Annotated in this window: 61 protein-coding genes and 1 pseudogene (1 of these 62 cut by a window edge); 21 read left to right on the top strand and 41 right to left on the bottom strand. The window is 59.7% G+C overall.

What is annotated here, in order from left to right; translation table 11 throughout:
• From B4F27_RS06970 to B4F27_RS06930, 9 genes are all read right to left on the bottom strand, one after another.
• Positions 1–1,119, bottom strand: partial view of a 2-oxoglutarate dehydrogenase E1 component gene (locus B4F27_RS06970; protein ID WP_286759252.1) — the 5' portion only. 1,845 nt of this gene lie to the left of the window's left edge; the window shows 1,119 of its 2,964 coding nt (coding positions 1–1,119); the start codon lies at positions 1,117–1,119; its stop codon lies beyond the left edge, outside the window.
• Between the two features lie 76 nt (positions 1,120–1,195).
• Positions 1,196–2,083, bottom strand: a complete 888-nt coding sequence (gene sucD / locus B4F27_RS06965; protein ID WP_286759251.1) for a succinate--CoA ligase subunit alpha — start codon at positions 2,081–2,083, stop codon at positions 1,196–1,198.
• 43 nt (positions 2,084–2,126) lie between these two features.
• Complete coding sequence (locus B4F27_RS06960; protein ID WP_286759250.1) at positions 2,127–2,813, bottom strand: hypothetical protein; 687 nt, start codon at positions 2,811–2,813, stop codon at positions 2,127–2,129.
• Positions 2,810–3,271: a succinyl-CoA synthetase subunit beta gene (locus tag B4F27_RS06955; RefSeq protein ID WP_286759249.1), complete on the bottom strand. Its 462-nt coding sequence runs from the start codon at positions 3,269–3,271 to the stop codon at positions 2,810–2,812. The genes B4F27_RS06960 and B4F27_RS06955 overlap by 4 nt, the downstream gene beginning before the upstream one ends.
• A 91-nt stretch (positions 3,272–3,362) precedes the next feature.
• Positions 3,363–4,556 carry an ADP-forming succinate--CoA ligase subunit beta gene (gene sucC / locus B4F27_RS06950; protein WP_005851509.1) on the bottom strand — a complete coding sequence of 398 codons (1,194 nt, stop codon included), beginning with the start codon at positions 4,554–4,556 and terminating at the stop codon, positions 3,363–3,365.
• A gap of 281 nt (positions 4,557–4,837) precedes the next feature.
• Positions 4,838–5,875 (bottom strand): MaoC family dehydratase, encoded by a 1,038-nt coding sequence (locus B4F27_RS06945; RefSeq protein WP_286759248.1) that lies wholly within the window; start codon positions 5,873–5,875, stop codon positions 4,838–4,840.
• Positions 5,875–6,078, bottom strand: a complete 204-nt coding sequence (locus B4F27_RS06940) for a DUF1737 domain-containing protein (protein ID WP_009826044.1) — start codon at positions 6,076–6,078, stop codon at positions 5,875–5,877. The genes B4F27_RS06945 and B4F27_RS06940 overlap by 1 nt, the downstream gene beginning before the upstream one ends.
• Positions 6,079–6,096: 18 nt before the next feature.
• Positions 6,097–6,654, bottom strand: coding sequence for an NnrU family protein (locus tag B4F27_RS06935; RefSeq protein WP_009826045.1), 558 nt, complete (start codon positions 6,652–6,654; stop codon positions 6,097–6,099).
• 5 nt (positions 6,655–6,659) lie between these two features.
• On the bottom strand, positions 6,660–7,517 hold the full coding sequence (locus tag B4F27_RS06930; RefSeq protein WP_286759247.1) for an HpcH/HpaI aldolase/citrate lyase family protein: 858 nt from the start codon (positions 7,515–7,517) through the stop codon (positions 6,660–6,662).
• Positions 7,518–7,691: 174 nt separating this feature from the next.
• On the opposite strand from B4F27_RS06930, the gene B4F27_RS06925 reads away from it, so the two are divergent.
• From B4F27_RS06925 to B4F27_RS06875, 11 genes are all read left to right on the top strand, one after another.
• Positions 7,692–7,868 carry a hypothetical protein gene (locus B4F27_RS06925; protein WP_286759246.1) on the top strand — a complete coding sequence of 59 codons (177 nt, stop codon included), beginning with the start codon at positions 7,692–7,694 and terminating at the stop codon, positions 7,866–7,868.
• 120 nt (positions 7,869–7,988) lie between these two features.
• The gene (locus B4F27_RS06920) at positions 7,989–9,011 is read left to right on the top strand and encodes a PRC-barrel domain-containing protein (RefSeq protein WP_074635932.1); all 1,023 of its coding nucleotides are present in this window, start codon (positions 7,989–7,991) and stop codon (positions 9,009–9,011) included.
• A gap of 189 nt (positions 9,012–9,200) precedes the next feature.
• Positions 9,201–10,163: a malate dehydrogenase gene (gene mdh, locus B4F27_RS06915; protein WP_009826049.1), complete on the top strand. Its 963-nt coding sequence runs from the start codon at positions 9,201–9,203 to the stop codon at positions 10,161–10,163.
• A 434-nt stretch (positions 10,164–10,597) separates the two neighbouring features.
• Positions 10,598–10,981 carry a succinate dehydrogenase, cytochrome b556 subunit gene (gene sdhC / locus B4F27_RS06910; protein ID WP_005851524.1) on the top strand — a complete coding sequence of 128 codons (384 nt, stop codon included), beginning with the start codon at positions 10,598–10,600 and terminating at the stop codon, positions 10,979–10,981.
• Between the two features lie 11 nt (positions 10,982–10,992).
• Positions 10,993–11,364, top strand: coding sequence for a succinate dehydrogenase, hydrophobic membrane anchor protein (gene sdhD, locus B4F27_RS06905; RefSeq protein ID WP_037964988.1), 372 nt, complete (start codon positions 10,993–10,995; stop codon positions 11,362–11,364).
• Positions 11,365–11,395: 31 nt separating this feature from the next.
• Complete coding sequence (gene sdhA / locus B4F27_RS06900) at positions 11,396–13,201, top strand: succinate dehydrogenase flavoprotein subunit (protein WP_005851527.1); 1,806 nt, start codon at positions 11,396–11,398, stop codon at positions 13,199–13,201.
• Between the two features lie 82 nt (positions 13,202–13,283).
• Entirely contained in the window at positions 13,284–13,619 is a 336-nt protein-coding gene (locus B4F27_RS06895) for a hypothetical protein (protein ID WP_005851528.1), read from the top strand.
• Positions 13,619–14,434 carry an FkbM family methyltransferase gene (locus tag B4F27_RS06890; RefSeq protein WP_286759245.1) on the top strand — a complete coding sequence of 272 codons (816 nt, stop codon included), beginning with the start codon at positions 13,619–13,621 and terminating at the stop codon, positions 14,432–14,434. The genes B4F27_RS06895 and B4F27_RS06890 overlap by 1 nt, the downstream gene beginning before the upstream one ends.
• Positions 14,435–14,487: 53 nt before the next feature.
• A complete protein-coding gene (locus B4F27_RS06885; protein ID WP_005851531.1) occupies positions 14,488–15,267 on the top strand; it encodes a succinate dehydrogenase iron-sulfur subunit in 780 nt (259 codons plus the stop codon).
• A gap of 61 nt (positions 15,268–15,328) precedes the next feature.
• Positions 15,329–15,544, top strand: coding sequence for a hypothetical protein (locus B4F27_RS06880; RefSeq protein ID WP_286759244.1), 216 nt, complete (start codon positions 15,329–15,331; stop codon positions 15,542–15,544).
• Positions 15,545–15,595: 51 nt separating this feature from the next.
• Entirely contained in the window at positions 15,596–16,438 is an 843-nt protein-coding gene (locus tag B4F27_RS06875) for an urea carboxylase-associated family protein (RefSeq protein ID WP_286759243.1), read from the top strand.
• A gap of 79 nt (positions 16,439–16,517) precedes the next feature.
• Here the strand turns inward: B4F27_RS06875 and deoD are convergent, their stop codons facing one another.
• The 3 genes from deoD to B4F27_RS06860 all read right to left on the bottom strand — a co-directional run bounded on the left by deoD (position 16,518) and on the right by B4F27_RS06860 (position 19,702).
• Positions 16,518–17,228, bottom strand: a complete 711-nt coding sequence (deoD, locus tag B4F27_RS06870; RefSeq protein ID WP_064216141.1) for a purine-nucleoside phosphorylase — start codon at positions 17,226–17,228, stop codon at positions 16,518–16,520.
• Positions 17,229–17,310: 82 nt separating this feature from the next.
• Positions 17,311–17,625 carry an H-NS family nucleoid-associated regulatory protein gene (locus tag B4F27_RS06865; protein ID WP_005851537.1) on the bottom strand — a complete coding sequence of 105 codons (315 nt, stop codon included), beginning with the start codon at positions 17,623–17,625 and terminating at the stop codon, positions 17,311–17,313.
• Between the two features lie 85 nt (positions 17,626–17,710).
• Positions 17,711–19,702, bottom strand: a complete 1,992-nt coding sequence (locus B4F27_RS06860) for a methylmalonyl-CoA mutase family protein (RefSeq protein ID WP_386170688.1) — start codon at positions 19,700–19,702, stop codon at positions 17,711–17,713.
• Positions 19,703–19,883: 181 nt separating this feature from the next.
• On the opposite strand from B4F27_RS06860, the gene B4F27_RS06855 reads away from it, so the two are divergent.
• The 3 genes from B4F27_RS06855 (at position 19,884) to B4F27_RS06845 (ending at position 24,389) form a co-directional block, all read left to right on the top strand.
• Positions 19,884–21,230: a 1-acyl-sn-glycerol-3-phosphate acyltransferase gene (locus B4F27_RS06855; protein ID WP_286759242.1), complete on the top strand. Its 1,347-nt coding sequence runs from the start codon at positions 19,884–19,886 to the stop codon at positions 21,228–21,230.
• 164 nt (positions 21,231–21,394) lie between these two features.
• Positions 21,395–22,675, top strand: a complete 1,281-nt coding sequence (gene ccrA, locus B4F27_RS06850) for a crotonyl-CoA carboxylase/reductase (protein WP_009826059.1) — start codon at positions 21,395–21,397, stop codon at positions 22,673–22,675.
• Positions 22,676–22,853: 178 nt separating this feature from the next.
• Entirely contained in the window at positions 22,854–24,389 is a 1,536-nt protein-coding gene (locus B4F27_RS06845) for an ATP-dependent DNA helicase (protein WP_037964998.1), read from the top strand.
• Here B4F27_RS06845 and B4F27_RS06840 read toward each other — a convergent pair.
• The 12 genes from B4F27_RS06840 to B4F27_RS06785 form a co-directional block, all read right to left on the bottom strand.
• Positions 24,386–25,156 (bottom strand): TIGR02186 family protein, encoded by a 771-nt coding sequence (locus B4F27_RS06840; protein ID WP_286759241.1) that lies wholly within the window; start codon positions 25,154–25,156, stop codon positions 24,386–24,388. The genes B4F27_RS06845 and B4F27_RS06840 overlap by 4 nt on opposite strands.
• A complete protein-coding gene (locus tag B4F27_RS06835) occupies positions 25,153–26,061 on the bottom strand; it encodes a sulfite exporter TauE/SafE family protein (RefSeq protein ID WP_005851548.1) in 909 nt (302 codons plus the stop codon). The genes B4F27_RS06840 and B4F27_RS06835 overlap by 4 nt, the downstream gene beginning before the upstream one ends.
• 79 nt (positions 26,062–26,140) lie before the next feature.
• Entirely contained in the window at positions 26,141–27,109 is a 969-nt protein-coding gene (locus B4F27_RS06830) for an ABC transporter permease (RefSeq protein WP_005851549.1), read from the bottom strand.
• Entirely contained in the window at positions 27,109–28,239 is a 1,131-nt protein-coding gene (locus B4F27_RS06825; RefSeq protein ID WP_005851551.1) for an ABC transporter permease, read from the bottom strand. The genes B4F27_RS06830 and B4F27_RS06825 overlap by 1 nt, the downstream gene beginning before the upstream one ends.
• Before the next feature lies 1 nt (position 28,240).
• A complete protein-coding gene (locus tag B4F27_RS06820; RefSeq protein ID WP_286759240.1) occupies positions 28,241–29,869 on the bottom strand; it encodes an ABC transporter ATP-binding protein in 1,629 nt (542 codons plus the stop codon).
• 2 nt (positions 29,870–29,871) lie between these two features.
• Positions 29,872–30,867: a BMP family lipoprotein gene (locus tag B4F27_RS06815; RefSeq protein WP_005851554.1), complete on the bottom strand. Its 996-nt coding sequence runs from the start codon at positions 30,865–30,867 to the stop codon at positions 29,872–29,874.
• A 160-nt stretch (positions 30,868–31,027) separates the two neighbouring features.
• Positions 31,028–31,429 carry a GNAT family N-acetyltransferase gene (locus tag B4F27_RS06810; RefSeq protein ID WP_286759239.1) on the bottom strand — a complete coding sequence of 134 codons (402 nt, stop codon included), beginning with the start codon at positions 31,427–31,429 and terminating at the stop codon, positions 31,028–31,030.
• Between the two features lie 11 nt (positions 31,430–31,440).
• Positions 31,441–32,097 carry a tRNA (adenosine(37)-N6)-threonylcarbamoyltransferase complex dimerization subunit type 1 TsaB gene (tsaB, locus tag B4F27_RS06805; RefSeq protein WP_286759238.1) on the bottom strand — a complete coding sequence of 219 codons (657 nt, stop codon included), beginning with the start codon at positions 32,095–32,097 and terminating at the stop codon, positions 31,441–31,443.
• A complete protein-coding gene (locus B4F27_RS06800) occupies positions 32,090–32,650 on the bottom strand; it encodes a NifU family protein (protein ID WP_005851560.1) in 561 nt (186 codons plus the stop codon). Before B4F27_RS06800 ends, tsaB begins: the two co-directional genes overlap by 8 nt.
• A 98-nt stretch (positions 32,651–32,748) precedes the next feature.
• Positions 32,749–33,207: a universal stress protein gene (locus tag B4F27_RS06795; protein ID WP_005851562.1), complete on the bottom strand. Its 459-nt coding sequence runs from the start codon at positions 33,205–33,207 to the stop codon at positions 32,749–32,751.
• 32 nt (positions 33,208–33,239) lie between these two features.
• Positions 33,240–34,106: a branched-chain amino acid aminotransferase gene (locus B4F27_RS06790; protein WP_037943282.1), complete on the bottom strand. Its 867-nt coding sequence runs from the start codon at positions 34,104–34,106 to the stop codon at positions 33,240–33,242.
• Between the two features lie 14 nt (positions 34,107–34,120).
• Positions 34,121–34,357, bottom strand: coding sequence for a hypothetical protein (locus B4F27_RS06785; protein ID WP_005851566.1), 237 nt, complete (start codon positions 34,355–34,357; stop codon positions 34,121–34,123).
• A 124-nt stretch (positions 34,358–34,481) separates the two neighbouring features.
• Between B4F27_RS06785 and B4F27_RS06780 the strand changes: the two genes are divergently transcribed.
• Positions 34,482–35,189 (top strand): M48 family metallopeptidase, encoded by a 708-nt coding sequence (locus B4F27_RS06780; RefSeq protein ID WP_005851568.1) that lies wholly within the window; start codon positions 34,482–34,484, stop codon positions 35,187–35,189.
• A gap of 9 nt (positions 35,190–35,198) precedes the next feature.
• Positions 35,199–35,549: a YigZ family protein gene (locus B4F27_RS06775; RefSeq protein ID WP_005851570.1), complete on the top strand. Its 351-nt coding sequence runs from the start codon at positions 35,199–35,201 to the stop codon at positions 35,547–35,549.
• A gap of 17 nt (positions 35,550–35,566) precedes the next feature.
• Here the strand turns inward: B4F27_RS06775 and trhA are convergent, their stop codons facing one another.
• From trhA to rimO, 3 genes are all read right to left on the bottom strand, one after another.
• A complete protein-coding gene (gene trhA / locus B4F27_RS06770) occupies positions 35,567–36,187 on the bottom strand; it encodes a PAQR family membrane homeostasis protein TrhA (protein WP_286759237.1) in 621 nt (206 codons plus the stop codon).
• 123 nt (positions 36,188–36,310) lie between these two features.
• Positions 36,311–36,730: a hypothetical protein gene (locus B4F27_RS06765; RefSeq protein WP_286759236.1), complete on the bottom strand. Its 420-nt coding sequence runs from the start codon at positions 36,728–36,730 to the stop codon at positions 36,311–36,313.
• Positions 36,731–36,904: 174 nt separating this feature from the next.
• Positions 36,905–38,275, bottom strand: coding sequence for a 30S ribosomal protein S12 methylthiotransferase RimO (rimO, locus tag B4F27_RS06760; protein WP_286759235.1), 1,371 nt, complete (start codon positions 38,273–38,275; stop codon positions 36,905–36,907).
• 64 nt (positions 38,276–38,339) lie between these two features.
• On the opposite strand from rimO, the gene B4F27_RS06755 reads away from it, so the two are divergent.
• Both B4F27_RS06755 and trpB read left to right on the top strand, forming a co-directional pair.
• Complete coding sequence (locus tag B4F27_RS06755) at positions 38,340–40,283, top strand: AsmA family protein (RefSeq protein WP_286759234.1); 1,944 nt, start codon at positions 38,340–38,342, stop codon at positions 40,281–40,283.
• Positions 40,284–40,452: 169 nt separating this feature from the next.
• Positions 40,453–41,679, top strand: a complete 1,227-nt coding sequence (gene trpB, locus B4F27_RS06750; RefSeq protein WP_286759233.1) for a tryptophan synthase subunit beta — start codon at positions 40,453–40,455, stop codon at positions 41,677–41,679.
• A 75-nt stretch (positions 41,680–41,754) separates the two neighbouring features.
• On the opposite strand, the gene B4F27_RS06745 is transcribed toward trpB, so the two are convergent.
• The 8 genes from B4F27_RS06745 to trpA all read right to left on the bottom strand — a co-directional run bounded on the left by B4F27_RS06745 (position 41,755) and on the right by trpA (position 48,818).
• A complete protein-coding gene (locus B4F27_RS06745) occupies positions 41,755–42,348 on the bottom strand; it encodes a DUF4893 domain-containing protein (RefSeq protein WP_286759232.1) in 594 nt (197 codons plus the stop codon).
• Positions 42,348–42,737 carry a DUF2237 family protein gene (locus B4F27_RS06740; protein ID WP_005851586.1) on the bottom strand — a complete coding sequence of 130 codons (390 nt, stop codon included), beginning with the start codon at positions 42,735–42,737 and terminating at the stop codon, positions 42,348–42,350. The genes B4F27_RS06745 and B4F27_RS06740 overlap by 1 nt, the downstream gene beginning before the upstream one ends.
• Positions 42,734–43,906: a serine hydrolase domain-containing protein gene (locus tag B4F27_RS06735; RefSeq protein WP_286759231.1), complete on the bottom strand. Its 1,173-nt coding sequence runs from the start codon at positions 43,904–43,906 to the stop codon at positions 42,734–42,736. Before B4F27_RS06735 ends, B4F27_RS06740 begins: the two co-directional genes overlap by 4 nt.
• Before the next feature lie 67 nt (positions 43,907–43,973).
• On the bottom strand, positions 43,974–45,008 hold the full coding sequence (locus tag B4F27_RS06730; RefSeq protein WP_286759230.1) for a DUF2332 domain-containing protein: 1,035 nt from the start codon (positions 45,006–45,008) through the stop codon (positions 43,974–43,976).
• Positions 45,005–45,736: an aminoacyl-tRNA hydrolase gene (pth, locus tag B4F27_RS06725; RefSeq protein ID WP_286759229.1), complete on the bottom strand. Its 732-nt coding sequence runs from the start codon at positions 45,734–45,736 to the stop codon at positions 45,005–45,007. Before pth ends, B4F27_RS06730 begins: the two co-directional genes overlap by 4 nt.
• A 152-nt stretch (positions 45,737–45,888) precedes the next feature.
• Positions 45,889–46,536, bottom strand: a complete 648-nt coding sequence (locus B4F27_RS06720) for a 50S ribosomal protein L25/general stress protein Ctc (RefSeq protein ID WP_005851594.1) — start codon at positions 46,534–46,536, stop codon at positions 45,889–45,891.
• A gap of 226 nt (positions 46,537–46,762) precedes the next feature.
• A complete protein-coding gene (locus tag B4F27_RS06715) occupies positions 46,763–47,929 on the bottom strand; it encodes an alpha-hydroxy acid oxidase (RefSeq protein WP_009826077.1) in 1,167 nt (388 codons plus the stop codon).
• Positions 47,930–48,026: 97 nt separating this feature from the next.
• Positions 48,027–48,818, bottom strand: a complete 792-nt coding sequence (gene trpA, locus B4F27_RS06710; RefSeq protein ID WP_286759228.1) for a tryptophan synthase subunit alpha — start codon at positions 48,816–48,818, stop codon at positions 48,027–48,029.
• Positions 48,819–48,995: 177 nt separating this feature from the next.
• Between trpA and B4F27_RS06705 the strand changes: the two genes are divergently transcribed.
• Complete coding sequence (locus B4F27_RS06705; RefSeq protein ID WP_005851599.1) at positions 48,996–49,187, top strand: hypothetical protein; 192 nt, start codon at positions 48,996–48,998, stop codon at positions 49,185–49,187.
• A 59-nt stretch (positions 49,188–49,246) separates the two neighbouring features.
• Complete coding sequence (ychF, locus tag B4F27_RS06700; protein ID WP_005851601.1) at positions 49,247–50,344, top strand: redox-regulated ATPase YchF; 1,098 nt, start codon at positions 49,247–49,249, stop codon at positions 50,342–50,344.
• Positions 50,345–50,831: 487 nt separating this feature from the next.
• Here ychF and B4F27_RS06695 read toward each other — a convergent pair whose 3' ends face one another.
• The 4 genes from B4F27_RS06695 to B4F27_RS06680 all read right to left on the bottom strand — a co-directional run bounded on the left by B4F27_RS06695 (position 50,832) and on the right by B4F27_RS06680 (position 53,592).
• Positions 50,832–50,963, bottom strand: coding sequence for a hypothetical protein (locus B4F27_RS06695; RefSeq protein ID WP_286759227.1), 132 nt, complete (start codon positions 50,961–50,963; stop codon positions 50,832–50,834).
• A gap of 196 nt (positions 50,964–51,159) precedes the next feature.
• Positions 51,160–51,792, bottom strand: a complete 633-nt coding sequence (locus B4F27_RS06690; protein WP_286759226.1) for a hypothetical protein — start codon at positions 51,790–51,792, stop codon at positions 51,160–51,162.
• An 8-nt stretch (positions 51,793–51,800) separates the two neighbouring features.
• The gene (locus B4F27_RS06685) at positions 51,801–52,115 is read right to left on the bottom strand and encodes a hypothetical protein (RefSeq protein WP_286759225.1); all 315 of its coding nucleotides are present in this window, start codon (positions 52,113–52,115) and stop codon (positions 51,801–51,803) included.
• Positions 52,108–53,592, bottom strand: coding sequence for a hypothetical protein (locus B4F27_RS06680; protein WP_286759224.1), 1,485 nt, complete (start codon positions 53,590–53,592; stop codon positions 52,108–52,110). Before B4F27_RS06680 ends, B4F27_RS06685 begins: the two co-directional genes overlap by 8 nt.
• 212 nt (positions 53,593–53,804) lie before the next feature.
• On the opposite strand from B4F27_RS06680, the gene B4F27_RS06675 reads away from it, so the two are divergent.
• The gene (locus B4F27_RS06675) at positions 53,805–54,440 is read left to right on the top strand and encodes a super-infection exclusion protein B (RefSeq protein WP_286759223.1); all 636 of its coding nucleotides are present in this window, start codon (positions 53,805–53,807) and stop codon (positions 54,438–54,440) included.
• An 89-nt stretch (positions 54,441–54,529) separates the two neighbouring features.
• On the opposite strand, the gene B4F27_RS06670 is transcribed toward B4F27_RS06675, so the two are convergent.
• Both B4F27_RS06670 and B4F27_RS06665 read right to left on the bottom strand, forming a co-directional pair.
• Positions 54,530–55,327: a tyrosine-type recombinase/integrase gene (locus B4F27_RS06670; protein WP_286759222.1), complete on the bottom strand. Its 798-nt coding sequence runs from the start codon at positions 55,325–55,327 to the stop codon at positions 54,530–54,532.
• Positions 55,328–55,662: 335 nt separating this feature from the next.
• Positions 55,663–55,975 (bottom strand): annotated as a pseudogene (locus B4F27_RS06665) (IS3 family transposase); the annotation flags it as partial.

Genomic DNA, 55,975 nt, shown 5'->3' with positions numbered 1-55,975 from the left:
GGCGCGGACCTTGCCCAGAACAACGGGGTTCACCGCTTCGAGGTGGGACGGGTTGGCGGTCAGCGACAGGTGGACGGTGTTGCCGTCGAATTCACGGTCAGAGGACGCGCCGAGGTGGTATTTCACATCGCCGGAGCCGTCGACATCATCGGGTTTAAAGCTGCCGCCCTGAAACTCGTTGAAGATCGCGCGGTAGGGTTTCTGCATGACGTTTGCCAGCACCGACAGACGGCCACGGTGCGGCATGCCGATCACGATGTCCTGAATGCCTAGCTGACCGCCGCGCTTGATGATCTGTTCCATCGCGGGGATCAGGCTTTCGCCCCCATCAAGGCCGAACCGCTTGGTGCCCATGTATTTGACGTGCAGGAATTTCTCGAAGCCTTCTGCTTCTACCAACTTGTTCAGAATGGCTTTGCGGCCATTGCGGGTGAACTGGATTTCCTTACCGTAGCCCTCGATCCGCTCTTTCAGCCACGCGGCCTGTTCGGGATCAGAGATGTGCATATATTGCAGCGCGAAGGTGCCGCAGTAGGTGCTTTTGACGATATCGACGATCTGTTTCATCGTCGCGATCTCGAGGCCAAGCACGTTGTCGATAAAGATCGGGCGATCCATGTCCTTGGGCCCGAACCCATAGGCGGCCGGGTCCAGTTCAGGTTGGGTGTCGCTGTCGCGCATGCCAAGCGGGTCAAGATCGGCGGCAAGGTGGCCACGGATACGGTAGGCGCGGATCAGCATCAACGCGCGGATACTGTCGAGCACGGCACGTTGTACTTGCGCGTCAGACAGTTCGATCCCCTTGGAGGAGGCTTTTTCGGTAATCTTCTGACCGGCGGCTTTCGCTTCGGTCGGGACGGGCCACTGGCCGGTCAATGCAGAGGTCAGATCGTCCTGCGGGACGGGGGGCCAATCGCTGCGCGCCCAGGACGGGCCTGCGGCCTCTGCCTGAACGTCGGCGTGGTCATCGTCCATCGCTTCGAAGAACGCCTGCCATGCGCCATCAACCGCATTGGGATCGCTGGCATAGCGGGCATACATTGCCTCTAGGTATTCGCCGTTCTGTCCCTCGAGAAAGGAGGTATCGTGGAACTGGTCGTTTTTGGGTTGGTCTGTCATGGCGATACCTCTGATGAGAGCGCGACGTTTAAGTAAGAGCGGCGGGGCCTGAAAAGTCAGGTCCCGCCATCTGGCGTTAGCCTTTGTTGATAGCTTCTTGAACAGCTTCACCCAGCGTTGCGGGGCTATCCGCAACAACGATGCCTGCTTCTTTCATAGCTGCGATCTTGGATTCCGCGTCACCTTTGCCGCCTGCGACGATCGCACCGGCGTGGCCCATACGACGGCCGGGAGGGGCTGTGCGGCCCGCGATGAAACCGGCTGTGGGCTTCCAACGGCCTTTTTTCTTCTCGTCGGCCAGGAATTGTGCCGCTTCTTCTTCGGCAGAACCGCCGATTTCACCAATCATGATGATCGACTGTGTTTCTGGATCGGCCAGGAACATCTCGAGGATATCGATATGCTCGGACCCTTTGATGGGGTCGCCGCCGATACCAACCGCAGAGGACTGGCCGAGGCCAAGATCGGATGTCTGTTTCACAGCTTCGTACGTAAGCGTACCCGAGCGCGAGACAACCCCGCAGGTGCCGCGCTTGTGGATGTGGCCGGGCATGATGCCGATTTTGCAGGCGTCAGGCGTGATCACGCCGGGGCAGTTTGGCCCGATCAGGCGGGATTTGGACCCTCCGAGCGCGCGCTTGACGCGCATCATGTCCAGAACCGGGATGCCTTCGGTGATGCAGATGATCAGCTCCATCTCGGCGTCGATCGCCTCGAGGATGGAATCCGCGGCGAAGGGGGGCGGCACGTAGATGACCGTGGCGTTGGCTTCGGTGACGTGACGGGCTTCGTGGACAGAGTTGAACACGGGCAGGTCAAGGTGCGTCTGGCCGCCTTTGCCGGGGGTCACACCGCCGACCATTTTGGTGCCATAGGCGATGGCCTGTTCGGTGTGGAACGTGCCCTGCGAGCCGGTGAGGCCCTGGCAGATCACTTTGGTGTTTTCGTTTACGAGTACGGCCATGTTATGTGCTTTCTTCTCAAGTTCAATTCAGGTGGCGCCGGTCTCAGGGCGCGGTGGAAGGTGCCGCCGCCGCAAGGCGCGGCAGTCGGTATGTCAGATAGATTGCAACAGCGAACATCAGCGGGATGCCCAGTTCGCCGACTTCCTCGATGACGTAGGCCAGATCGATCTGATCCTGGCCTAGCGTGATGCCAAAGGGTTCCAGCTTGCGCGCCAGCCCGTCGGTCAGCTTGTAGACGACGATGAACAGCAGCCCGATCAACACAGCAAGCTGCGGTGCCGCGCCTTTAGCGACCCCACGGATGAAGCCCCATGTCTCGCGGCGCAACAGGATCAGACCGGTTGCGATGATCGCCAGCAGGATGACGCCGGCAACGCCCTTTTCCATCAGGCTGACGCCATCGCTGGAAAATTGCCGCGCTTTCAGCAGGCCTTCGGTGAACGGCTTTTTATCAAGGTCCAGTTCGCGGGCCGCGAACAGGGCCATGAACACCGCAAAGTACCACCGACGCGCCGCCGAAGCCGCGGGCCACAGCACGAACATCAGCAAGATGCATAGGCCATAGCCAACGACCGACAGCGTCTCGAACGGGCCGCCTTCGGCCAGCAGGGACTCCTGCATCGGCATGGGCAGCTGTGCGACGACAGCCATCATTGCGAAGACCAGAACGGTCATCCCAAAGACGATGGCCTTGCCACCGGTGACGGTGTTTTGCGCGGACGCAGTCATTGGCTTGCCTCGTTCAGCGGGATCAGGCGTTCGACGCGGACAAAGGTTTCAACCCCCTGCGCCCCGTCGCGTACCCCCGATTGTACCACAGCCATGCGGTTGGGGTTCAGCATGACGGCGGCGCGATAGGTGGCCCCAGTCGTGATGGGAAACCCCGCGGGGACATCTACCAGATCGGTCAGGTTTTCCTGTGCCAATCCGGTGGCGATCCCCTGTTGCGCAACCCGCGGCGCCGCCCCGTCAAAGGACACTTCGCAGCGGCGGTCTGTGCCCGCCGTTGCTGCCGCGCCCGTCACCGGAGACTGTGGTGCCGAGGTAAAGGGACGCAGATCATAGAAATCGACCCGTGCCCCTATGCTGCCAAGCTGTGCCTGCGCTGTCCGTGCGGTCAGACGCGGGCTGAAACAATGGTCTGCAAAGGCCTGGGCGATGTCCGTCGCGCGCGTTGTCTGTGCCATAGCGTTACTGGCCGCCCCGAAAGGGACAGCCAGCGCGGCAATGGAAAAACAAAAGGCGAGACGATGCATCATCCAAGCTTTCCAGCCAGTTTTAGCCTTTGACCGCTTTCACGATCTTTTGCGCGCCATCTTTCAGGTCGTCCGCAGCGATCACGTCCAGGCCGGAGTTGTTGATGATGGCTTTGCCCTCTTCAACGTTTGTGCCTTCCAGACGGACGACCAGCGGAACCTGCAGGCCGACTTCCTTCACGGCTGCAACCACGCCTTCGGCGATGACGTCACAGCGCATGATGCCGCCGAAGATGTTGACCAGAATACCTTTGACCTGCGGGTCGGAGGTGATGATCTTGAACGCTTCGGTCACTTTCTCTTTGGTGGCACCTCCACCAACATCAAGGAAGTTCGCAGGCTCGGCACCGTAAAGCTTGATGATGTCCATTGTGGCCATCGCCAGACCGGCACCGTTCACCATGCAGCCGATTTCACCGTCCAGAGCGATGTAGTTCAGGTCGTACTTGGACGCCTCGAGCTCTTTGGGGTCTTCTTCGGTGGTGTCGCGCAGATCGGCAATATCGCCGTGGCGGTACATTGCGTTGCCGTCAAAGCTGACTTTGGCGTCCAGCACTTTGAGGTCGCCGCTGTCGGTGACGATCAGCGGGTTGATTTCCAGCATTTCCATGTCTTTTTCGACGAAGGCTTTGAACAGCTGGCCCATCAGGGTCACACATTGTTTGACCTGCTTGCCTTCCAGCCCCAGGGCGAAAGCAACGCGGCGGCCGTGGTAGGGCTGGAAGCCCGCGGCGGGGTCAACAGAGAAGCTGATGATTTTCTCGGGGGTGGACTCGGCTACTTCTTCGATGTCCATGCCGCCCTCGGTGGAGCAGACGAACCCGATGCGCGAGGTCTGGCGATCCACCAGCAGCGCGAGGTACAATTCGGTTTCGATGCCCGAACCGTCTTCGATGTAGATCCGGTTGACCTGTTTGCCCGCGGGGCCGGTCTGGTGCGTGACCAGGGTGCGGCCCAGCATTTTCTTGGCTTCCTCCGCGGCTTCTTCAACCGATTTGGTCAGGCGTACACCGCCTTTGTCGCCAGCGTCGGCTTCTTTGAAAGACCCCTTGCCGCGGCCACCTGCGTGGATCTGTGCCTTGACGACCCAAAGAGGTCCGTCCATCTCGCCTGCGGCTGTTTTCGCTTCTTCAGCTTTCAGCACGACCCGGCCGTCGGATACTGGCGCGCCGTAGCTACGCAAAAGGGCTTTTGCCTGATATTCGTGGATGTTCATAAAAAACGGTCCCGTCTTTGTTCCAGTCTAATCGCGGTATACGATTGAGTCTTGATACTCGGTAAACAGTTTTTCGGAGAAATACAGGGTTTTCCAGATAAAAGCGACATTTGTGATCACACGAATTTCGCGTGTGATCACAAAATAGCGCTAACGGTGGAAAATCTGCGGAATGTTGCCGACGCAGCGGCTGTCGCGCTCGGAAACCCCACGTTTTAAGGGCCGAACGCGACATATAGTTGTTTGTTTTGCGACCGGTCGGCCGTCGTCAAGGGGGCGTCTTACTTGGGAATCAGTGCCCAGTAATCGAGATCGAGCAGGACATCGGGCAGGTATTTGCCGTCTTCACCCTTCAGCTTGAACGGCTCTCCGCCTTTGGTGGCAACCAAGCGCAAGCGCAATGCGCCGACGCCGGGTTTGTCGGTATCGGCTTTGTCCAAAACCTCGGTCCAGGCGCGGATTGTGTCGCCGGACAGGCAGGGGTTCGCATGCGCCCCGCCGTTCAGCCCCACGATCATCTGCGCATTGGCCAGCCCGTTGAACGACAGCGCCCGCGCCATAGAGATCACGTGACCGCCATAGATCAGCCGCGACCCATCGGGGCGGGCGGAGGTGTCAAAGTGCACCTTTGCCGTGTTCTGCCACAGGCGGGTGGCCATCATATGCTCCGCCTCTTCGACGGTGACGCCATCCACGTGGTCGATCATCTCGCCCACGGTATAATCGGCCCAGCGATGCGCCTCGCCCGCGAGGGTAAAGTCGTAATTGCTGAAGTCGAGCGTTTCGGGGATCGTCAGATCGTCAACCGTCAACGCCTTGGGCAGATCGGGCACGACCGTTTCGGGGGCGGGGGCATCGACATCACGTTTGCGCACCATTACCCAGCGGACATACTCCAGAACTTTCCTGTCGTTCTGGTTAAAGCCGGTGGTGCGTACATAGACGACCCCGGTTTTCCCGTTCGAGTTCTGCTTGAGCCCGATCACCTCGGATTCAGATCGCAGCGTATCGCCAGGCCAGACCGGCGCCAGCCAGCGCCCCTGCGCATAGCCAAGATTGGCGACCGCGTTCAGCGATACATCCGGCACGGTTTTCCCGAACACGATGTGAAAGGTGATCATATCGTCCAACGGGCTGGCAGGCAGGCCGCAGCTTTGGGCAAACTGGTCAGAGGAATAAAGCGCGTGACGTGCGGGATACAGCGCGTGGTACAGCGCGCGTTCACCATCCTTGACCGTGCGGGGCACCGCATGATGCAACGTCTCGCCTACTTTATAGTCCTCGAAGAAACGGCCCTTGTTGGTCTTTGCCTGTGCCATCAATGCGCCCCCAGTTTGGTGTCGGGCGTATAGGTGCCTTCGACTTCCTTGGTCACGGCCTGACCGCAACGCATGACATTTGCCTTGGCATCCCATGTCTGCGTGGGCGTGCCGTAAAGCTCCCACCCCTTGTTCAGCGCGTCGGTGACCTTGTGGCAAAAGGCGGAAGTGTCCTCTTCGGACAGGAAACGATAGAGCTTCATGGGGGTTCTTTCAGTAACTCAGGAAAAGGGAGAGACGCCAAGCAGGGTATGGATCGCGGTCACAACGACCAGCATCACCAGCGTGATCACCGCAAGGCGGATATAGGTGGCCTTGCCCGCGGGGGCAGGGGGGGTCCAGTTGGGTTCGGCGCGGTTGATCAGGATCACGGAACCGACCGCCCAAGCCAGCATAGAGCCAAACAGCAGGATAGAGGCGAGATCCCCGTTCACCAGCAAATGCGCGACTGCCCAGATTTTCACAGCCATCAGCTGCGGGTGGCGGGTTTTATAGGCAGGCCAGGCCTTGGCCCCTTTGGCCGCACTGGACCCGTAGACCCAGAATGCCAGCACCATCAGCAAGTTGTTCAGATGCGTCAGGAAGGGCGGGGGAGTCCAGACGGGGATAAACTCGGCCCCGCGGTATCCGATGATGATCATGACCAGCGCCGCTACGATGGCGACGGCGATGATGCCTTTGCCCCGTCGGCCCATAGCTGCGCGCTGGTCCGGCATGAAGCGACGGAAATAATGGGCACCGACCCATAAGATCAGACCAAGGATCAAAAGTGCCATCATCAGGTTTACTCCGTTTGCAGGGCCGCGATTGCGTCCAGCTTTGCCAATGTTTCGCGTGCGGTGGCGACATGCAGGTTTTCAACGATGCGCCCGTCCACAACGGCCACACCCTGACCTGTCGCCTGCATTTCGTCAAACGCCTCGATCTGGCGGCGCGCCAGATCGGCTTCGGCCTCGGAGGGGGAGAATGCCTCGTTCGCGACGTCCAGCTGCGCGGGGTGGATCAAGGTTTTGCCGTCAAAGCCCATGTCGCGGCCCTGATCACATTCAACGCGGTGGCCTTCGTCATCCTTGAACGCATTGTAAACGCCATCGACAATCGCGATGCCGTTGGCCTTGGCTGCCAGTACGCATAGGCCAAGCCCGGTCATCAGGGGCAGGCGGTCGGCGCGCACGCGGGTTTGCAGGTCTTTATTCAGGTCGTTGGTGCCCATCACCATACATTGCAGCTTGGGATGCGCGCCAATCGCGGCGGCATTCAGCATCGCACCGGGGGTTTCCATCATCGCCCAAAGCGGGATGTCGCCGGTGATTTCGGCGAGTGCGTCCAGATCGGCGGGGCTGCCGACTTTGGGCAACAAAATGGCGTCGCAGTCCATTTTTGCCGCGGCGCGGGCATCGTCGGCACCCCATTCGGTGTCCAGCCCGTTGATGCGGATCACCTTATACCGGCTCCCATAGCCGCCATCTTTCAGCGCCTTGGCGAGTGTTTCACGTGCAGCAGTTTTCTCTTCGGGGATTACTGCGTCTTCAAGATCAAAGATAATCGCATCGGCTGGCAGCCCGCGGGCTTTATCTAACGCGCGGTCCTTGGAGCCGGGGATATATAGAACGGAACGCAGGGGGCGGGTGATTTTCGACATTTGCGACTCTCCAAGAAATAATGTTGCGTGCAGGTCTGCATTTTTAGACGAAAACTTCAAGCGCAATCGCGCCGCAGCGCAGCGTCAGATAATTTGCGGCTTTAACGCGGCCTTCAGGTTTTGCTGCCAGAAGGAAAGGCGTCTTGGTGCGTGTGTAAGTGTAAGAGGTGTAGAATGGTAAAACTGCTTAACCTGATCGGGCTGGCAACTGCCGCGGCGGCGGTGGTGGCGCTGACGCAGGATGTCGCGGCGGGGACGCGAACCGCAGGTTGTGACGGATGCCACAAGATTTCCGCAAAAATTTCGCACCCGCCGCAGGATCAACAAACTAAGGCGGTGGGCCCCATTTGATATGTCATAGATTATAAAAGCGGCGAAAAAAGACGCGGATCGCCGGAACGCAATCGCCACATCATCGTTGATATCACAACCGAGTGATTATCACCCGGAACTTCTAAAGGAGTATCAACAATGAAACGTATTCTTGGCACAACCGCAATCATCCTGAGCTTGACTGGTCCCGCATTTGCAGATGCACATGCAGCTGGTTTTGGTACCGTGACAGCGCAAGAAACTGACTTCTTCGCGTCCGACCTGATCGGCATGCGTATCTACAATTCCGAGACAGAAGTTGAAGCAAACTCCACCATCGCCGCTGACGGCGAAAAGGAATGGGACGACATCGGCGAAATCAACGACGTCCTGCTGGATTCCGAAGGCAACGTTAAGGCCGTTATTCTCGGCATTGGCGGCTTCCTCGGCATGGGTGAGCGCGACGTGAGCGTGAACATGGACGAGATTCGCATCGTGACCGAAGAAGGTGACAGCGACGACCGTTTCCTCGTGGTGAACACAAGCAAAGAGATGCTTGAAAAAGCCCCAGCGTTCGAACGTATGGACGACGAAGCTGACATGGAAACCGAAGCAAACATGGACGCCGACGCCGACATGAAGGCTGACACAGACATGGCAGCGACCGACATGAACGCCGAAGCCGAGGTCGACACAGAGACCGAGATGGAAGCGGATGCCGAAGCACTGGCAAACGAAGCTGAAATGGAAGCCGAAGAAGCAGCCGCTGAAACAGAGCAGGCCGTTGATGAAGCGACCACCGAAATGGCCGACGGGGCAAACGAACTTGAACAAGACATGGAACGCCCCATGCTGACAGCCCCAGCGGTTGAGCGTGAAGGCTATACCAACGCCACAGTCGAAGACCGGAACGCGCTGACCGCAGAAGACCTTGAAGGGTCCTATGTTTACGGTGCCAACGACGAGACCGTCGGTGAAATCGGTGCCCTCGTTATGGGTGACAACGGCGAAGTTGGCCAAGTTGTGATCAACGTCGGTGGTTTCTTGGGCATTGGCGAAAAGCCCGTTGCTGTCACCTGGGACGAACTGCAGATCATGAAGAACGCTGAAGGCGACGACTTCCGCATCTACATCGACAGCAGCAAAGAAGCGCTGAAAGCACAGCCCGAATACCAAGGCTAAGCTTCACGCTCAGTCAAATTCGGCAATAGCTTGCTGAAAAGCTGACCAAGACGGGATCGTTTCGAAAGGAACGGTCCCGTTTTTTATGGCTCTGCGCGATGTGACGTGATGCCGGACCAAGCGCAACTTGCACGGTGCGCTTCATTTCGGTATCCCGAAGCGAAATGTAACCCTGTCGGAGTATACCACATGGCCAGACCCAAGATCGCGCTTATCGGCGCAGGGCAAATCGGGGGCACGCTTGCCCATCTCGCAGCAATCAAGGAACTGGGCGACGTTGTCCTGTTCGACATCGCCGAAGGTATCCCGCAGGGTAAGGCCCTCGATATCGCAGAATCGGGCCCATCCGCCAAATTCGACGCGACCATGACCGGCGCGAACGACTACTCTGAAATCGCTGGCGCAGACGTATGCATCGTGACTGCCGGTGTTGCGCGTAAGCCCGGCATGAGCCGTGATGACCTGCTGGGAATCAACCTGAAGGTTATGAAATCGGTTGGCGAAGGCATTGCTGCCCACGCGCCAGACGCATTCGTTATCTGCATCACCAACCCGCTGGACGCGATGGTTTGGGCGCTGCGCGAATTCTCCGGTCTGCCTCACCACAAGGTTTGCGGTATGGCCGGTGTGCTTGATTCGGCACGCTTCCGTCACTTCCTCGCGACTGAATTTAACGTCTCCATGAAAGACGTCACTGCCTTCGTTCTGGGCGGCCACGGCGATACAATGGTGCCCCTGACGCGATATTCCACCGTTGCGGGTATCCCATTGCCTGATCTGGTGAAAATGGGCTGGACCACACAGGAAAAGCTGGACGCGATCGTTCAGCGGACCCGTGATGGCGGTGCTGAAATCGTTGGCCTGCTGAAAACCGGTTCGGCGTTCTATGCGCCTGCGACATCGGCAATCGAAATGGCCGAAGCCTATCTGAAGGACCAAAAACGCGTTCTGCCATGCGCCGCCTATGTTGACGGTGCCTATGGTCTGGACGGCTTCTACGTCGGCGTGCCCACCGTGATCGGTGCTGGTGGCGTCGAACGTGTGGTCGAGATCGCGATGAACAAAGACGAACAGTCCATGTTCGACAACTCTGTGAATGCCGTCAAAGGCTTGGTCGATGCGTGCAAAGGCATCGATGAATCGCTGAAGTAATACCCCTAAGGTGCAGCGGGCGGACGTGGTCGAGATCACGGTAAACCCCGCCCGCTGCACCTGCACTTGCTATTGGACGATCCCGCGGGATGATGCCAAAGCCGCTTGCTCCCCCCGCTCAGATCAGTCTCCGCAGGTAGCCAAATCTGCCGCGTTGCAAGTTGAAGACATGCGCATCATGCGGCGCGCAAACGGACGCTAGGGGCTGAGTCTTCGCCCAAACGGTCGCCGAAAAACCCGATGAATTTGGTTGGCTTTAGTGCTTGTGATCACAGCTGGAAAATTAGTGATCACAAATTTCGGAAATGTCCGGCGCTAACCGAAGGGTTTGGGCAACTGCGCCAATAAACCGCTTCAAATTCACGCCTCTGGACGTGACAGTCCCAAAAATACCGTTATCTATGACCGCAACCTGACGAGAAAAGGAATCCATCATGGCAGATGTGAACCGGGGCAATCGCCCGCTGTCACCCCACCTGACGATCTATCGCCCGCAACTGACCTCCATGACGTCGATCCTGACGCGGATCACCGGCAACGCGATGCTGGTCGCCGCGCTGCTGATCGTCTGGTGGTTCCTCGCGGCGGCAACGTCGGCGGAGTATTTCGATATCGCGAACGGTTTCATCACCAGCTGGTTCGGTGATCTGGTCATGTTCCTGTCGCTGCTGGGGCTGTGGTATCACACGCTGGCCGGTATCCGGCACCTGATCTGGGACAACGGCTATGCGCTGGATATCCCGACGGCTGAAAAGCTGGGCTGGGCCGCGCTGATCGGTTCAGTCGTTTTGACCATCATCACCGCGCTGATCATCTGAGGGATAGACACATGGCTTATTTGACAGACCGCAAACGCGCTATGGGCATGGGCTCGGCCAAATCGGGCACCGCACATTTCTGGGCGATGAAAGTCAGCTCTGTTGCGCTGCTGATCCTGATCCCGCTTTTCGTCTTTACCTTCGGGTCCGCCCTTGGGGGCACCTACGAAGAGATCATCGCCTACTACAGCAGGCCTTTCCCCGCGATCGTCGCCGCCCTGACGCTGATCGTTGGCTTCAAACATTTTAACGACGGTGTCCAAGTGCTGATCGAGGATTACGTCCACGGGCTGTCGCAGAAAGTTGCGATCATCCTGATGACCTGCCTCAGCTATGGTGCGGCCGCGGTTGGCGTTTTCGCCATCGCCCGCATCGCGCTTTAACACACGCCTACGCTATACCGGAGACCGAGACATGGCTGCATATGAATATGAAACGCATGAATATGATGTCGTTGTCGTGGGGGCTGGCGGCGCTGGCCTGCGTGCGACACTTGGCATGGCAGAGCAAGGGCTGAAAACAGCCTGCGTGACCAAAGTTTTCCCGACCCGTTCGCACACGGTTGCGGCGCAGGGCGGTATCGCGGCGTCGCTGTCCAATATGGGCCCCGATAACTGGCAGTGGCATATGTATGACACGGTCAAGGGCTCTGACTGGCTGGGTGACACAGACGCGATGGAATACCTCGCACGCGAAGCCCCAAAAGCGGTGTACGAGCTTGAACACTACGGTGTGCCTTTCTCGCGGACCGAAGCGGGCAAGATCTACCAGCGTCCCTTCGGCGGCCACACTACCGAATTCGGCGAAGGCCCCCCCGTGCAGCGGACCTGTGCCGCAGCCGACCGGACCGGCCACGCGATCCTGCACACGCTTTACGGTCAGTCGCTGAAGCATAACGCGGAATTCTACATCGAGTATTTCGCCATTGATCTGATCATGTCGGATGATGGCGTTTGCCAAGGCGTGCTGTGCTGGAAGCTGGACGACGGCACCATGCACCTGTTCAGCGCCAAGATGGTTGTTCTGGCGACAGGTGGCTATGGCCGTGCCTATTTCTCGGCGACATCGGCGCATACCTGCACCGGCGACGGCGGCGGTATGGCGGCGCGTGCGGGCCTGCCCTTGCAGGATATGGAATTCGTGCAATTCCACCCCACCGGCATCTATGGCGCGGGCTGTCTGATCACCGAAGGCGCGCGTGGCGAAGGCGGGTATCTGACCAACTCCGAAGGCGAACGCTTTATGGAGCGGTATGCCCCCACCTACAAAGACCTTGCCAGCCGCGACGTTGTCTCGCGCTGTATGACGATGGAAATCCGTGAAGGCCGCGGTGTGGGCGAGAACAAAGACCACATCCACCTGCACCTGAACCACCTGCCCAAGGAAACGCTTGATCTGCGTCTGCCCGGTATCTCTGAATCCGCGCGCATCTTTGCAGGGGTGGACCTGACCAAGGAGCCGATCCCGGTTCTGCCGACGGTACACTACAACATGGGCGGTATCCCCACCAACTATTGGGGCGAAGTGCTGGCACCGACCGAAGACGCGCCGGACCGCGTGGCACCTGGCCTGATGGCCGTGGGCGAAGCGGGCTGTGCCTCGGTACACGGGGCGAACCGCTTGGGCTCGAACTCTCTGATTGACCTTGTGGTCTTTGGCCGTGCCGCCGCGATCCGCGCGAAAGAGGTCGTCGACGCAGAGGCCCCCGTGCCAACGCCGAACCAGAAATCGGTCGATGCCGCCTTTGAACGCTTCGACAGCCTGCGCTATGCCAAGGGCCAGATCCCGACCGCCGAGCTGCGCCTTGAGATGCAGAAAACCATGCAGGCCGATGCTGCGGTTTTCCGTACCGACAAGACGCTGAACGAAGGCAAGGTCAAGATGGACGAGGTCGCCGGCAAGATCGCTGATCTGCACGTGACCGACACATCGCTGGTCTGGAACTCTGACCTGATGGAAACGCTTGAGCTGACCAACCTGATGCCGAACGCCGTGGCCACCATCACCGCCGCTGCCGCCCGCAAGGAAAGCCGCGGGGCGCATGCCCACGAAGATTACCCTGATCGCGATGACGAGAACTGGCGCAAGCACAGCCTCGCGTATTTCGACGGGAACGCGGCAACGCTCAGCTACCGTGGTGTGCACCTTGATCCGCTGACCGAGGAATCCGAAGGCGGGATCGACATGAAAAAGATCGCACCCAAAGCACGGGTGTATTGATCTGAAACCCTGCCTCCGCTTTTGGGGGCAGGGGACCAAACCGGGGGCCATGCCCTCGTCCTGCAGGCGGAGGGCAGGCGACATGAAACAGTTTATCGCTATGACCATGATTTTGGCCGCGTCCGCTTGTGCGCAAGCAACGCAGCAGGTCGACAGCATCGCCCGCGAAGGCACCAAGGGGGTCATCACCGAAACCCTTGCCACGCGCTTTCCACAGGTGCCCAAGCAGCTGATCACGCCCTTCACCGATTGTATCGTCGACAATGCCGATGCGGCTCAGGTGCGCGTTTTCGCCAAATCCGCCGTGATCGGCGTGGATGACACCACCGTCGCCACCGTGCGCGCGGTACTGTCGCGCCCCGAAACCGTGCAATGCCTGTCGCGTTCCGCTGGCAGCGTCCCGGGATTGCTGGGCTAATGGGTCACCCGAACGTCACGCCGGATACGCAGGGCAAGGATGTAGGCCATATGGCCGATCTGCGCGCGCAATTCCGTGACGGGGACACCAGCGAACGCACCCGCATCAAGTCGCAGCTTGGCCCCACAGAGGTGGAGTTCGCTGACATTCGCATGGTGGTGGACCCGCGCGATAACTACACCGAAACCTGCCTTTGGCTGAACGAATACCCGCCCGAGATCAAATCGCTGGTGGCTTTGGTCGAACTGGTGGAAGACCGCAACATGCTGGTCTTTGACATCGGTGCCAACTGCGGGGCCTATTCGATCCCGCTGGCGATGGCCGCGGGCGACGGGTCGCGCGTTGTGGCATTCGAACCCAACCCGCTGATGATTGGCCGGCTTGGCATGAACATCGCGCTGAATAATCTGACCGACCGTGTCCGTATCGAAGGCTGCGCGCTGTCCGACCGCGAGGGCGAGGCGATGCTGAACTTCCGCGGGCACAATTACGGTCAGGCATCGCTGCTCCCGATCGAGGGCAAGCAACAGAACGGCGGCGTGCTGGTGCCCACACGGCCCCTGTCCGCCTTTACACACGCCGCACGGCACCATGACGGCACGATCCTAAAGATCGATGTCGAAGGGGCCGAGGAGGTCGTGCTGAACCCCATCCTCGCGCAGGGCAAATCCGGCGGCTGGCTGCCGGATGCGATCTTGATAGAGGTCCGCCATGCGGATCAGTGGGACGGCGACCTTTGTGCAGAGATACTGGCCGCCGGGTACCGTCAAACCCTGCGCGCCGAGGGAAATGCGCTTTACATCCGAAAGACGTAAGCGCCAGAATTGAAACGAACTGGGCAACTGCCCGACAGACCAGGAGAAGCGATATGGTTCAACTCACGCTCCCCAAGAACTCCCGGATGACGACCGGAAAAACATGGCCCAAACCCGAAGGTGCCAAGAACCTGCGGCAGTTTCAGGTCTATCGCTGGAATCCGGACGACGGCAAGAACCCGGCCATCGACACGTATTTCGTCGATATGGACACCTGCGGCCCGATGATTCTGGACGCGCTGATCAAGATCAAGAACGAGATCGACCCGACCCTGACCTTCCGCCGGTCCTGCCGCGAAGGCATCTGCGGATCCTGCGCGATGAACATCGACGGGATCAACACGCTGGCCTGTACCTATGGCGTGGACGAGGTGAAAGGCGCGGTGAAGATCTACCCGTTGCCACACATGCCCGTGGTCAAGGATCTGATCCCCGATCTTACGCATTTCTACGCGCAGCACGCCTCCATCCAGCCGTGGCTTGAAACCAAAACGGCAGAGCCCGCGAAAGAATGGAAACAGTCGATCGACGACCGTGCCAAGCTTGACGGGCTTTATGAGTGCATCATGTGCGCCTGCTGCTCGACATCCTGCCCCAGCTACTGGTGGAACGGCGACCGCTACCTCGGGCCAGCCGCGCTGCTGCATGCCTACCGCTGGATCATCGACAGCCGCGATGAAGCCACAGGCGAACGTCTGGACGATCTGGAAGACCCGTTCAAACTGTACCGCTGCCACACCATCATGAACTGCGCCAAGACCTGCCCCAAGGGCCTGAACCCTGCCGCAGCCATCGCCAATATCAAGAAGATGATGGTCGAACGCACCGTTTGATCCCATCGCAACCTGCGCCTCCCGCTGCCCATTGGCGCGGGGGGCGTGACAAGTGCCCCCTATGATCCTGATTGCCTTTGCCATCGCTTTTGCGATCGTCGCCTATGTTGCCTACCGTGATAAAGCGGTGCGTGGATGCCGCTGGCGCAAGGACAGTAACCGCGACAAAGGCAGCCTGCAGTTCTACCATTGTGTCGCCTGCGGAGCAGAGGCCTATACCGCCACCCAATCGGCCCCCCGCGATTGCAAGGCAAATGTCGGCGGCCGGCCTCTCTGACGCCGTGCGCGATGGCCTCAGGATCGGACCCAACCGTCAGGAGTTTCCGCTATGACACCGCCCCATGATGCCGACGCCCGCCGCGCTGTTGCGCCCGTGATCTGCTATCCCGTCGAGACGCTGCCCGTGCCTGACATGGCGCTTTACGGACGCGCGCGCGAAGCGCTGACCAAAGTGGACGAGGTCACCGTCGCCCCTCGTGACGCAAGCTGCTTTACCGTGCCGGCGGGGCATTTCTTTCGGATTACCTCGGTCGAGGGGCCACAGGTCGGTGACCTGAACCTCTGGTCGCAAAATGATCTGTCCGAACGGTTCTACTCCGGCAAAACCCGCGCGCTGCATGGCACGCATATCACCACCGGACAGCGCATGTGGAGCAGCTTTCCCACGCTGCGCCCTATGGCGACGCTGACCCATGATACGCTCGACTGGTACGGCATGGATGCCTTCGGGGGCTCGGTGCATGATGTGATCGGCACGCGCTGCGATCCCTATACCAACCAGCTGTTGTCGGGCGGGCAATACCACCATTGCTGCCACTCCAACCTGATCCGGGCCTTGGCGGATCATCAGGGCATCACGCGCGCCGAGGCAGAGCCTTTCGTGCATGACGTGCTGAACGTCTTTATGTGCACCGGCTTTACCCGCGACACCGGCCAGTATTTCATGAAGGCCAGCCCCGTGCGCCCCGGCGACTACCTTGAGTTTTTCGCCGAGATCGATCTGCTCGGCGCGCTCAGCGCCTGTCCGGGAGGGGATTGCTCCGCCAAACATTCCTCGGACGTTGCCGCCTGCTATCCGCTGCTGGTAGAGGTGTTCGCCCCCGCCAAAGGCGCGCTTGAGCGGTGGCAAAGCCCGTCCCCCAACGGCTACGACCGCAGCCACGGGGGCTAAGGGATCGGGATAGCGCCCGGCCGTGCTTCCAAATGGGTATAAATCCCCCGCGGAGCGTCCGCCGGGGGATCATCGTGCATCAATTATTGGGGAAAGCCGCCTTTAGCGCGATTTCGACCATATCGCCAAAGGATTTCTCGCGCTCTTCCGCGGGCAGCGCTTCGCCGGTTTGCAGGTGGTCGCTGACCGTCAGCACCGCCAGTGCACGGCGTTTGTGGCGCGCGGCGAGGGTATAAAGCTCTGCCGCTTCCATCTCGACACCCAGAATTCCGTGGCGGGTCATCTGCTCGTCCAGATCGGGGCGTTCGGCATAAAAGACATCCGAGGAATAGATCCCGCCGACATGGGTTTTCGTGCCTTTCGCCTCTGCCGCGTCCACGGCAGCACGCAGCAGGGACCAATCGGCGCAGGGGGCGTAATTCATCTCGCGGAAGATACCGGAAGAAGGCGAGGTAATTGTCGTGGCGGTCATGGCAATAATGACATCGCGAATACCAACCTGCGGCTGCATCCCGCCACAAGATCCAATCCGAATAAGGGTTTGCGCGTTGTATTCGGAAATCAATTCATTGGCATAAATCGACAGCGAGGGCATCCCCATGCCAGAGCCTTGAATAGTGACGCGGTTACCATTCCATGTGCCGGTGAAACCCAGCATGCCACGTACTTCATTTACAAGTTTTGCATCTTTAAGGAATGTTTCCGCAGCCCATTTCGCGCGATACGGGTCGCCGGGCATAAGGACTGTTTCGGCAATATCGCCGGGTTTTGCGCCAATATGGATTGTCATAGGATGCTCTTTATATTTCCAAAGCCAAAGGGATGCGCCGAGGGGACGCAATAACCGCACGCTGTGCGCATGTCAGGCTGATTTACAGTTCCAACGTTTCCGGATCGGTGCCGCTGGCGATCAGGTCGCGGAACCAGTTGGGCTGGCGGCCCTTGCCGGTCCATGTCTGGCTGGGGTCTTCGGGGTTGGCGTATTTCGCGGCAGCTTTCGCGGCTTTGCCCTTTTTCGCACCGCCGGATACTTCATCCAGCGAGAACCCGTATTCGGCGGCTGCTTTTTCAGCGGCTTTGCGGGCTTCTACGCGGTCGCGTTCATATGCGTTCTTAATCGCCATCTTCACGTCTTCCAAATGCTGTTCCAGCTGTTTGTGGGACATTGTGCTTAGATCAATACTCATTCTCGCTCATTCCTTTGTCGAAAAGCCAATTAATGCTTTACGCCAAAAGAATGAACAAACAAAGAGTTTTTGAATTGGCCGCTTTTTATTCGGCGGCCACAGTTTCGGGATCGGCGAGTGTGACGATGTCTGCCATAATTGTATTCAATTCAAAGTCTTTTGGCGTGTAAACACGAGCGACTCCCATAGCGCGCAATCTTTTGGCGTCTTCTTCTGGAATAATACCACCCACGATTACGGGAATGTGGTCCAATCCGGCGGCGCGCATTTGTTTCATTAAATCCTCGACCAATGGAATATGCGATCCCGAAAGAATCGAAAGCCCGACAACGTGATGTTCTCCTTCGGCGGCGGCGGAAACAATTTCCGACGGCGTCAGGCGAATACCCTCATAGGCAATTTCCATACCGCAATCGCGGGCGCGGACGGCGATCTGTTCGGCACCGTTCGAATGCCCATCGAGCCCCGGTTTCCCGACAAGGAAGCTCAGCCGGCGGCCCAGACGAGTGCTGACGGCATCCACGGCGTCGCGTAGGTCGTCCAGCCCCTCGGTCTTGTTTGACCGGCCCGAAGCAACGCCTGTTGGCCCACGGTATTCGCCATGCACGCTGCGCATCTGTTCGGCCCATTCGCCGGTGGTAACCCCGGCCTTGGCCGCGGCGATAGAGGGCTCCATTACATTGCGCCCTTCGGCAGCGGCGGCGCGCAGATCGGCCAGCGCCTTGTCCACGGCGGCCTGGTCGCGGCTGTCGCGCCATGCGTTCAGACGGTTGATCTGGTCGGCCTCGACCGCGGGGTCCACGACCATGATGCCGCCATCGCCCGTCATCAGGGGCGAGGGTTCGCCCTGTTGCCATTTATTCACGCCGACGACGATGGTCTCGCCGGCCTCGATCCGGCCCAGACGGTCCGCGTTGCTTTCGACCAGACGGGACTTCATGTAATCAATCGCCGAAATCGCGCCGCCCATATCATCAAGGTTCGCCAGTTCAGCCCGTGCGCCCTCTTTCAGCGCTTCGACCTTGCGGTCCACGGCGGGGTTGCCATCGAACAGGTCGTCAAACTCCAGCAGGTCGGTCTCGTAGGCCATGATCTGCTGCATCCGCATCGACCATTGCTGGTCCCACGGGCGCGGCAGGCCAAGCGCTTCGTTCCACGCGGGCAGCTGCACGGCGCGGGCGCGGGCGTTCTTTGACAGGGTCACCGCAAGCATCTCGATCAGGATGCGGTAGACGTTATTTTCGGGCTGCTGTTCGGTCAGCCCGAGGGAGTTCACCTGCACCCCATAGCGGAAGCGGCGGTATTTCGGGTCTTCAACGCCATAGCGGTCGCGGCAGATTTCGTCCCAAAGGTCGCCAAAGGCGCGCATCTTGCACATCTCGGTGACAAAGCGGATGCCCGCGTTCACAAAGAAAGAGATCCGCCCCACCAGCATGGGGAAGTCCTCTTCGGGGACGCGGGGGCGCAGGGCGTCCAATACGGCGGTGGCGGTGGCAAGGGCAAAGGCCAGCTCTTGCTCGGGCGTGGCACCGGCCTCTTGCAGGTGGTAGGAACAGACGTTCATAGGGTTCCACTTGGGCACGTTGGTATAGCAATACTCGGCCACATCCGCGATCATCTTGAGAGACGGGGCAGGCGGGCAGATATAGGTGCCACGCGAAAGGTATTCCTTGATCAGGTCGTTCTGCACGGTGCCTTGGAGCTTGGACACATCCGCGCCCTGTTCCTCGGCCACAGCAATATACAGCGCCAGCAGCCACGGCGCGGTGGCGTTGATCGTCATCGAAGTGTTCATCTGCTCAAGCGGGATATCCTTGAACAGGCTGCGCATATCGCCCAAATGCGCCACGGGCACGCCCACTTTGCCGACTTCGCCGCGCGACAGGATGTGATCACTGTCATATCCGGTCTGGGTGGGCAGGTCGAAGGCGACCGACAGGCCGGTCTGCCCTTTCAAAAGGTTCGCGCGATACAGCGCATTGGATGCCTCGGCGGTGGAGTGTCCGGCGTAGGTGCGGATCAGCCAGGGGCGGTCTTTTTGCGGTTGCGACATGGGGCGGCCTTTCGTGAATCGAATGGGTAATATTCTTGCGCTGGTCGATTGATACGTGAAATAATCAGGCTCTGTCAATTCGCTGCATTGCGGCATGGGCGAAAGCCGCTGCGTTACGGTCGCGCGTGCCTTGTCTAGGGGGGCCCTATGTGTGGTTGACTGTTTTATGTTGCCCAGACAGCGCGGGTCCTGCAAGGGTTGGGCGATGACGCAAACGATTGAACTTCCCGTCTGGCTTTTCGCGGTGATCCTGCTGTTCGCGGCTGTGACCGCGCTTAGCCATTTTTTGTTGCCCTCGGTCCGGTGGTTCTTTCGCAGACGGCTGGAGAAAGCTGTCGCACAGCTGAACACGCGGCTGACCCGCCCGATTGAACCGTTCAAGCTGGCGCGGCGGCACGATATGATCCAGCGGTTGATCTATGACCCGCAGATCAGTCAGGCGATTGTGGATCACGCGCGCGCCGAAGGCATCCCCGAGAACGTCGCCTCTGAACAGGCGCGCCGCTATGCCCGCGAGATTGTCCCGAGTTTTAGCGCCTTTGCTTATTTCAGCTTTGGCATCCGGCTGGCGCGGTTTCTGGCGAATGCGCTGTATGATGTGCGCACCGGATCGCGCAACGACGCGGTGATCGAAGGTATCCCGTCAGACGCCACGGTCATCTTTGTGATGAACCACCGCAGCAACATGGACTACGTGCTGGTGACCTACCTCGCGGGGGAGGCGTCGGCGCTCAGCTATGCCGTGGGGGAATGGGCGCGTGTCTGGCCGCTCAGCCGGTTGATCCGGTCGATGGGGGCGTATTTCATCCGGCGCAAATCGCGCGGCGCGCTGTATCGCAAGGTCTTGGCCCGCTATGTGCAGATGGCGACCGAAGGCGGGGTGACCCAGGCGATCTTCCCCGAGGGCGGGCTGAGCCTGAACGGCAAGTTGATGCCGCCCAAGATGGGGCTGCTTGGCTATGTGCTTGAGGCAGAGTTGAAAGACCGCGATGTCGTCTTTGTACCGGTGGCGATCAACTATGACCGTGTACTGGAAGACCGCGTGTTGATTGCTGCGGACGCGGCAGGCACGCGCCGGTTCGATGCCCAAATCTCGGTCATTTTGAAATTCATTGTTCGCAAGATCTGGCTGCGTCTGCGCGGCAAATTCCTGCGCTTTGGCGAGGCGGTGGTCGTGTTTGGCACGCCGGTACATTTGCGCGACTATGGCGACGCGCCGAATGTGGACGGGCTGGCGCAGGATCTGATGGGGCGGATCGAACACGAGATGCCGCTGTTGTTCGTGCCCTTGCTGGCGCGGGTGCTGCTGCTGGCGGAAAAGCCGCTGGATGGCGTCGCGCTGGAACAGGAAATGCAAGGCATGGCAGCGCGGGCCTCTGACGCGGCTGTGGTCGGGACGCAGGACTTCGCCGCCAATGTCGCCAGAGCACGCGATCATCTGGTGCAGCGCGGGATGATCACGGCGTCGGATCGTGGCTATGCCCCCGCCGACGGGCAGCGCCCCGCATTGCGGTTCTACGCGAACTCTATCGCCCATTTCTTTGACAGATAGGTCACACAAGCAAAACTACTGCCGAAATTGCTGCGGCTGCAAAGTCATAAAATTACAATTAGAGACCAAATGGTGTTGCATTGTTGCGCGAAGGATCATATTCCACCAGTAGACGCCGCGATTCTGCACTGCGGCACAAACCTATTCTGACTGTGGAGACCGACATGGCCTTGGACACGAATATCGCGCAATACGACGCACCGGAAAAAGACCTTTACGAGATCGGGGAAATCCCGCCGATGGGCTACGTTCCAAAGCAGATGTACGCATGGACCATCCGCAAGGAACGCCACGGGAACCCCAATACCGCGATGCTCGAAGAGGTCGTGGACGTGCCGACGCTCGACAGTCACGAGGTGCTTGTCCTCGTGATGGCGGCGGGTGTGAACTATAACGGTGTCTGGGCTGCCTTGGGCAAACCCATCAGCCCCTTCGACGGCCACAAGCAGCCCTTCCACATTGCGGGCTCTGACGCGTCGGGCATCGTCTGGGCGGTTGGCGACAAGGTAAAACGCTGGAAGGTCGGCGACGAAGTCGTGATCCACTGCAACCAGGATGACGGCGACGACGAAGAGTGCAACGGCGGCGATCCGATGTATTCTCCCAGCCAGCGCATCTGGGGCTACGAGACCCCCGACGGATCCTTCGCCCAGTTCACCAATGTGCAGGCGCAGCAGTTGATGCCACGCCCCAAGCACCTGACATGGGAAGAGGCCGCCTGCTACACGCTGACGCTGGCCACTGCCTACCGGATGCTGTTCGGCCATGAACCCCACGATCTGAAACCGGGCCAGAACGTGTTGGTCTGGGGTGCCTCGGGCGGGCTGGGGTCCTATGCGATCCAGTTGATCAACACCGCTGGCGCGAATGCGATCGGTGTGATCTCGGATGAATCCAAGCGGGACTTTGTCATGGATCTGGGCGCCAAGGGCGTTCTGAACCGCAAGGACTTCAACTGCTGGGGCCAGATGCCCACCGTGAACACGCCCGAATATGCGGCTTGGTTCAAAGAGGCGCGCAAGTTCGGTGCCGCGATCTGGGAGATTACAGGCAAGGGCGTGAACGTCGACATGGTGTTTGAGCACCCCGGCGAGGCGACGTTCCCAGTGTCCACCTTCGTCTGCAAAAAGGGCGGCATGGTCGTGATCTGCGCGGGGACTTCGGGTTTCAACCTGACTTTCGACGTGCGCTATATGTGGATGCACCAGAAGCGTTTGCAGGGCAGCCACTTTGCTCACCTCAAGCAGGCGTCGGCCGCCAACAAACTGATGGTAGAGCGCCGTCTTGATCCGTGCATGTCCGAAGTGTTCACCTGGGCCGATCTGCCCGACGCGCATATGAAGATGATGGCGAACGAGCATAAGCCGGGCAACATGTCGGTACTGGTGCAATCGCCCAAGACCGGCCTGCGCACGCTCGAAGACGCGCTGGACGCGAAAAAGTAAGTCGGTGGCCCCCGTTCAGGGGGCGCTGACGACCGACTGACCAGACACCCGCGCACCAATTCATCGGTGCGCGGGTGTTGTTGTATCCGGCATCACGCGGCGGTTTGGCACGGGCTGATTGCGCGAATAGCGGCGATGCCATCTGGCCCCCGGTGCCGCGCTGAATTAGGGTCGCGCCATGACAGTACCTGCCCTTACTTATTCCGCCGATCAGGCGGCTGCCTTTGACAGCGTGACCGAGATGTTGCGCCATGCGGGCATCGATCTGGATGACAATCTGCTGATGCCCCCTGCGGGCGGGGCGGACCAAGTGCTAGCGGTGACCGGCAAGGCGGGGTCAGGCAAAACACTGCTGCTGGCAGAACTGTACAAGGCGCTGGAAAATGCCGGCGTCGACATCGTTTCGGGCGATTACGAGCGCAAGAAGAAAGACAAGCGCACCCTTGCCATTCTGGCCCCCACCAACAAGGCGGCATCGGTCCTGCGGCTGCGCGGTGTACCCGCGACGACGATCCACCGCATCCTCTATACGCCTGTCTATGACCCCGAATACGAACGCATCGCGGAATGGCTGGCGGGCAGCGGTGAACGCCCGGTGATCGAGGGGATGAACGAAGTCTCGCTGGACCGTGCCTTCGCGTTCTACGAGAACAATAAATCCATCCCCGGTGCCTTGGCCGCTGCGGGTCTGCGCGGCAGCGATTTCATTACCGGATGGAAGCGTCGCGAAGAACCGCTGGACATCGGCTTCGTCGATGAAAGTTCGATGCTGGATGACAAGCAGTTCGAGGATCTGAAAGAGATCTTCCCGACGTTGCTGCTGTTTGGCGATCCGGCGCAGTTGGCCCCCGTGGGGCAGTCGGGCACGATGGTGTTTGAAAAGCTGCCCAAGGAACGGGTGCTGAACCTTAGCCGAATTCACCGGCAGCAGGCCGACAACCCGATCCTTGATCTGGCCCATGCGCTTGCCGACCCTGACCTGAGTTTTGAACAGTTCGAGCGTATGGTCGAAGACGCGTCAAAGAAGGACGACCGTGTCGTCTGGGGCCAGCGGGTAGAAGTGGACTTGATGGCGCGGTCGCCTGTGCTGGTCTGGCGCAATGCCACGCGCATCCGGCTGATCAACGCTTTCCGGTCGGTCTATGGCGCGCCCGAAGACGCGCTGCTGGAGGGGGAGCCGCTGATCTGCGACGGGATCGAGCTGCCGTTGAAACACCGCAAGAAACGGCTCGACCTTGAAGCGCGGGGCCTGATCAAGGGCGCGCAGGTCGTCTATCTGGGGGCAGGGCGCAAGCCGGGCTTTAGCCGCCTGCATGTGATGGGCGCGGAAGACCCGCAAATCTCTGCCGCGTCGATCGTGAAGATCGAAAAACCGGACGAGGAAGAACCCTTCATCCCCTTTGCCGCGCGCATGGGGGCGACGTTCTTGCATGGGGCGGCGGTAACGATCCATAAGGCGCAGGGCAGCCAGTGGGACACGGTGCAGGTCTTTGCGCCCGACCTTTATGCAGCGGCGCGGATGGGCCGGTCAGAGGCGGGGCAACCGCTGTGGAAGCGGCTGGCCTATGTGGCGATCACCCGCGCGCAAGAGCGGTTGATCTGGGTCGTGCGCAACCGCCTGTCAAAACCGTCCGGAATGCTGCGGGTGGACGATCTGCGCGCGGCCCCTGCCGCCCCGCTGAGCCTTGAGACACAGACGGATGATCCGGCCTAGCGGCGCAACGCCGCAAAAAGGCTAGAGGCCCCCCAGCCCGCCGCGATGGCAATCGCCAGCGACAGCAGCCCGTAGACCAGCGCATTTTCCCGCGACAGGTTGAACAGCCAGCGTTCCAGCCCGACCTTGCGCACGTCGATCAACGTCCCGTATTGCGCCACGACGGACCCGCCGCGGGTCAGGAAAATGCGGGTGTTGTAATCGCCCTCGATCAAGGACGCGGGTAGCTGCACCGTCGCGCGGAACAGGGTCTGTTCGTCCACGGTCACGCCTTCCTCGTCCAGTTGATACTGGTTCGCCTTGCTGCGGATGCGCACCAGCGCGTCCGAGAATGCGGCGGAATCCTCGATATTCATCGGCGCACCGACCGACCGGATCGCCCGCGGGACAGAGACTTTATAGCGCAGGTCCTCGGTGCGGTTCAGCACGTCCTGCAAGGGGCCACTGGTGGCGACGGCATAGAAGCTGGGGGCACGGTCGACCTCGACGGCGGCGGTGTTCACCCAGATGCCAAAGGTCTTTTCCTTGCGCCGCACCGTGACCGGGGCCGACGGGCCGGACACGGTCACCACGACCTCAAGCTCGGGGCCTTCGGGGATCGGGGTCTCGCGTTTGACGGCCCCGAAGATGATGATCTCGGACCCGTTGAAATTGGTAGAGATAGAGACTTCGCTTTGGTTCAGGCCCAGCACAATCGCCTCGTCCGCGGTGGCGGAGAATGACAGGCAGGCCAGCGCTGCCAGCAAAAGGGCACGCAGGCGGATCATGATGTGAACCCGACGGAATAAAGCTCTGCCGGTTGCAGCAACAGTTCCAGTGCAAGCTTGCCGCAGACGACCAGCACCAGCAGTGCAAGCAGGATACGCAGCTGTTCCGCCTTGAGCTTGGTGCCAAGGCTGGTCCCGAACTGCGCGCCGATCACCCCGCCGATCAGCAGTAGCACGGCCAGTACGATGTCGACGGTATAGTTGGTGGTGGCGTGTAGCATCGTGGTAAATGCAGCCACAAAGATGATCTGGAACAGCGAGGTCCCCACCACCACCTTGGTGGGCATCCCCAGCAGATAGATCATCGCCGGCACCATGATAAAGCCGCCGCCCACGCCCATGATCGCGGCCAAAAGCCCGACAAAAGCCCCGACCAGCAGCGGTGGGATGACCGAGATATAAAGCCCCGTGACCCGAAAGCGCATCTTGAACGGCAGCTTCTGGATCCACGTGTGTTTCTTGCGCGGGGGGCGTTTGCCGCTGCGGGTCTTGTACATCGCGTTCAGCGATTCAATCAGCATCAGCCCACCGATGATGCCAAGGAAAACGACATAGCACAGGTTGACCAGCAGATCGACCTGACCCAGCGATTTGAGGTAGTTGAAGATGGTGACGCCCGCCGCGGCCCCGACCAGCCCGCCCGCCAGCAGCACGCTGCCCATGCGCAGATCCACCGTCTTGCGTTTCAGATGCACCAGCAGCGCCGAGAAGGAGGAGGCAACGATCTGGTTCGCGCCGGTCGCCACAGCGACCGCAGGGGGGATGCCGATAAAGAACAACAGCGGCGTGATCAGAAAACCGCCCCCGACGCCGAACATGCCGGATAGAACGCCCACGATACCGCCCAACCCCAAAAGGAGGAACGCGTTGACCGACAGCTCGGCAATGGGCAGGTAAATTTGCATAGAAGCAGTTAGACCGATCCAAAGGTTGAAATCAATCGTGGATGCTGCGCCGCCGCAATCTGCGACGGCGCGGGGAGCGTTAACGCTCTTTGACGTAGGGCTCGCCGCCGGCACGGGGCGGGATCGCCTTGCCGACAAAGCCTGCGAGGATGATCACGGTCATCACATAGGGCAGGGCGGCCAGCAACTGGCCCTGAACCTTGAAGTTCACCAATGCCTCGATCACGTCGGGGCGGGTTTCCAGCGCGCCGAACAGGCCGAACAGCAGCGTGGCCCACAGCGCGTACCACGGGCGCCACTTGGCAAAGATCAGTGCCGCCAGAGCGATATAGCCACGGCCTGCGGACATATCCTTGATGAAGCCGGCCTGCAGCGCCGTGCTGAGGTAGGCACCGGCAATACCGCAAAGTACGCCACAGATCAGCACCGCGGCATAGCGCAGCCCGATGACGGAAACCCCAGCGGTATCCACCGCAGCGGGGTTTTCGCCCACAGCGCGCAGACGCAGGCCAAAGCGTGTCCGATACAGCAGCCACCATGTCGCAGGGACCGCGAGGAAGGCGAGGTAGACAAGGATCGAATGGCCCGAGATCAGCTCGGCATAGAGCGGGCCGATGATCGGGGTCTGGGCGATGTCATCGGCAAAGGGCAGGGTGATCGGATTGAACCGCGCCCCGCCGATCAGCGACGGCGTGCGCCCGCCTTGCTGGAACCAGTCCTGCGCGATCAGCACCGTCAGACCGGCGGCAAGAAAGTTGATCGCGACGCCGGAAATCAGCTGGTTGCCGCGGAAGGTGATGGAGGCCAGCCCGTGTAGCAGGCTCAGCGCCATCGACGCGGCGATGCCGGCCAGCAGCCCCAGCCAGACGTTCCCCGTCAGCGACGCCACGGCCGCCGAAAAGAACGCCGCCGCCAGCATCTTGCCATCAAGGCCGATGTCGAAAATACCGGCGCGTTCGGAAAACAGACCGGCAAGGCAGGCCAGCAGCAGCGGTGTGGCAAGGCGCACGGTGCTGTCGAACAGTTGGATAAGCGTGATATAATCCATTATTCAGCAGGCTCCACCGGTTTGCGTTCGGGCTTGGGGGCCCGTGCGGCGCGCAGCGCCAGAAAGATTTTCTCGAGCGGCATACGCACCATGTTGTCCAACGCTCCGGTAAAGAGGATCACCAGCGCCTGAATGACGACGATCAGCTCGCGCGGGATCGAGGTCCAGAGCGCCAGTTCAGCACCGCCCTGATAGAGGAACCCGAAGAGGATCGCGGCAAGGAAAACGCCCAAAGGATGGCTGCGGCCCATTAGCGCCACAGCGATCCCGATAAAGCCCGCGCCTTCCGTGGCGTTCAGCACCAGCCGTTCGGCTTCGCCCATGACGTTGTTGATCGCCATCATGCCCGCCAAACCACCCGAGATGATCATCGCGATCATCGTAATCTTGACCGGAGAGATACCGGCGTATTTCGCAGCCGATTCCGAATGGCCATAGGCGCGGATCTCATACCCCAGCCGCGTGCGCCAGATCAGCACCCACAGGAAGATACAGGCCGCAACCGCCACCAGAAGCGAGATATTGGCGGGCGCTGCCTTGGAAAACTCGATCCCCAGCGGGGCAAGGATATCATGCAGCGTCGGTAGTTTGGTCGCGTCAGGAAAGCGTGCCGTTGCGGGGTCCATGCTGCCTTGGGGGCGCAGCATATTAACCAGAATATAGTTCAGCACCGCCGCCGCGATAAAGTTGAACATGATCGTGGTGATCACGATATGGCTGCCCCGTTTGGCTTGCAGGAACGCGGGAATCGCGGCCCAGGCGGCGCCGAACACCGCAGCCATCGCCGCTGCACCGATCAGGGCCAGCGACCAATGGGGCCACGGGATATACAGACAGGCCAGCGCCACGCCCAAACCGCCCAGCATCGCCTGGCCTTCACCACCGATATTGAACAGCCGCGCGTGAAAGGCGATGGCAACGCAAAGGCCGGTGAACATGAAGTTCGTGGCGTAATACAGCGTATAGCCCCAGCCATAGGTGCTGCCCAATGCGCCGGACACCATCAGTTTGACGGCCGCAACAGGGTCTTCCCCGATGCCCAGAATGACCAGCGCCGACAGGATCGCTGCCAGCAATAGCGAAATCAAAGGCACGAGGACGACCTCGGCCCATTTTGGCATTACGTCCATGTTACACTTCCTTATGCGGATCGCCGCCCGCATGGGCCAGATTGTCTTCGATCTCTTCGATGGAATGGGGCGCATCGGTATCGGTGATGCCCGCCATCAGCAAGCCCAGTTCCTTTTCATCGGTCTGACTGGCGTCGCGGATGCCCATGACCTGACCGTCGAACATGACAGCCACCCGGTCGCTGAGTGCGAGAATCTCTTCCAGCTCGACCGAGACCAGCAGGATCGCCTTGCCCTGATCGCGCAGGGCGACGATCTGTTCGTGGATGAATTCGATCGCGCCGATATCCACGCCACGGGTCGGCTGTCCGATCAGCAGCAGGTCGGGGTTGCGTTCGATCTCGCGCGCCAGAACGATCTTTTGCTGGTTCCCGCCGGAAAAGTTCTTGGCCGCCAGTTTGGGGTTTGGCGGACGCACGTCGAAACGTTTCATCTTTTCAACGGTGTCGGCCTTGATCGCGGCGTTATCCATCAACATGCCGCTGCGGTAGGCAGGATCTTTGTGATAGCCGAAGGCGGTGTTTTCCCACGCCTGATACTCCATGATCAGACCTTCGCGCTGGCGGTCTTCGGGGACATGGGCGATGCCGTGGTTGCGGCGGGATTGGCCGTCGGATTTATTGCCGGTCAGGTCCAGTGCCGTGCCATTGACGCGCACGCTGCCCTTGCCGGTCTGGTATCCGCCCAGAACCTCAAGCAGTTCGGACTGGCCATTGCCGGCCACCCCCGCAACGCCAAGGATTTCGCCCGCGCGGACTTGCAGATCGATGCCGCGTAGACGCTCGACGCCCTTGTCATCAACGACGCGCAGCCCTTCGACATCCAGAATGACCGGGCCGGGGGCCGCGGGTTTCTTGTCAACACGCAGCAGGACCTTGCGGCCGACCATCAGCTCCGCCAGTTCGGCGGGCGAGGTTTCGGCGGTCTTGACGGTGGCAGTCATCTCGCCGCGGCGCATGACCGATACGGTGTCCGTCGTCTCCATGATCTCGCGCAGTTTGTGGGTGATCAGGATGATCGTCTTTCCTTCGGAACGCAGACGCCCGAGGATGCGGAACAGCTGGTCCGCCTCGGCTGGGGTCAACACGCCGGTGGGCTCGTCCAGAATGAGGATATCCGCCTGACGATACAGCGCCTTGAGGATTTCTACCCGTTGCTGCATGCCGACGCCGATGTCTTGCACCAGCGCGTCGGGGTCCACCTTCAGGCCGTAGTCATCAGCCAGCTTCATCAGCGATTTGCGCGCCTTGGCCAGTGATGGCTTCAACAGCCGCCCGTCTTCGGCACCCAGAATGATGTTTTCCAGGACCGTGAAATTTTCAACCAGTTTGAAGTGCTGGAACACCATCCCGATGCCTGCGGCAATCGCGGCCTGGCTGTCAGGGATGTCGGTTTTTTTACCGGCGATAAAGATGTCGCCTTTATCGGCTTTGTAGAATCCGTAAAGGATCGACATCAGCGTCGATTTGCCCGCGCCGTTTTCCCCGATGATCCCATGGATCGTGCCGGGCATAACGCGGATAGAGATGTCTTTATTGGCCTGTACCGGACCAAAGGCCTTGGAGATGCCTTTCAGCTCGATCGCCGGAGCGGCAGTTTCCTGCCGCTCCGTATGTGTTGCAGTGCTCACGCTTAGAAGCTCAGGCTCGGGCAGCTGTCGTCGGACATGTAGTCATGTACCTCAAGCGACCCGTCTGCGATCTTGGCTGCTGCTTCATCCACAGCGGCCTGCATTTCAGCGGTAACCAGTGCCTTGTTGTGTTCGTCAATCGCGACGCCGACGCCTTCGTTGCCAACGCCCATGACGTTAAAGCCTTTTTCCATGCCGGGGCCATCGGACATTGCGTCAAACACAGCATTGTCCACGCGTTTGATCATCGAGGTCAGGACTTTGCCCGGGTGCAGGTGGTTCTGGTTGCTGTCCACGCCGATCGACAGGATGTCTTCGTCCGCTGCGGTTTGCAGAACGCCAACGCCTGTGCCGCCCGCGGCTGCATAGACAACATCAGCACCCTGGCTGATCTGCGCTTTGGTCAGTTCGGACCCTTTTACGGGGTCGTTCCATGCGGCGGGGGTCGAACCTGTCATGTTCGAAATCACGGTCGCGTCGGGGTTCACGGCCAGAACGCCTTGGGCGTAGCCGCAGGCGAACTTACGGATCAGGGGGATGTCCATGCCGCCGATAAAACCGACAGTGTTGGATTCAGAGGCCATCGCCGCCATCATACCGACCAGATAGGACCCTTCGTGTTCGTTGAAGACAACGGAACGGACGTTGGGCGCGTCGACAACCATGTCGATGATGACAAAATCGGTATCAGGGTAATCGCCTGCCACCTGACCAAGTGCATCACCAAAGGCAAAGCCGGTCATCACGATGGGGTTGGAGCCCGCTTCGGCGAAACGGCGCAGCGCCTGTTCACGCTGTGCTTCGGACTGCAGTTCGATCTCGCGGAAGCTTTCACCGGTCTCTTCGGCCCAGCGTTGCGCGCCAGCAAAGGCGGCTTCGTTGAAGGATTTGTCGAATTTGCCGCCAAGGTCGAAGATCAGGGCGGGTTCGGCCAGAGCCGCACCGGCACTAAGAGCCGTGGCCGCAGCAGCGCCGAGGAATTTGGTCATAAGGGTCATGGAGTGTCTCCCGGTTTATTGTGTTGGGGCGCAAGCGCGAAGCCTTTGCCCGGTCGCAGTTCCGTGCTTGCGCCCGGTTCCGTCGATCAGATGTACGATACTGCGTAGCCCATGGGTAGGGTCAACCGGATTCTCAAGCGCTTGGGGATGATATTGCCTATTAACCGTGCGTAAACTGACGCGAAAAGATCAATGCATCAACGGAGGACGCATCTTTACGCTGATAATAACTGCGACGCGTGGCCGTTTGATGAAACCCTGCGGCAGTGTAAAGCGCGATGGCAGCGGTATTGTCCGCGGCGACCTCTAGAAAGGCGGTGTCGGCCTGCGCTTCAAGCCCGTCCATCCAGCGTTGCAGCAAGCGGCGGCCAATGCCCTGACGTTGCGCTGCGGGATCAACGGCGAGGGTCAGCAGCTCTGCCTCTCCCGCGATCAGGCGGGTCAGGGCAAATCCCTGCGGTTCGCCCAGATACGTCACAAAAGGGGAGGCCAGCAGATCGGCGATCTCTTGCGCCGTCCACGCACGGTCGTGCACGAAAGCGGCGGCGTGAATCCGCGCCATATCCTGCGGCGTCATGAAAAGATCGCGGGCGGTGTGTCGCGGGCCGGGGCGGCATCGGCGGGGCGCAGATACAGCGGGGCAGGGCGCGGGGTCCGGGTGCCAAGCTTCGTCGCGGCAATGCGTGCCGTTGCCTCTGCCACGGGCATACGAGAGGGCAAGGCGGTGCCGTTACAAAGTGCTGCGATCATATCGGCCTGATGCCCCACACAGACGGGATCAGCGCGCGAGGGCACCGAAGGCAGATCATCCAGCCCACACATCACAGGGTCGCGGTCGTCCATCGTGCCGAACACCTGCACGAACAGCTTGTCCTGCCGCGCATCGATGCTGCTGATGACAACCCCATCATGCCCGAAGGCCAGCGCCTGAAGATGTGAAACACCTATCGCCGGCACCTCAAGGCCAAGCGCGAGCCCGCGCGCGGCCGAGACCGCGATGCGGATCCCGGTGAAGTTCCCCGGCCCGATGCCGACGCCAATCGCTGTCAGATCGCTATAGGCCACATCTGCGCTGGCCAGCACCTCGGCACATAGGCCAAGCAGCCGTTCGCCCTGACCCTTGTTCATCGGTTCCTCGACGCTGGCGATGATCTGGTCGCCCGACAGCAAAGCGGCCGCACAATGTGCGGCCGATGTATCAAACGCCAGGAGAAGAGGCGTCTTAGGCAACCGGGCGTACCTCGGTCACTTCGGGGATGTAGTGGCGCAGCAGGTTCTCGATGCCCATTTTCAACGTCAATGTGGACGATGGGCAGCCCGCGCAGGCCCCTTGCATGTGCAGATAGACAACGCCGCGCTCGAACCCGTGGAAGGTGATGTCGCCGCCGTCCTGTGCCACGGCAGGGCGCACGCGGCTGTCCAGCAATTCCTTGATCTGGCCGACGATCGCACCGTCTTCGCCCGTATGCTCCGCATGGCCCGACGCGTGGTCATGGCCGGTTTCCATCACCGGCTGGCCGGATTGAAAATGCTCCATAATCGCGCCAAGCAGGGCGGGTTTCAGGTGGTCCCATTCGATCCCGTCAGCCTTGGTGATGGTCACGAAATCGGTGCCGAAGAACACGCCGGTCACGCCTTCGACAGCGAACAGACGCGTGGCCAAAGGCGAGGCGCTGGCGGCTTCGGGGGCGGGGAAATCGGCGGTGCCCATCTCTAGCACGGTCTGACCGGGCAGGAATTTCAACGTTGCGGGGTTGGGCGTGGATTCGGTCTGAATAAACATCACATGCTCCTGAAAGGGTTGATGCAGATATGCGACCTGAGCGCGCGCAAGTCAAGGTTTGGAACGATTCTAAGTTTGCGACGGGACGCGGTGCCGCCTCAGGTGATCATCTCGAGCCGTTCTTTGCTCATGTCACCGGGAACGATGGTGATCGGCACCGGCAGCGAGCCTGCGTTGCGGGAAAGCTGGGTCACCAAGGGGCCGGGGCCAGATTTCTTGTCGGTGCCCGCGCCAAGGACCAGCACGCCGACTTCGGGGTCATCGGCCAGCTGGTTGATGATCTCGTCCACGATCACACCTTCGCGAATAACCAGCGCGGGCTCCACGTTCAGCCGGTCGCGCATCCATTTGGCGAAGACCTCGAAATGCACCTCGATCCTTTCGCGGGCTTCCTCGCGCATGACCTCGGCCACACCGATCCAGTGATTGAATTCGTCAGGCGGGATGACCGACAGCACCACCACCCCGCCGCCAGAGTTGGACGCCCGCATCGCGGCAAATCGCATGGCGTTCAGGCATTCGCGGCTGTCATCCAGCACAACCATAAATTTACGCATAGCATCCTCCTGTTGAACGGTGGGGGGCGGGGTCAGCCACGGTCAGAGGCCGCCCAATCCCAATACATCTCGCGCACGCGGCGGGTCATGGGGCCGATCTGGTACTGCGTGTCGTCAAACGCTTTGACCGGCGTGACCTTCATCATATTGCCGGACAAAAAGACCTCGTCCGCGGCATGGAAGTCATCAAAGCTTAGCACTGTTTCGTGCACCTTGATCCCGTCGGCGCGCATGTTCGACATATGCCGCGCGCGGGTGATACCGGCCAGAAACGTGCCATTGGGGATCGGGGTGAACACCTCGCCATCCTTGACCATGAACACATTGGCAGAAGCCGATTCGGCGACATTGCCCATGGCATCGGCGACCAGAGCGTTGCCAAAGCCCTTGGCGCGGGCTTCAACCATCATGCGGGCGTTGTTGGGATAAAGGCAGCCCGCCTTGGCGTTGACGACGTTGTCTTCAAGCACGGGACGCCGGAAACGGGTCCGTGTCAGCGTCGTGGCCGCATCGGGTGCCGCCATAGGGATCTGTTCAAGGCTGATGGCAAAACCGGTCGCGTCCTTTAATGGCACGATCCCCAGCTCGTCGCCCGCCAGCGCCCAATACATCGGGCGGATATAGACGGCGGCGTCCTTGGGGTAGCTTTTCAGACCCTCGCGTACCATCTCGACCATATCGGCGGTCTCGACCGTGGGGGTGATCATCAGCGCCTTGGCCGACCGGTTGATCCGCGCGCAATGCGCCTCCAGATCGGGGCTGAGACCGTCGAACAGCCGCGCCCCGTCGAATACGGTCGTGCCCAGCCATGCACCGTGGTCAGCCGCTTTGATGACAGAGATGTCACCCTCGTGCCAACTGCCTTCGTAAAATGTCTTGATATCTGTGCCAGTGGCCATTGCGTGTCCTTTGGTTACCGCTTGGGCGCGGTGCGGTAGATGCCCTCGGGCAGGTTCAGCGCGGCTGTCAGATCGTGCAGCTGTTCGGGCGAGAGGCTGATCTTGCAGACAGAGTTGGTGCGCGGGTCCCATTGCTCGAATGTGATAACGCTGGCAAAGGCCTGCACCGTCACATCTTCACGCAAGGGTGCTTTGCCTTCGTCGATCAGAGTGATCACACTGGCATCGAATTCGTGTTCAATCGTAAACATAAAGGCACAGTATTCTTTCGGCGGTCCAATGCAAGGGCAGCACTGCGCCGTCTGTTCAAATCCGCGCCGCCGCGTTAAAACGGTGGCAGATCTATTCGTTGCCCTTTTGAGGATGCGTTACGTGATGTTGAGATACTGTCTTGCTCTGGCTGCTGCGGCATTTATGGCTGCCTGCGAACCGACGACCATGTCGGGGCCTGTCTCCACCCAACCCGAGCAAGGGCAACCCGCTAGTTTTTCCGCCAATGAATCCGCCCGCAGCTTTATCCGCGTGTTGCAAACGGTCGAACCTGTCGCCGAACGCGAATGTCGCGTGCGGACCTCGCAGGTGAATTGCGATTTCAATATCGTGGTCGATGACCGTCCCGGCCAGCCCGCCAACGCCTACCAGACCGAGGATAAGGCCGGGCGTCCGGTCATCGCCTTCACGCTCGCCCTGATCGCGGATGCGCGTAATGAGGACGAGCTTGCCTTTGTCATGGGGCACGAGGCTGCCCACCACATCGAAGGGCATATCGCACGCCAACAGCAGAACGCGGTCGCCGGTGCGGTAATCTTTGCCGGTCTCGCCACGCTGAGCGGGGGCGATGCGACAGCGGTCGAATCGGCACAGCGTCTTGGGGCTCAGGTGGGCGCGCGGACCTATTCCAAGGACTTCGAGCTTGAGGCAGACGCCTTGGGCACAATTATCACCGCACGCGCAGGGTATAACCCGCTGCGGGGGGCCGAATTCTTTACCCGTATTCCTGACCCCGGTGACCGTTTTCTGGGCACGCACCCGCCCAATGCATCGCGTCTGGATACCGTACGGCGGACCGCGGCGGGGCTGTAACGGCACCGCATGAAGCAGCTTGGCCAGATACTGACGGACCGCGGGTCGAAATATGCCGTCTCAGGCTGCCCCGCGTCCGATCGCGCCGCCGTGGATGCCGCGCTGAAAGAGCTCAAGCGCGATAAATCCTATGCCAAGGCAACCCACAACACCTGGGCGGTGCTGCTGTCAGACGGCGGCCCGCTGAAAGGCGATGATGGGGAATCCGGTGCGGGGATGGTGATCATCCGGATGCTAGAGCGTGAGGGGCTGGAGGATCACCTGATCGTGGTCACGCGCTGGTATGGCGGGAAACATTTGGGCGGCGACCGGTTCCGCCACGTGCAATCCTGCGTGCGCGCCTATCTGGACGCGGCCTGACGCGGCCTGACACGGGCTTACAAGCTGATAGAGATGGCGGCGAAAAAGCAGATAGAGGCGGCAAGCACAAAGCTGTGCCAGATCGCATTCTGAAAGCGCATGCCGGGGTGTGCAAAGACGATCGTCCCCAGCGTATAGATCACCCCGCCGATGCCAATCAGCGTCAGCGCCGTGGTGGGCAGGCTTTGCCACATTGGCCAGACCAGCAGCACAGACAGCCACCCCATGCCAAGATACAGATAAAGCGACGCTTTAGACTCCGTGCTCCAGAAAGACAGTTTGGCGACCGCGCCGATAATGGCCAGCGCCCAGACCACAGCGAGGATGCCATAGGCGAACCCCGTTCCGATGAGCACAACAAACGGTGTGTAGGTGCCCGCGATCTTGAAGTAGATCGCCGCATGGTCAATCCGCCCCAGCAGGGCGCGGGTACGATCAAACGGTAAAAGGTGGTAAATCGCCGACGCCAGAAGCGACAGGACAAAGCAGGCCGCATAAACCAGCGTCGGTGTAAGCTGCTCCCCCTGGCTTGCAGCATAGGTCGTCAGCAGGATTGTTGCCGGTATCGCAAATCCCAGACCCAACACGTGGATCGTGCCATCGGCGAGAGTGTCAGCGGTTGGGTGCGGATAAGCCATAGGTCAAATCTAGCACCCGTTTGCAACATTCCCATGTCAGATTTCGCCTAATTAATGGCGCTTTGGTATCTCGGCCTATCCATTCGTATAGGAGGTTATGCCGACGCGTGGCGCGCGTCCGGATCAACGGGGTTTATTGCCGTCGATCCAGCGCGACATCATCGTCTTGTCGCGGAAACACTCCTGCGGGATATCGCGGCGCTTCAGACGGGCGATGCGTTCGGCAAAAGCGACCTGCTTTGACGAAGGATACTGCGAAAACGGCCCGTCCACCGGCTTGGGCTTATGGGCGTCGATCCATTCAGACAGCGCGGCGCGGTCGGTCAATGCCCGTTTTGGCACAGGCGCGCCGGTCTTGAGGCTAAGCGACGTAGCATACTGCATCTGCTTCTCCGTCGGCGGCAAAGCGGCGCGCGCGTCGCGGGCTGAACCTTCTTCATGGGCAGGTACGGCCCCGTTGTCGGGATCGAACATGCCGGGAAACTGCGGTTGGTAGGACATCGTATAGGCCCCCTTGTTCTGGTTAGAACATATATAGAACATCACCTGCGCTTTTCAAGGGTTTCACCTCTGATACGCCATCATATGTCTATATGTAGGGTGCGGATTTACTATTTCCACTACATGGGCTGCGCCTGCAATCGGACCTGCCTGCGCGAATAGGAACGCCAGGACGCTCGGATTGTTCCACGGTTGAGAAGGGGGGAGAGCAGTGGCCTAGACCACGCGCCCCCAAAGATCGTATTCGCCGGCTTCTTCGACTTCGACGGTCACGATCTGGCCAACGCTCAGGTTTTCGAACCCTTCGTCGATGAACAGGTTGCCGTCGATCTCTGGCGCGTCTGCCTTCGTGCGGCAGGTAGCGGCCTCGTCGTCGATTTCGTCGATGATCACATCCATGCGGCGACCGACTTTGGCTTCCAGCTTGGCGGCCGAGATGGCTTGCGCCTTCTCCATAAAGCGGTTCCAGCGGTCCTGCTTGACCTCGTCCGACACGTGATCGGGGAGCGCATTTGACCGCGCTCCATCGACGTTTTCGTACTGAAAACAGCCCACGCGATCCAGCTGCGCCTCGTCGAGCCAATCCAGCAGGGTCTGGAACTCTGCCTCTGTCTCGCCGGGGTAGCCAACGATGAATGTCGACCGCAGGGTGATGTCGGGGCAGGTGTCACGCCACGCGGCGATTTCATCCAGCGTCTTAGCCGCCGCCGCAGGGCGGGCCATGCGTTTCAGCACGTCGGGATGCGCGTGCTGGAAGGGAATATCCAGATAGGGCAGTACCAGACCTTCAGCCATCAGCGGGATCAGGTTGCGCACATGGGGGTAGGGGTAGACGTAATGCAGCCGTACCCACGCCCCGAGCGACCCCAGATCACGGGCCAGATCGGTGATATGTGCGCGGTGGCCACGGTCTTCGGCATGTTTGATATCGACGCCGTAGGCCGAGGTATCCTGAGAGATCACCAGCAGCTCGTTCACGCCGTTCTGCACCAGCTTTTCAGCCTCGCGCAGGATCGCATGGGCAGGGCGCGATTGCAGGCGGCCGCGCATGTCGGGGATGATGCAGAACTTGCACTTGTGATTACAGCCTTCCGAGATCTTCAGATAGCTGTAGTGGCGCGGCGTCAGGCTGACGGCCTGCGCAGGCAGCAGATCGATAAACGGATCGGGCGAAGGCGGCACGGCCCCATGCACCGCGTCCAGCACCTGTTCATATTGGTGCGGGCCGGTGACGGCCAGAATACGCGGGTGATGTTCGCGGATATAATCCGGCTCGGCCCCGAGGCAGCCGGTCACGATCACTTTGCCATTTTCGTTCAGCGCCTCGCCAATCGCGTCAAGGCTTTCGGCCTTGGCGGAATCAAGGAAGCCGCAGGTGTTCACAATCACCGCATCCGCCCCGGCGTAATCCGGCGACACGCCGTAGCCTTCGGCGCGCAGGCGCGTCAAAATCCGTTCGCTGTCGACCAGCGCCTTGGGGCAGCCGAGCGATACCATGCCGATGGTCGGCTGGCCGGGGCGGGACGGATTGCTGATCTGGGCCTTTGGCGCAAGATCGGGGCGTAGATTTGGTGGGTTTGTGCTCATGAACTGCGCTATAAGCCATGCAAAGGGTCTGGGAAAGGCCCCGCATCAGGCAAGGAGACGGGCGATGAAGTGGATTATTCGGGCAATTGGCATACTGCTGCTGATTTTGGTGGTCGCGGTGGGGTCGCTGTTCTTGCTGCCCGCCGACCGTATTGCGCGAATCGCGGCGGACCAGCTGCGCAACCTGACAGGGCGCGAGGTCACGATCACGGGCGATGTGGGGTTGACCTTCTGGCCGGTGCTGGGGGTGACCGCAGGCGGGCTCGAGGTCGGGAATGCCGATTGGGCCAAGGATGGGGCGATGCTCTCGGCCGCCAATGCCGCCATCGGGGTTGATGCGATGGCGCTGATCCGGGGCGAGATCAAGATCACCAACATTGAAGCCCAAAGCCCCACCATCCGGCTGGAGCAGCGCCGCGACGGGCGCGCCAGCTGGCAGTTCAGCGACGGGGGCGGCGCGGCAGCCATCGAGACCGCTCCGACCGCGCCTGCGCGCAGCCCGCGCCCGCTGACGATCCAGCGGCTCAATATCACCGACGCCACGTTGATCTATGATGCCGAGGGCAGCGATCTGGTGCGATTTGACGGTGTGGACCTGTCGCTCGACTGGCCCGAACGGGCGGGCGATGCGGTGATCAAGGCCGCCCTGCGCCCCGCGGCCGATCGCGTGTCGATCGAGGCGACGATCAACCGGTTTGACCAATTCCTGAACGGCGATATCCGCCCGCTGCGTGCCCGTGTAGACACCAAAGGCGGCGGCGTCTCGCTGACCGGACGGGCGGGGCTGACCGGCGCTGTCGCGGGGGATCTCTGGCTCAAGACGTCGGACACGGGGCGTTTTCTGGCAGCGCTCGGGGTGGGTGACATCGCACTGCCGCAGGGCTTGGGAAAGACGGCGGATATCAACCTTGATCTGACCCTGACGCCCGACCGGCGCTTGGCCCTGCGCGAGGTGGTGGCCGATCTGGGCGGGAACGCCCTGACCGGTGCGGCGGATATCACGCTGAACGGCACGCCCGATGTGAACGCGCAGATCAACGTCGGTGCGCTGGACCTGACCGGCTTTGCAGGCAGCGCCCCCAGTGGCACCGCGCCCGCGTCCAGCACCCCCGCGCCTGCGTCCCCGACAGGGTGGTCGAAAGCACCGATTGATGCGTCCGCGCTTTCCGCCTTCAACGGCGAGGTCGCGCTGCGCGCAGATAGCATCGATCTGGGCACGCTAAGCTTGGGCGCGACGCGCGTATTGCTGCGCAACGACCGGTCGCGTCTGGTCGCCGAGCTGCGCGAGATCAGGGCCTATGCCGGTGTGATCAGTGGCGAGTTTGTGGTCAACAACCGCAACGGCCTGTCGGTGGGCGGGGCGCTGAACGCGACCTCCATCGCCATGCAGCCTTTGCTGCAACAGACCGCAGGGCTGGGCCGGTTCCACGGTACCGGCGATGCAGAGGTATCCTTCCTCGGGTCCGGCGCATCGCTGGACGCGATCATGCGGTCGCTTAGCGGATCGGGCGCGGTGAATGTTGGGCGTGGGCATATCGAGGGGATCGACCTTGATGCGCTGATGGGCAATTTCGACGTCGAGGGTGGCACGACGGTCTTCGATTCCCTTGCCGCGACATTCGACATGGATCAAGGCGTGCTGCGCAACGACGACCTGCTGATGCAGCTGCCGAACTTTACCGCCACGGGCACAGGGCAGGTGGGGCTGGGGGCGCAGACGCTTGATTATACCGTCACGCCCAAGGCACTGCGGGTGAACGGCGATCGGGGGCTGGCCATTCCGGTGCGCATCTTCGGGCCGTGGGCCGCACCGCAGATCAAGCCGGATTTGCAGGCGGCGCTGGACATGAACTTTGCCAAGGAAAAGGAACAGGCCCGCCAAAAGCTGAACGAAAAGCTGGAGGAGGAACTGGGCGTATCGCGGCAGGACGGGCAATCGGTCGAGGATGCGGTGAAACAAAAGGTAGAGGACGAGCTGCGGCGCGGGCTGTTGAAGCTCTTTGACTAGCGGCGCGCCACACGGGCGGTGTATTTCCAAACCCTCAGTTTGGAAAATTGCAATTTTCCGTGGCGTTTTGTGGGCGAGGGGCGGTACGGGCCCTTCGCCGCCCCCACCCCGTCTTTACCTGTCGCGGCGGGGGCGTTAAGGCTGGTCGCCAAGCGCAAGGAGCACCTCCATGGACAATGATCTTTTCAACTCTTTCATGACCGGACCTGACGAGAATGGCCGCTTTGGCGATTTCGGGGGGCGGTTTGTGTCGGAAACCCTGATGCCGCTGATCCTCGAACTGGAAGCGGAATATGAAAAGGCCAAAACGGACGACAGCTTTTGGGCCGAGATGGACGACCTGTGGACCCACTATGTCGGTCGCCCCAGCCCGCTGTATTTCGCAGAGCGTCTGACCGAACATCTGGGCGGTGCCAAGGTTTACATGAAGCGCGACGAGCTGAACCACACCGGCGCGCATAAGATCAACAACGTGCTGGGCCAGATCATTCTGGCGCGGCGCATGGGCAAGAAACGGATCATCGCGGAAACCGGTGCGGGCCAGCACGGTGTAGCCACGGCCACCGTCTGTGCCAAGTTCGGTCTGCAATGCGTTGTCTATATGGGCGCGCATGATGTTGAACGTCAGGCCCCCAACGTCTTCCGCATGCGTCTGCTGGGTGCCGAAGTGATCCCCGTAACCTCGGGCCGTGGAACGCTGAAAGATGCGATGAACGACGCGCTGCGCGATTGGGTCACCAATGTGCGCGACACGTTCTATTGCATCGGCACGGTCGCAGGGCCGCACCCCTATCCGGCGATGGTCCGCGACTTTCAGGCCATCATTGGCAAGGAAGTGCGCGAACAGATGAACGCGGCCGAAGGCCGTCTGCCCGACACGCTGGTCGCCGCGATCGGTGGCGGGTCGAACGCGATGGGGCTGTTCTATCCGTTCCTTGATGACAAGGACGTCAACATCATCGGCGTCGAAGCCGGCGGCAAGGGCGTGAACGAAAAGATGGAGCATTGCGCGTCATTGACCGGTGGCCGCCCCGGCGTGCTCCATGGTAACCGTACCTATCTGTTGCAGGACGACGACGGGCAGATCCTTGAAGGATTCTCTATCTCGGCGGGTCTGGATTACCCCGGGATCGGGCCTGAACATTCCTGGCTGCACGACATTGGCCGCGCGCAATATGTGTCGATCACCGATAAAGAAGCGCTTGAGGCGTTCCAGCTGAGCTGCGCGCTTGAAGGCATCATTCCTGCGCTCGAACCCAGCCACGCGCTGGCGCATGTGATGAAGATCGCACCAGAGCTGCCCAAGGATCACATCATCTGCATGAACATGTGTGGGCGCGGCGACAAAGACATTTTCACCGTCGCCAAGGCGCTTGGTTTTGACATGAAGGTCTGAGGATCAGACGAAAGCTTAGACACTGACGATTACGAAGGGGGCGGCGCATCGCCCCCTTTTCTTTTGGCGCTGGCCCTATCGGGTCAGCTCTAGGATATCAAAGTCGCTTTCGACCACCGGCGCAGGAAACATCAGCCGCGCCCGCTGGTTGCTGACACGTTCGAACACCGCGACATCGGGCTGCAGGGTGCCATCTCCGGCAAAACCGGGTGGCAGGGCGTCGTAAGCGGGCGGCACCTCTCCGGCGACATAGCCGACGCCAGCATAGACCGCGCGCCCGTCTCGCAGCGTGATGACCCCCGTGGTGCGCTGCGACCCGCTGAGCTTTTCAAACAGATACCCGTTGCCCTGAAAGGTCAGGCGGCATTTGAACGGGCTATAGACCACCAGCGCGGGCAGCCCGCCCAGTTTCATCGTGCGGCAGGACCAATCGCCGGCCAGCCCCTCGTCAAAGGCAACTTGCGGCGTGCCGGACAAGGCGCGCGACAGGGCGGTCAAGTCATCCGCGCTGCCGCTTTGGAACGCTTGCAGCAGGGCATCGCCCGCCGTGGCCTCGAACCGGTCGAGGCGGAGCTGCTCTTGCGGGCGCAGGGCGTCTTGGGCGATGGCAGGGGCGGCGCAGAGCACTGCGGTCAAGACAGCAGTCAGGGCAGCGGTCAGGCGCAGCATCAGTCTGCCCCGCCGTTCGGGCGCAGGGCATGGGCCTGCAGGATATTCAGCGGCACGATATCCAAGGCGCGCTGATGGGTTGCCTCAAGATGCACCTTTGGCGCGCAGCCCTCGTCCGCCGCTTGCAAGAAACGCCCCGCACAAAGACACCACGGATCGCCCGCCGACAGTCCGGCAAAGCCGAATTCGGGGCGCGGTGTGCTGAGGTCATTGCCGACATATTTGGAATAGGCCAGAAACTCGGCCGTCATGATCGCGCAGACCGTGTGGCTGCCCTGATCGGCGGCACAGGTGTTGCACGACCCGTCGCGGAAAAAGCCCGTGACGGGGTCGCTGCCACAGACGGCCAGCGGGCCGCCAAGGATATTGATGCTTTCGTCAGGTGTCATGTGCCCCCCAAGGCTGCGCTGATCTGGCGGAAGATGGCGATGTTCTGATCGCTGACCCCGGTCTCGCGGAACTTGCGGTCGGCGGCATTGGTCGCGATCACCACCCCGTCAGCGCGGTTGATGTAGATATACTGACCATACACACCGCGGGCCATGAATTCACCCTCTGTCGCGCCTTGGGGAATCCACCACTGATAGCCATAGCCGATCTGCCCCTCTGCCGTCGGGGCCGATGGCGCGGTAGAGGCGGCGACCCAGTCTGCCGGTACAATCTGCTGACCGTTGTAGCGACCGTTTTGCAGGAACATCTGCCCCATGCGCGCGTAATCGCGGGTCGTCAGGTTCAACCCGCCCAAGACAAAGGCGACACCCGCGCCGTCAGTCACGTAATAGGGCGCGTGCTCAAGACCCATGGGGGTGATGATCTTTTCCGACAAAAGATCGGTGACGGACCGGCCTGTTGCCCCCCGAACGACCATGCCGATGACATGGGTGTCGATCGACACATACTGCCACTGGCTGCCGGGCGTGGTGAAAGTATCTTTCAGGCTTGCAGTGAAATCGTCCAGCTCTCCGCCAAGGGCGAGGGCGCGGCCCATCTTGTTGATGTCGGAATCCGGGTCGAGGTAATCTTCGTCAAAGGTAACCCCGCTGGCCATGTTAAGCACGTTGCGCAGCGTCGCCCCGTCATAGGCGGTGCCTTTCAGCTTGGGCGCATAGGTCGTGACGGGGTCGTCAAGCGATGCAATCGCCCCTTCGTCCAGTAGGATACCCACAAGCGCGGAAAGGTAGCTTTTGGCGACAGACCAGCTGATCCGCAGATCATCGGGCTGGGTGCCTTTAAAGTAGTTCTCATAGACAATCTGACCGTCTTTCAGCACCACCAAGGCGGTCACATCCCGCGCTTCGATCCAGTCGTTGACCGGGGCCGAGGGGGCGTATTCGGGTCCATAAGACAGCTCTGCCGTGGGGCCATCACCGCGCGACAGAGGCTTGGACAGGAAGGCGTCGTCCATATGGCTGAAGTTATGCACGATCTTGTCTTCGGCAAAGAGCGAGTTCACCGCCAGCAGCCGCGTGATCTCTTCGCGCTTCCACAGGCCGACAACGACCACAGCCACCACTAGAGCCAGTAAAATACGGCCCAGCCATTTCCCGAATGTGCGCATGAAATCCTCCCTGATATGCGGGGATACCCAAGCACGAAGGCTGCGGTGGTGCCAGATAAACTTGGCGTCAGCCGGTGTAGGTCCAATCGATCCAGCGACCGTGGAAATCGACCCGCGCCAAGGGCAGGGTGATGTCACCGGGCCAGAGCCTGAGCGTCAGCGCTGCCCCCTTGAGGCCCGATCCGTCCTGCTCCATCGACAGCCATGCCAGCGGGCGGTTGCGCGTGGCGCGTTTGCCAGCAGCCTCGATCAACGCCTTGCCACGGGCCTGTGCCGCTTTGGGGAAATACTGCCACGCGACGGTGTGCTGGATCAGGTGCAGGCACCCTTCGGGGGATTGGGGCAGGGTGCGGGCCAGCCAGTCAATCGCATCGCCGCGTTGCACCTGCGCCGTCATGACAGAGGCCGCGGTCCGCGTCAGTGTCAGGCGTTCGGGTTGGTCCGCCCAGATATAGGACATCAGCCGCAACAGGTGGTCGGGCCGCGTCGGGTCCAGCGGGTTCAGATCAACGCCGCGACGTTTTTCGACCTGCGGGTTGATCGCCGGTGGCAGTTTGCCGGTCCAGTCAGGCGACAGCAGGATCGTGGACATGTTCGACCCGAAGCGATGCCCCTCGATCTCGAGCACGAAGTGGTCCCACATCAGGTTGAGCCCACCGCTGGCCCCAAGTTCGGACAGGCGGATCGGCAGGTTGAAATGCTGCGCCGCGACGCGGGCCCCGGCGATCAACGCGGCAGAGCGGCGGACCTCGTTGGTTTGCGGTGCGCTGTCGGTCCAATCAAGCAAGAAGGCTTCATGCGTGGTGATCGCGTCGCGCACGGCCTCTGACAGGGCTTGGTCGCTCGCCTTGTGCGGGGGGTAAACGGCCATCAGCGCAGGCGCTTTGCGTTTCAGCACCAGCGCATGCAGCCCGCCCGCGATGCGCAGGGGAAGGGACGCGCCCGACGGGCCGATATCCCCTTTGAACGCCGCAAATTTACGGCCAAGGGCTGTGTCGGCGGGCCAGTCCCGTGCCAGCACGCCCATCAACTGCCCCATGAAGGGAGACCCAAGTGCGATGCAATGCCCGGCTTGCTCTTCAAAGGCGGCTTGCAGTGTCACTTGAACCGGTCCAACAGTTTTTGCATGGCGCTACGATCGTCGGTCTGGGGGGCAGGCTCTGCCTTGGGCGGCGTTGGGGCCGGCTGCGCGGGCTTTGGCGCAGCGGCTTGAGCTTTGGCCGCAGTGCCCGCGGGTTTCTTGGTGCCCGTGCCGGATCGTGGCGGGGCAACACGCAGGGCCACGGCGTTCATGAACTTGGCCGTATCGCCGCGCGCCAGGTCCGCAGCACCGTCGCTGATCCCGCGCAATACGTCGTCCAGCCACGCCTGCTCTGCCTTGGCAAAGTCGCGCAGGACATAGCCCGGTACGGCGTCCTTATGCCCCGGATGGCCTACGCCAAGGCGCACACGGTCATAGTCGGGACCGATATGCGCATGGATCGACCGCAAGCCATTGTGCCCCGCATGCCCGCCGCCGGTCTTGCATTTTACCTTGCCGGGGGCGAGGTCGATTTCGTCGTGCAAAACGATCACATCTGCCGGTTCAAGCTTGTGAAACCGCATGGCCGATTGCACCGACTGACCAGAGTTGTTCATGAATGTCTCGGGCTTGAGCAATACAACGCGGTCCGCGCCAAAACGCCCTTCGACCGTTAGCCCGTTGTGCTTGGTCTTCCATCCGGCAAAGCCGTGGTCCTGCGCGATGCGGTCCAGCGCCATAAAGCCGATGTTATGCCGGTTGCCCGCGTATTTGGCACCCGGATTGCCAAGCCCTACGATCAGTTTCATGCGGACCTCTTCAATTGGATAAAAACGTTTGTTTGGCCAAGGATAGCAGACCGCGGGGCCAAACGAAATAACGCCCCAACGAAAAACGGGGCCGCCCATGGCGACCCCGTCTCGACCCATCCGCGCCCGCAGGCGCGACGGATATATCGGTATCAGTCTTCTTTGACTTCTGTTGCGGGCACTTCGTCTGCTGCAACATCTTCGTCTTCATCATCGTCCTGGCTGGCCAGACCGGAAGGCGCGGAAATCTGCGCGATCACGAAGTCACGGTCGATGACCGGCTTGGTGCCGTTTGGCAGCTTCACGCTCGAGATGGTGAGGCTGTCGCCGATTTCCAGTTCGGAAACGTCGATTGTGATGTGATCAGGGATATCGCCTGCGGTCACAACCAGTTCGACTTCGGGACGAACCAGCGTCAGAACGCCACCTTTTTTCAGGCCGGGGCTGACTTCTTCGCCTTCGACTTCAACCTGGATGAAGAGGTTGATTTTGGTGGTGCGCTTCAAACGCATCAGGTCGACGTGCGTTGGCAGGTCTTTAACAACGTGACGCTGAACGTCGCGGCAGATGACGCGGACGTCTTCTTGGCCTTCAACCTTGAGGTTGAACAGGGTCGCCTTGAAGCGGCCTGCGCGCAGTTTGGTCAGCAGCTTGTTAAAGTCCAGGTTGATCGGCAGCGGATCAAGGTCACCACCGAATACGATACCAGGAACCATGCCATCGCGGCGTGCCTGACGAGCGGCGCCCTTGCCTGTCCCCGTGCGTTCGAAAGCTTCAAGATCAGGAATCTCTCCAGCCATTGTAATCTCCAATATGTTTAGGGCGGACATCCTCCAAGGCTGTATGTCCGCGTGAAGCCGCGCGTATAGACGGGTTTGGGCGTTTGGGAAAGACTAAAACGCCGCTTTTGCGCAAGTTGGCCTTGGTTTGCGACCTATGCGGGGCGGGGCAGGGGCTGCGCGCAGGGTTTTCGCCCGCCCTGACATATCAGCCAAGGCGGGCGTATCATGCGAAGAAGGCGCAGGGTCAGGGCTGCCAGTCGCCTTCAAAACCTTTTGGAATAAGCAGGTTATGCTTGCCCAAACCCGCAACAGAGGTTTCACCGCAAAGCGCCATGGACAGGTCGAGCTCCTTGTGGATGACCTCCAGCGCCGAGGTAACCCCGGCCTGACCCATCGCACCAAGCCCGTAGATGAAGGCGCGCCCGATATAGGTGCCTTTGGCCCCCATCGCCATCGCCTTGAGCACGTCCTGACCGGACCTGATTCCACTGTCCAGATGGACTTCGATCTGGTCGCCCACGGCCTCCAGGATCGACGGCAGCGCCCGGATAGAGCTGATCGCCCCGTCCAGCTGGCGCCCGCCGTGGTTGCTGACGATGATCGCATCCGCCCCGACTTTCAGCGCCATCCGCGCATCGTCGGCGTCAAGAATACCCTTGAGGATGACCTTGCCGCCCCATTGCTCTTTCAGCTTGGCGATCTTGCCCCAGTCGAGGGTGGGGTCGAATTGCTCTGCCGTCCATGCGCCGAGGTTGGCGGTGTCGTCGACGCCGTGCACATGGCCCACGATATTGCCAAAGCTGCGCCGCTTGGCCCCCATCATGCCGATACCCCAGCTCCATTTGGTTGCCAGATTGGCGAGCGTTTTGGCGGTCAGCTTAGGCGGGGCAGAGAGGCCGTTCTTCAGATCCTTGTGGCGCTGGCCGAGGATTTGCAGATCAAGCGTGATGACAAGGGCCGAGCATTTGGCATCCTTGGCGCGCTGGATCAGGCGGGCAACGTAGTCTTCGTCGCGCATGGTATATAGCTGGAACCAGAAGGGTTTCGTCGTCGCCTCTGCCACATCCTCGATTGAATTGATGGACATGGTCGACAGGGTGAAGGGCACGCCAAAGGCTTCGGCGGCGCGGGCAGCTTTGATCTCTCCGTCGGCGTGCTGCATGCCGGTCAGCCCGACTGGGGCCAGCGCCACAGGCATCGCCACATCCTGCCCGATCATCTGCGTCTTGGTGCTGCGCCCGCTCATATCCACGGCGACGCGCTGGCGCAGGCGGATCTGTTCAAAATCGGTCGTGTTCTCGCGAAAGGTCTGCTCTGTCCAGCTGCCCGATTCCGCGTAGTCATAGAACATCCGCGGCACGCGGCGTTCATGCAGGCGCTTGAGGTCGTCGATGGTGGTGATCACGGGCATGGTGGCAAGTTCCTATGTATTGGTCAGATGATCTAACCAATACGGCCCGTTGAAATCAATTGCTTTACGCCACGACATCGGGTGGCGGGCAGGGCACTTATGCCCGATGCGCACCATCCGACAAGGTTTTGACAAAGGTTAGCACGTCTTCGACAGGCAACCCGTCCGCAATTTTGGAGACAATGGCAGAGCCGACAACAACCCCATCAGCAACGCCTGCAATGGCTTCGGCCTTGGCGGGAGTGTTCACGCCGAACCCGACAATCACGGGCAGGCCGCTGGCCTTCTGGATGCGCTCAACCTCGGGGGCGACATCGCCCGCATCCGCTTCGGCAGAGCCGGTGATGCCGGTGATCGACACGTAATACACAAAGCCCGAGGTGTTCTGCACAACCCGCGGCAGGCGTTTGTCATCGGTCGTAGGGGTCGCAAGGCGGATGAAGTTCATACCGGCAGCTTGCGCGGGCAGGCAGAGTTCTGGGTCTTCTTCCGGTGGCAGGTCCACGACGATCAATCCGTCCACGCCGGCCTTCTTGGCCGCCTCAAGGAATGTATCCACGCCTTTGGAATAGATTGGGTTGTAATAGCCCATCAGCACGATCGGCGTCGTGTCATCCTGTTCGCGGAACGCCGCGGCAAGCGCCAGCGTCTTGTCCAGCGTCATCCCGCCTTCAAGCGCGCGCTGCCCCGCCAACTGAATGGCAGAGCCATCGGCCATCGGATCGGTAAACGGCAGCCCCAGTTCAATAATATCGACGCCCGCGCCAGGCAGGCCGCGCACCACCTCAAGCGACGTGTCAAAGTCGGGATCGCCTGCCATCACATAGGCGACAAAGGCTTTCTTGCCTTGGGATTTGAGGTCAGCGAATTTGGCGTCGATACGTGTCATGAGGGCGGCCTTTTTACGTTACCCTGCTGCAATGCCGAATATATCACGGGAAATCAATCCAACTCCGCCGGTGGGCTTGGGCGATTTTCCGAAAAACAGGTGCCAAGGGCGTTGGATTTATGCAGGTGTGCATCACATAGTCCTTTAAATCCCGCCGCCGGTGCCTACATTTATCGCATGAATTATGTACTCGCCCTGCTGTTGCCGCCGCTTTCCATCCTGCTGACAGGACGGATCTTCACGGCGATTATCGTCTTCCTGATCTGGATCCCGGCCGTGATCTTTTCGGGCGGGTTGACCCATCCGATGTTCATCGTGCTCGCATGGATCCTGATTTACCAGACGCACGAGGACCGACGCCTGCGCTAAGACTTGCGCAAAGGCGGCCAAAACCCTAGGACAACGCCAACTTATAAAGGATGCTTGTCATGGGCTTTAAGATGGGAATCGTGGGTCTGCCGAATGTCGGCAAGTCGACCCTCTTCAACGCGCTGACCAAAACAGCGGCAGCGCAGGCGGCCAATTTTCCGTTCTGCACAATCGAACCGAACGTCGGTGAAGTCGCGGTGCCGGATTCGCGGCTGGATAAGCTCGCGGCGATTGCGGGCTCCAAGCAGATTATCCCGACGCGGATGACCTTTGTGGATATCGCAGGCTTGGTCAAAGGCGCATCCAAAGGCGAAGGCCTCGGCAACCAGTTCCTGGCCAATATCCGCGAGACGGACGCGATCGCCCATGTGCTGCGCTGCTTCGAAGACGGCGATGTGACCCACGTCGAAGGGCGCGTGGACCCCGTGGCCGACGCCGAGACCATCGATACAGAACTTATGCTTGCCGATCTGGAAAGCATCGAAAAACGCCGCGCCGGTCTGGTCCGCAAGATCAAGGGCAACGATAAAGACGCAGCGCAGCAAGATCGCCTGCTAGCCGCCGCGCAAGAGGCGATCGAGAACGGCAAGCCCGCGCGCACCGTCGAGGTTGACGCGGATGACGCAAAAGCCTGGCGCATGCTGCAATTGCTGACGACCAAGCCCGTGCTCTATGTCTGCAACGTCGGTGAATCCGAAGCGGCCGAGGGCAATGCCCTTTCTGCCAAAGTCGCGGAAATGGCTGCGGCGCAGGGCAATAGCCACGTCGTGATCTCTGCCCAGATCGAGGAGGAAATCAGCCAGCTGGAGCCCGAAGAGGCCAGCATGTTCCTGGACGAGATGGGGCTAGAGGAAGCCGGGCTTGATCGGTTGATCCGCGCGGGCTACGAGCTGCTGCACCTTGAGACATACTTCACCGTCGGCCCGAAAGAGGCCCGCGCCTGGACGATCAAGGCTGGCACCTCTGCGCCGAAAGCCGCTGGCGTGATCCACGGTGATTTTGAAAAAGGCTTCATCCGCGCCGAAACCATCGCCTATGACGATTTCGTGGCCTTGGGCGGTGAAGGCCCCGCCAAGGAAGCCGGCAAGATGCGCGCCGAGGGCAAAAGCTACACCGTCAAAGACGGCGACGTGCTGCACTTCCTGTTCAACACCTGATCCAATCCGGCGGGCCGCTTTCCAGGCGGCCCGCCGATCTGGCGCGTGAGCGGCACCTCCCGCTGCCATCGCGCCACTTCTCTGCTCGCCTCCCCCCTCGACCCACGAATGCCCCCGGCCAGCGCCGCGCGCATAGCGCCGCAAGCCGTATCCCGCCCCCGATATCCTCCGCTATCCCCGCGATCCCGACATTCCCGGTATTTTCTGAGATTATCGCTTGTGCCCCATGCGTTTTCTTGGATATACGCGTCGACGGAGACGTGGCCGAGTGGTCGAAGGCGCTCCCCTGCTAAGGGTCGAGCGGATCCGGCAATACCACTTACAAATCAACACCTTAGCGCGTTTTAAAATCACGCTTGCACGGATTTTGCACGGGTGCCCGACAGTTGCACGGTTTCGCCCCCCAAATCTCCCCAATGCCAGCCTAAAACGCAAAAAAGCCCCGCATCCTTTCCGGATCGGGGCTTTTTGCCGTTGGATCCCGACCCTAGCCTTGCGCGCGAAAGATGATCCGCGCGCCGTGCTGGAATGTCAAAAGCATGCCCGGTTCGACGTTCTCGGCCGCCTTGTCAAATTCCGGCTTGCCAAGCGCAAAGCTGGCAAACGTCTCCTCGCGCACAATCCTATCCTGCGCGTTTCGCCAGATCAGCCGGTGATCGACGTGGAAATTTCCTATGGTATTTCCTGAGTTTGAAAGAATCGTGTTAATATGTGCCAGCCTAGCATATTCGATATGCCCGCTGTCTTTGGTACTATTGTGCGTATATTTTTCTACTTGCCTTGTTTTGACCAATCAAGGATGCGTGCCACTTCCACTACTTAACATCGGTCCGCACGAATTCTACATCGTCTGCAAAAGTATGAAGTGCGGTTTCGAGACGGGAATTTACATTGCTCCGCAGCGTGTGCATTTCTTTCGCTATGATCGATACTGCTGAGAGCCTTTTAATCTGCGGCTTCTTTTCATCCAAGGCTGTATTTAGTTGAGCTAAAATATGATCTTGGGCATCTTCGATGCCATCTGCCCAATCAGTGCCATCGGCGAACTGACTATTGTTCGCATCGGCTAGGGAGTCATAAACTGAACCCAAGGCAGAGGCGGTTTCCGAGTTTAACCTACGAAGATCGTCGCGATGCTCATCTAGAGGTATGTGTGTGTTAGCAAGAGCTGCAAAGCTCTTAGCTAATCGTTGAATATCTGAAAGCGTAGAACGCACTGGGTCTCTAACCAAGGTCCGGAACTCTTCTAACCTTATCACACGCTTTTTGTGGCGCGCGTCTAGTGCCTGAATCTTGTCTCGGTTATCTTTTGCATCGATCGCCACATTTTTAGAGTGGCGATAGTTTATGCAAGTAAATATGAGGTTTACGATCGCTGCAAATGCGAGCAACCAAAGCCTCCAGTCCGTTTGAATAGCGGATACCGCCGCTTCCGATGTCTCGCTCAAACCAACTATTACCCTAGCACAGATCCGCGAACTGTACGTACACGTTCAACGCCGCGCATGACTTGCTCCATTACGCTCGGAGAGGCATGGAAGTGGTACTTTTCAAGAAAGTTTTGCCCGGCCTTTTTGACAGATTCAGCGAACATGCCTTGGAAAAACGATACTGTAATGGCGTCGACGTCGTCCGGAACATGTACCTCAACGACCTCAGAACCGTCATCCAGCTTCGACAGCTTAAACATGTCGCGAGCAGCAAGGCCACGCTCATGACCTGTCAGGTTTCGCACACGTCCATCGTCGGTCAAAGTGATCAAATTAATCATTGGCATCATTCTTTCCACCACCCATCACTTGGGCATAGTAGCTATCATCGAGTTCAAACCCGATGCTGATTGCAGTACCCGGTAAGTCTGTACTCAGATCGTAAACATATTCTGTATCGGGCGCACTATTATTATCGTTGCTTTCATTGCACCACAATACCCTAGGTTTATCGTCTCCACCTTCTCTTACACCCTGTATATAGGGGTGACGCAGCTGAATGCACGATTTCCCTGACACAATTGTGATGCGCGGGAGACGGCTCGAATCAGATGTTGCGCCCAAGATGTTCACCAAGTCTATCATCTCTTGGAGGCCATAACCTCCCCTATCTTCTTTTTCAGCGCTAGCGACACAGGTTATGGTGTCTTGGAGCGCGGCTAGAGTTCGAAGCGTTTCTGTGGACTGTGGAGCTCCAATTTTTTTCATTCGGGCGATGTACCGATCAAGCAAATCGCGCGTATCTTGTGTCGCACGTAACAGGCTTTCTGAAAAGGTATCGCCCAAATTTACGATGCCTATGTAGACTTGCAGTCGCCACTCGTTTGTTGCCTCGACCTTTCGCCGGACCATACAGCCAGATACCGACCATGTACCATCCATGCGAGTACCATCGCTATGCCTCTCCGCGTTTTCTAACAGCTCCCCCAGAATGTTCTTTATCCAGGCGGTGCCATTTTCGGATAGTTCCATTCCTACTTCATGCAACCACTCATCTACGGACATGCAGAATTCGTCATTCGCAACTTCGCGTCTTTGGACATCGGTAAAGGATGCTTTGGAAACCGTGGATCCGGCCGTTCGCCGTCGGCATAGGGGGAAAGCCCAAACGTCCTCGAGGTCTGTTACGGCGTTCACACTTATCCCCATGGCTTGCGGGATTCCTAAGCCGAAAAGTACTTTTTGCAGGGGCTTGTTCATTTTACCCCCTTCAAAAACTGGGATCATGTGCTGCCAGAATTCCATCAGCAACATAAATGGTGAAACGTCGAGGCAATAATTGTCTTCGAAGTTAATTTTGACACCAACTGACTTTGCTTCCTCTGTGGCTATGAGCCGTAGGTTTGCTAGGGTCCTTTCCGGATCATCTAGTAGAGAAAAATTTTCTAGAGAAAGCGTTACGTCGCTTGAGTCGGCACGATCTCTTAATTTTGTCCATCCATTTGGCTTAGTTCGCTCAGGGTACAAGCGATCCAATATTACTGAGCTACGTGGACCGCGCATGAGTAAAACCCGCTGGTCACGTGATATTTTCGGTCGCTTGCTATATGGCTTTAGCCGTTTGCGGACCACTGCGTTTAGTGCGCGTTTAGAACGTTGTTTGGCATTGCCCTGTAGTCCTGCGATAAGCCAATCTTTCGCTATGCGTTTGCGCTCTTGGGCCATCTTCTGTTTGGTCAGGCGCTGCTCCTTCCCTTTGGGGGTGTCCGGATCAGATCGACTTTGAATATAGTTCAATAATTCTGTAATATTGGACAAGAAACGCACTCTGCTTATAAATTCGTCTCGGAGTGCACGGCTGCATCCACAACTTAACGGTGTGAGTTTATTGCGGTTATGCTTGGGGTTGTCTAGAGCTGGGATAGGTGTCGGTCGTCTACATGAGACAATCTTTCAGTTAGCCTCTACTATACGAGGCCCCCATTTTTGCCCATACAGTACGAAACTTAGCTAGGGCGGGAGTGAATAGATTGGGTGAAGCCTTTAAGCATTTGCTTGCATTCATAAAATCTGACCTTCGAGTTTTGGCAATCGTTTCGATATCCACTGGGGCAGCCCGATTATTTCTGTCGCGGGAACCTGATCTCGCCGAGGGTTTGCCTACCTGGGTCGCACCAAGTCTTTTCTTGTTTTTTATACTGTCATTGAGTGCATTCTCCGTGGCTCTAACTTTGAATTTGTTGACATATGTTTGGCAAAAATTGGGCATGCCAACAGCGGTAAATCTTGTTGCGATCCGTCGGCGAAGAGCGACTAAACGCGTTCTATTACGTTTGGGCATCTGGGAGCTTTTGGTAGTCTCAATAGCTATCGCAAAGACTGATCGGGCATTGCATCTAAACCCTGACAGCCCGGTCGCAATTTCACTCATCCGAGGCAACATTATTCGAAGAAGTTATTCGAGTATGTATGCGCACTCCAACGTCTCTAGCTTTGAAATAAACCCCGAGGCTTGGCAGCTAATGCTCGGTATGGAAGAGTTTGACATAGAGGATGTGCAACAATTTTTGCGTATTGAGCGCATGAAATATGATTTTGATATGTTGTTGGGCATCTTACCCCAAAAACATCCAGCATCGCTGAGACGATCAAAACAAAAAAAGTAGCATGTTGAAAGCTCAACATGGTTTCGAATGACCGTGCACGGGGGAAATGATTAGTTACTAGCCAAAATGATTAGTTTTGGTGGTGCTATCTAATTGGCGATGTATAGCTTAGGTGGTTTTATTTGATGCTTTTCATCGGTCGCTGATCCAATTCCAAATGTAGTGAAATCCCAACCTCTGCGGCGTAGCCGACTGGCCAAGTCCGCCGGTGCGATCTTGCGATAGCGCTGGGCCATATCCGCCTTTTGCCATCCTCCGAGGTCGAGCAGTCCGCCGAAATCTTTTGTCTGCGCATAAAACCATGTTGCCCATGTGTGGCGCAATACATGGGGCGTGACTTCTTTCGGATCTAGGCCGGCCGCTTCGCACGCATTGGTGAACGCGCCCGAGATCTGGCCGCCGCCATTGGAGCGCATCACATAGGCTTTGCCCCGTGGCGTTCGGCAAATTGGGCCATCATTTGGCAGGGGCTGCGCGCGCACTAGCTCGAGTGCGCGATCGGGGAGCTGGATCATGCGCGGCCGGCCGTTCTTTGTGTCTGGTAGCCATGCCTCGCCGGTGGCGGGGTAGAAATGCCGCATCTGGACTGTGAGCGCCTCTGCGCTTCTGCAGCCGCCCCCAAGCATGAAGCCGATCGCGGGCAGGATGTGAGGTGCAGCGGCCGAGATCAGTGCCTCGGCTTCCTCGGGGGTCAGCCATCGGGTGCGGATGTTATCGCCTTTGCGCCGCTTTAGTTTGCGGGGCGTCGCTAAGCCTTCTTCTGCAGCCATGTTGATCACGGCCGAAACTGGTGTGATTAGCTGGCGGTTGATGGTCGAGTTTGCAGAGGTTGGATAGAGTTTTGATGCCGCCGCATTCATCGCGGCATTGTCAATTTGGGCGAGCATTGTGTCTGGCCCAAAATAATTTAAGATAGGCAAGAGAAATCGAGCCTCGCCGCCGGCCTTCATGTAGGCCAGTGCAGCTTCGGCAAAGGTTAGGGTTTGGGCTTTGCCATACGCACCACGCTCGAGGATCTCTGCCTCGCGCCTGATCCGGATCGCGTCTGCTTGCGCTGCGATGCTTGTGCCAGTGCTTTCGTAAATGCGCTGTCATTGAACGGTGCCGCGGATGTAGTAGTTTCCTTTTCCGTTTCGTCTGAATTTCTTGAGCGGCATTGCGTTCTCTCTTCTGTCAGGGCGGCAAGCAATGCTGCCGGGCGATATGATGTGCCCCTAGTTTCCTAAACGGCTGCCTCGATAATTTTCTTCTGTTCTGTTTCATAGTCAACTGGCGACAGCATGGCATTGTTTGCGTGATTGCGTGTCGGGTTGTTAAACACCTCGATGGAATCGAACACGTCCTGCCTTGCCGCGTTTCAGGTGACGTATGTACGCCGCCCGATCGTCTCCCGTTTCAATAGCTGGAAGAAGCTCTCTGCGACGGAGTCGTCATAACAATTGCCACGGCGGCTCATACTGGCATCTAAATGGTGTTTGCCGAGGAATGATTGCCACTCCTTGAAAGTTAACTGGGCGGATTCAACCGGTCGTCGC

The sequence above is a fragment of the Sulfitobacter sp. UBA1132 genome (assembly GCF_002311545.1).
GTDB classification, from domain to species: Bacteria; Pseudomonadota; Alphaproteobacteria; order Rhodobacterales; family Rhodobacteraceae; genus Sulfitobacter; species Sulfitobacter pontiacus.
The sequence above is the reverse complement of the archived record's forward strand: the minus strand, read 5'-3'. Positions and strand labels throughout refer to the sequence as shown.

Coding starts and splice junctions, on each gene's coding strand:
- B4F27_RS06735 (WP_286759231.1), bottom strand. CDS start 43,906: ATGCGCACATTCGGGAAATGGCTGGGCCGTATTTTACTGGCTCTAGTG.
- B4F27_RS06935 (WP_009826045.1), bottom strand. CDS start 6,654: ATGATGGCACTTTTGATCCTTGGTCTGATCTTATGGGTCGGTGCCCAT.
- B4F27_RS06855 (WP_286759242.1), top strand. CDS start 19,884: ATGACGCAAACGATTGAACTTCCCGTCTGGCTTTTCGCGGTGATCCTG.
- B4F27_RS06775 (WP_005851570.1), top strand. CDS start 35,199: ATGAAGCAGCTTGGCCAGATACTGACGGACCGCGGGTCGAAATATGCC.
- B4F27_RS06795 (WP_005851562.1), bottom strand. CDS start 33,207: ATGCGTAAATTTATGGTTGTGCTGGATGACAGCCGCGAATGCCTGAAC.
- B4F27_RS06865 (WP_005851537.1), bottom strand. CDS start 17,625: ATGAGTATTGATCTAAGCACAATGTCCCACAAACAGCTGGAACAGCAT.
- pth (WP_286759229.1), bottom strand. CDS start 45,736: ATGAAACTGATCGTAGGGCTTGGCAATCCGGGTGCCAAATACGCGGGC.
- ychF (WP_005851601.1), top strand. CDS start 49,247: ATGGGCTTTAAGATGGGAATCGTGGGTCTGCCGAATGTCGGCAAGTCG.
- B4F27_RS06810 (WP_286759239.1), bottom strand. CDS start 31,429: ATGGCGCGGATTCACGCCGCCGCTTTCGTGCACGACCGTGCGTGGACG.
- B4F27_RS06955 (WP_286759249.1), bottom strand. CDS start 3,271: ATGGCACAGACAACGCGCGCGACGGACATCGCCCAGGCCTTTGCAGAC.
- trpA (WP_286759228.1), bottom strand. CDS start 48,818: ATGACACGTATCGACGCCAAATTCGCTGACCTCAAATCCCAAGGCAAG.
- B4F27_RS06740 (WP_005851586.1), bottom strand. CDS start 42,737: ATGACACCTGACGAAAGCATCAATATCCTTGGCGGCCCGCTGGCCGTC.
- B4F27_RS06745 (WP_286759232.1), bottom strand. CDS start 42,348: ATGCTGCGCCTGACCGCTGCCCTGACTGCTGTCTTGACCGCAGTGCTC.
- B4F27_RS06945 (WP_286759248.1), bottom strand. CDS start 5,875: ATGGCACAGGCAAAGACCAACAAGGGCCGTTTCTTCGAGGACTATAAA.
- deoD (WP_064216141.1), bottom strand. CDS start 17,228: ATGACAATCCATATTGGCGCAAAACCCGGCGATATTGCCGAAACAGTC.
- B4F27_RS06875 (WP_286759243.1), top strand. CDS start 15,596: ATGACACCGCCCCATGATGCCGACGCCCGCCGCGCTGTTGCGCCCGTG.
- B4F27_RS06715 (WP_009826077.1), bottom strand. CDS start 47,929: ATGCCCGTGATCACCACCATCGACGACCTCAAGCGCCTGCATGAACGC.
- B4F27_RS06845 (WP_037964998.1), top strand. CDS start 22,854: ATGACAGTACCTGCCCTTACTTATTCCGCCGATCAGGCGGCTGCCTTT.
- B4F27_RS06880 (WP_286759244.1), top strand. CDS start 15,329: ATGATCCTGATTGCCTTTGCCATCGCTTTTGCGATCGTCGCCTATGTT.
- B4F27_RS06830 (WP_005851549.1), bottom strand. CDS start 27,109: ATGGATTATATCACGCTTATCCAACTGTTCGACAGCACCGTGCGCCTT.
- rimO (WP_286759235.1), bottom strand. CDS start 38,275: ATGAGCACAAACCCACCAAATCTACGCCCCGATCTTGCGCCAAAGGCC.
- B4F27_RS06930 (WP_286759247.1), bottom strand. CDS start 7,517: ATGTCGAAAATCACCCGCCCCCTGCGTTCCGTTCTATATATCCCCGGC.
- B4F27_RS06840 (WP_286759241.1), bottom strand. CDS start 25,156: ATGATCCGCCTGCGTGCCCTTTTGCTGGCAGCGCTGGCCTGCCTGTCA.
- B4F27_RS06720 (WP_005851594.1), bottom strand. CDS start 46,536: ATGGCTGGAGAGATTCCTGATCTTGAAGCTTTCGAACGCACGGGGACA.
- B4F27_RS06780 (WP_005851568.1), top strand. CDS start 34,482: ATGTTGAGATACTGTCTTGCTCTGGCTGCTGCGGCATTTATGGCTGCC.
- B4F27_RS06895 (WP_005851528.1), top strand. CDS start 13,284: ATGAAACAGTTTATCGCTATGACCATGATTTTGGCCGCGTCCGCTTGT.
- B4F27_RS06920 (WP_074635932.1), top strand. CDS start 7,989: ATGAAACGTATTCTTGGCACAACCGCAATCATCCTGAGCTTGACTGGT.
- sdhD (WP_037964988.1), top strand. CDS start 10,993: ATGGCTTATTTGACAGACCGCAAACGCGCTATGGGCATGGGCTCGGCC.
- sucD (WP_286759251.1), bottom strand. CDS start 2,083: ATGGCCGTACTCGTAAACGAAAACACCAAAGTGATCTGCCAGGGCCTC.
- B4F27_RS06960 (WP_286759250.1), bottom strand. CDS start 2,813: ATGACTGCGTCCGCGCAAAACACCGTCACCGGTGGCAAGGCCATCGTC.
- ccrA (WP_009826059.1), top strand. CDS start 21,395: ATGGCCTTGGACACGAATATCGCGCAATACGACGCACCGGAAAAAGAC.
- B4F27_RS06785 (WP_005851566.1), bottom strand. CDS start 34,357: ATGTTTACGATTGAACACGAATTCGATGCCAGTGTGATCACTCTGATC.
- B4F27_RS06685 (WP_286759225.1), bottom strand. CDS start 52,115: ATGATTAATTTGATCACTTTGACCGACGATGGACGTGTGCGAAACCTG.
- B4F27_RS06940 (WP_009826044.1), bottom strand. CDS start 6,078: ATGAAGCTCTATCGTTTCCTGTCCGAAGAGGACACTTCCGCCTTTTGC.
- B4F27_RS06800 (WP_005851560.1), bottom strand. CDS start 32,650: ATGTTTATTCAGACCGAATCCACGCCCAACCCCGCAACGTTGAAATTC.
- trpB (WP_286759233.1), top strand. CDS start 40,453: ATGGACAATGATCTTTTCAACTCTTTCATGACCGGACCTGACGAGAAT.
- B4F27_RS06835 (WP_005851548.1), bottom strand. CDS start 26,061: ATGCAAATTTACCTGCCCATTGCCGAGCTGTCGGTCAACGCGTTCCTC.
- B4F27_RS06790 (WP_037943282.1), bottom strand. CDS start 34,106: ATGGCCACTGGCACAGATATCAAGACATTTTACGAAGGCAGTTGGCAC.
- B4F27_RS06825 (WP_005851551.1), bottom strand. CDS start 28,239: ATGGACGTAATGCCAAAATGGGCCGAGGTCGTCCTCGTGCCTTTGATT.
- sdhC (WP_005851524.1), top strand. CDS start 10,598: ATGGCAGATGTGAACCGGGGCAATCGCCCGCTGTCACCCCACCTGACG.
- B4F27_RS06815 (WP_005851554.1), bottom strand. CDS start 30,867: ATGACCCTTATGACCAAATTCCTCGGCGCTGCTGCGGCCACGGCTCTT.
- B4F27_RS06885 (WP_005851531.1), top strand. CDS start 14,488: ATGGTTCAACTCACGCTCCCCAAGAACTCCCGGATGACGACCGGAAAA.
- B4F27_RS06755 (WP_286759234.1), top strand. CDS start 38,340: ATGAAGTGGATTATTCGGGCAATTGGCATACTGCTGCTGATTTTGGTG.
- B4F27_RS06765 (WP_286759236.1), bottom strand. CDS start 36,730: ATGTTCTATATATGTTCTAACCAGAACAAGGGGGCCTATACGATGTCC.
- mdh (WP_009826049.1), top strand. CDS start 9,201: ATGGCCAGACCCAAGATCGCGCTTATCGGCGCAGGGCAAATCGGGGGC.
- sdhA (WP_005851527.1), top strand. CDS start 11,396: ATGGCTGCATATGAATATGAAACGCATGAATATGATGTCGTTGTCGTG.
- trhA (WP_286759237.1), bottom strand. CDS start 36,187: ATGGCTTATCCGCACCCAACCGCTGACACTCTCGCCGATGGCACGATC.
- sucC (WP_005851509.1), bottom strand. CDS start 4,556: ATGAACATCCACGAATATCAGGCAAAAGCCCTTTTGCGTAGCTACGGC.
- B4F27_RS06890 (WP_286759245.1), top strand. CDS start 13,619: ATGGGTCACCCGAACGTCACGCCGGATACGCAGGGCAAGGATGTAGGC.
- B4F27_RS06670 (WP_286759222.1), bottom strand. CDS start 55,327: ATGCTCGCCCAAATTGACAATGCCGCGATGAATGCGGCGGCATCAAAA.
- B4F27_RS06925 (WP_286759246.1), top strand. CDS start 7,692: ATGGTAAAACTGCTTAACCTGATCGGGCTGGCAACTGCCGCGGCGGCG.
- B4F27_RS06705 (WP_005851599.1), top strand. CDS start 48,996: ATGAATTATGTACTCGCCCTGCTGTTGCCGCCGCTTTCCATCCTGCTG.